The organism is Allobosea sp. GW823-FHT02B03 (genome assembly GCF_058797755.1).
Map to the genome: position 1 here is coordinate 504,524 of NZ_JBXAJY010000001.1, position 55,030 is coordinate 559,553.

A 55,030-nucleotide genomic window follows, 5' to 3' on the forward strand; every position below is an offset into this window, starting at 1 on the left:
CCGTCGGGCAGCGCGAGTTCCTGATGGGCACCAAGCCGATGCAGTAACGGCTTGGGGCGCGCCAACCCGGCGCGCCTTTGCCGGCGAAGCCGCGCGGGCTGGTTTCCGGCGATGCGCAGGCCTATCTTCCGGTGGAGCCCATCTCCGGCTCGGGCCGCCAGGCGGCTCGGGTCGATATCTTGTCCCGTTGCCGCAGGAGTCCGACCAGCCCCATGACGGTCCATACGCCGCCCAGCAGCGTCGCCAGCACGGTCGAATCCTTCCGGCTCGCCAATGGCCTGGAGATCGTGGTCGCTCCCGACCACCGGGCTCCGGTCGTGACCCACATGGTCTGGTATCGCAACGGCTCGGGGGATGATCCGGCCGGCAAGTCCGGCATCGCCCATTTCCTCGAGCATCTGATGTTCAAAGGCACGGCGAAATGGCCGGCCGGCGAGTTCTCCAAGATCGTTGCCGGTTATGGCGGCCAGGAGAACGCCTTCACCTCCTTCGACTACACCGCTTACTTCCAGCGCGTGCCGAAAGAGCATCTGCGCGCGATGATGGATTACGAGGCCGACCGGATGACCGGCCTTGCCTTCGACGAGAGCGTCGTCGGGCCGGAGCGCGACGTGGTGCTCGAGGAGCGGCGCATGCGGGTCGATGCCGATCCCGCCGCCCAGCTCGGCGAGGAGTTCTCCAGCGCGCTCTACGTCCACCACCCCTATGGCACGCCGATCATCGGCTGGGAGCATGAGATCGAGGGGCTCTCCCGCGACGATGCCTTCGCCTACTATCAGCGCTTCTACACGCCGGAGAATGCGATCCTCGTCGTCGCCGGCGATGTCGAGCCGGCCGAGGTGCTGCGCCTGGCGCAGGAGACCTATGGCGCAATCCCTGCGCGCGGCGAGCCGCCGCGCCGCAGCCGGCCGGTCGAGCCCGATCCGCGCGCCGCGCGCCGGGTCTCGCTGTCCGATCCGCGTGTCCAGCAGCCCTCGCTGCGCCGCGCCTGGCTGACCCCGACCTATCTCTCCGAGCAGCGCGACCATGCCTTTGCGCTCGAGCTCGCGGCCGAGATCCTCGGCGGCGGCACGACTTCACGGCTCTACCGGCGGCTCTGCGTCGAGCAGGAGCTGGCGGCCGGCGCAGGCGCCTACTTCATGGGCTCGATGGTCGACCGCTCGGCCTTCCAGGTTTCGGTGAGCCCGCGTCCCGGCGTCGAGATGGCGGCTCTGGAAGCCGGGCTCGACGCGGCGCTGGCCGCCTTCATCGCGGAGGGGCCGACCGAGCTCGAACTCGCCCGTGCGCGCACGCGCCTCGTCGCCGAGACGATCTTCGCCCGCGACAGCCAGTCCTCGCTGGCGCGCATCTTCGGCGCCTCGCTCGCCGTCGGCGAGACCGTCGAGGACGTGCAGCTCTGGCCGCAGCGCATCGAAGCGGTCAGCCGCGAGCAGGTCGTCGAGGCGGTGCGCCTCTATCTCAGGCCCGACCGCTCGGTCACCGGCCTGCTCCTGCCCGCCGCCTGATCACCAGCAGGCGGGCGTCAGGCGTCACGCCGTCAGGGAATGCCATGAACGCGCCGATCATACCTGCCCTTGCCGCACCCGGCCCTGCGCTGTCCGTGCAGCGCGTCACCGCATCCTGCGGCGTCGAGGCCTGGCTCGTCGAGGAGCACAGCCTGCCCCTGCTTGCGCTCGATTTCGCCTTCGATGGCGGCGCCAACCGCGACCCGACCGATGCCGCCGGCAGCGTCAACCTGATCTCCGGCCTGCTCGACGAGGGCGCTGGCGATCTCGACGCCGAGGCCTTCCAGGGCCGCATGGCCGATCATGCGATCAGCCTGTCCTTCGATGCCCGCCGCGACGATTTCCACGGCCAGGTGCAGACCCTGTCGCGCCATCGCGACGTCGCCTTCGAATTGCTCGGCCTCGCCGTCAACGCGCCGCGCTTCGACGCCGACGCCGTTTCGCGCGTCAAGGCGCAGGTCATCGCCGGGCTGCAGCGTCAGGCCCAGAATCCCGATACGCTCTGCCGCAACGCGCTCTTCTCCGCCGCCTTTCCCGGCCACGCCTACGGCCGGCCGGAGCGCGGCGACGTCGCCAGCGTCGGCGCCTTGCAGCCGCAGGCGCTGAAGACCCTCGCGCGCGACCTGCTGAGCCGGGGCGGACTGAAGTTCGTCGCTGTCGGCGATATCACTGCCGCCGAGCTCTCCGATCGGCTCGATGCGCTGTTCGCAGGCTTGCCGGCCGGGCAGCCGCGCGTCCTGCCCGAGGCCGCCCTGCCGATCGCCAGCCTCGGCGAAACCCGCATCGTCGATCTCGACGTGCCGCAGACCGTGCTGCGCTTCATCGGCCCCGGCCTGATGCGGCACGATCCCGATTTCTTCGCCGGCACCGTGCTGAACCACATCCTCGGCGGCTCCGCCTTTACCTCGCGCCTGTTCATGGAGGTGCGCGAGAAGCGCGGCCTCGCCTATGGCGTCTCCTCCAGCCTGATGCCTTTGCGCCAGAGCGGTTTCCTGATCGGCGGCACCTCGACCCGCAATGACCGCGTCGCCGAATCGATGACGGTCATCCGCGACGAGATCGCCAAGCTCGCCGCCGAGGGGCCGAGCGAGCATGAGGTCGAGGAAGCCAAGCGCTACATCATCGGCTCCTACCCGCTGCGCTTCGACACCTCGCCCAAGATCGCCGCCGAACTGCTCGGGCTCGCCGTCGTCGGCTTCGAGCCGGAATTCCTGGCCGAGCGCAACCGGCACTTCGCCGAGGTGACGCTCGCCGATGTCCGGCGCGTCGCGGCGCGGCTCTTCGGCGAGGGGCGCCTGCTGGTCCAGGCCGTCGGCCGCCCGGTCGGGCTCGCCTGAGCCGGGAGCGCTTCCGCGTTTTGCTGAATCGCGGAAATGCTCCAGCCCTTTGTCTTGTCGCATTTTCTTGACGCGAACTGGTGTCCACTTCGCTCGAAAATGCTCTAGCCTTCCTTCCTCCAGCCGTCCGGATCAGCTCCATGCTCCAGCAAAGCCTCGACCTCGCGCTCGTCTCCGGTGTCGGCGAAGGCGGCATTCCCGACGCCGCCTTCGACCAGGCCGTGGCTGATCTCGCTCCCGCTCTGGCGCGGCTCGCGGGGGAGGCCAAGACCTTGCCGCTGCTCGGCATGCCCGCCGAGACCTCCGATCTCGAACCGGTGCGCATGGCGGCCGCGCGCCTGCGCGACGGCGCCAGCGACATCCTCGTGCTCGGCACCGGCGGCTCCAGCCTCGGCGGCCAGACCCTGGCGCAGCTCACCGGCTATGGTACCGCTGGCCTCTCCGCCTTCCTGCCGGAGCCGCGCGTCCACTTCATCGACAATCTCGACCCGCTGACCTTCGCCGCGCTGCTGAAGACGCTGCCGCTGAAGACGACCAAGTTCGTCTCGATCTCGAAGTCCGGCGGCACCGGCGAGACCCTGCTGCAGACCATCGCCGCGATCACCGCCCTGCGCGGCGCCGGCGTCGCCGAGGACAAGATCGGCTGGCATTTTCAGGGCCTGTCCGAGCCGGCAAAGCCCGGCAAGCTGCACGCGTTGCGGGCGTTGCTCGAGCCGTTCGGCGTGCCCTTCCTCGAACACCATACCGGCGTCGGCGGGCGCTATTCGGTGCTGACCAATTGCGGCCTGCTGCCGGCGGCGGTGCTCGGCCTCGACATCGTCGCGCTGCGCCAGGGCGCCGCCAAGGCACTCGCCCCGGTGCTCGCCGGCAAGGGCGTCAAGGAGACCCCGGCGGCGCTCGGCGCCGCGCTCAACCTCGCGGCGATGCGTAACGGCAAGAACATCGCCGTGCTGATGCCCTATGCCGACAAGCTCGCTTTGCTGACCCGCTGGTGGATGCAGCTCTGGGCCGAGAGCCTCGGCAAGGACGGACAGGGCACCCAGCCGGTCGGGGCGCTCGGTCCGGTCGACCAGCATTCGCAGCAGCAGCTCTATCTCGCCGGTCCCAAGGACAGGCTCTTCACCGTGCTGACCGTCGCCAACAAGGGCAAGGGCCCGGCGATCGACGCGGCCTTGGCCAAGCAGATCGGCGAGGGCGATTTCGCGGACAAGACGATCGGCGACCTCGTCGCGGCGCAGGGTCTCGCCATGATCGACACCTTCGCCAAGAACGGCAGGGCGGTGCGCAAGCTCCATGTCGATGTGGTCGACGAGGCGAGCCATGGCGAGATCCTGATGCATTTCATGCTGGAGACGATCCTCACCGGCTACGCCATGGGCGTCGATCCGTTCGACCAGCCGGCGGTCGAAGAGGCGAAGATTCTCGCCAAGCGCTATCTTGCCGAAGGGCGCGGCTGAGCGAATCGGCCGGGCCGCTGGTTTCACCCACGACGTCATCCCGGGCGAAGCGCAGACCCGGGATCCATCATAGGGCGCGGTGCTCTGCGATGGATCCCGGCGCAAGGTCGGGATGACGCGATCTGAAGCTCGCGTCGAGCTTCAACGCTATTCCAGAACGTGCCCATGACCGTCCGCCGCCTAGACCCCGTCCTCGTCGACCGCATCGCCGCCGGCGAGGTGATCGAGCGGCCGGCGGCCGCCGCGAAGGAGCTGGTCGAGAATGCCCTCGACGCCGGTGCCCGCTCGATCGCGGTAACCATCGCCGCCGGTGGGCGCGAACTGATCCGCGTCGTCGACGACGGCGCCGGCATGACGCCGGAAGACCTCGCGCTCTCGGTCGAGCGTCACGCCACCTCCAAGCTTCCCGATGGCGACCTCTTCGCCATCCGCTCGCTCGGCTTCCGCGGCGAGGCCCTGCCGTCGATCGGTTCGGTGGCGCGGCTCTCGATCACGACGCGCCGGCGCGACGCGGCGCAGGGCGTGGGCCTGGTGGTCGAGGCGGGCGTCAAGGGGCCGGTGCGTCCCGCTGCAGCAGCCCTCGGCACCCGCATCGAGGTCAGCGACCTCTTCATCTTCACCCCGGCGCGGCTGAAATTCCTGAAGAGCGACCGTGCCGAGGCGCAGGCCGTCTCGGACATGCTGCGTCGCCTTGCCATCGCCCATCCCGAGGTACGCTTCTCGCTCGAGGGCGAGCATGTCAGCGCCTTCGACTGGCCGGCCGAGCCGATCGGCGAGGAGGGGCGCCTACGCCGTCTCGGCCGGGCGCTCGGGCGCGACTTCCCCGAGAATGCGCTGCCCGTCGAGGCCGAGCGCGAGGGCGTCAGGCTCTCGGGCTTCGCCGGCCTGCCGACCTTCCATCGCGGCACCTCGGCCGGGGTGCACATGGCAGTGAACGGGCGCCCGGTGCGCGACAAGCTGCTGCTCTCGGCAGTACGCGGTGCCTATGCCGACGTCGTCCCCTCCGACCGGCACCCGGTGCTCTATCTCGACGTGCTCTGCGATCCGTCTCTGGTCGACGTCAACGTCCACCCCGCCAAGAGCGAGGTGCGCTTCCGCGATCCGGCGCTGGTGCGCGGCCTCGTCGTCTCCAGCCTCAAGGCGGCGCTGGCGAGTGCCGGCCACCGCGCGACCTCGACCGGTGGCGCCCGCACGCTCGAAGCCTTCCGCGCCGTTTTCTCTGGCGGCGGAGCGGGCGGTGGCGCAGGTTCGATCCAGCGGCCGAGCTTCGGCAGCGTTGCCGACTGGCGCCTGCCCGAGCCGGTTGCGCGGGCGGAACCGCTCCAGTCGGGCTTTTCCGATTTTGCCATGCCCTCGGCCGATGCCCGCGCCCATCTCGCCGAGCCGGCGCAGGACGCGCTGGACCGGCCGCTTGGTGCCGCCCGCGCCCAGGTTCACGGCACCTATCTCATCGCCCAGACCCGGGACGGCATGGTCATCGTCGACCAGCACGCCGCCCATGAGCGGTTGGTCTATGAGCGCCTCAAGGCCGAACGGGAGAAGAGCGGCATCGCCCGCCAGCCCCTGCTGCTGCCGGAGGTGGTCGAACTCGACCCGGTCGACGCCGACCGGCTGAACGCGGCGGCCCCCGATCTCGCCTCGCTCGGCCTCGTCATCGAGAGCTTCGGCCCCGGCGCCGTGCTGGTGCGCGAGGCGCCGGCCGCCATCGCCGGCGGCAATCTCCAGGGCATCGTCCGCGACGTCGCCGACACGCTGGCCGAGCATGGCGATGCCGGCTCGCTGGAACGGCGGCTCGACCATGTGCTGGCGACCATGGCCTGCCACAATTCGGTTCGGGCCGGGCGCCGCCTGCGGCCGGAGGAGATGGACGCGCTGCTGCGCGAGATGGAGGCGACGCCGAATTCCGGCCAGTGCAATCACGGCCGCCCGACCTATGTCGAACTCAAGCTCGCCGATATCGAGAAGCTGTTCGGGAGAAGGTAGGGACGACGACCACGCTAGGTCGGCTTGTAGAATCCGCTGTCGAGGCTATCGAGAGCCATGCTGGCGTCTGCTGCCTGTGGGTACCATTTCGAGTCGGCAATAGTCTGAAGCTCGCGACGGGCGGCCAGATAGTCGATCGTAAGCGTGGCATGAGCGGCCGTAAGGCGTACTTGCATGTTGGAGTGGCCGAATAACTTCATGAGAACTCGTCGTTGGTCCCCGGGGCGTGATTTCAATTCGTCCTGGACGGCCTGGATTTTGTCGTACCGACGGTTGAAGGCAGCAATCTCATCACGTTCCAAAGCGTCGTATTGCTCGATGCACAGCTTCTCAAAGAGACCGGTGAGTTCGGCTGCGGAAAGCTTGGACAGGAGGGAGGACCTCATTTCAGCACTCCGAATCGTCTCAGTGCATAATGGCCCAAGCATCCGTCATTGCGAGGAGCGCAGCGACGAAGCAATCCAGGAGGGCGTAGAGCGCTGCCGCTTTTGTGGCCTCGCTACGCTCGCAATGGCGGATATTGAGGCTCTGGGCCAGCGAAGCCGAAAGGTTGAGCATGCGCGAACCGGCCGTTTACATCATGGCAAATCGGCGCAACGGAACGCTCTACGTCGGCGTGACTCGAATTTGGCCGAGCGTGTCTGGCAGCACCGCGGAGGCCTGACGCCGGGCTTCACCAAACGATATGGCTGCAACATTCTGGTTTGGCATGAACGTCACGAGCGCATGGCGGAGGCCATCGGACGGGAGAAGCAGATCAAGGGCGGTTCGCGTGCGAAGAAGCTGGCACTGATCGAGGCGACGAACCCGAACTGGCGCGATCTTTACGAGGACTTGACCGGCTGACACCGATCGTCATTGCGAGCGAAGCGAAGCAATCCGCAACCTGGAGCTCTGCCGCCCCTGGATTGCTTCGTCGCTTCGCTCCTCGCAATGACGGCGAGGTTCACACTGCCCGCAGGAACCGCACCTGCGTCTCGCCATAGTCGCGGCGGTCGAGCTCCTCGAAGCCCTCGGGCAGGGCGATCTCCGCACCGGCTGCTTCCTCGAAGAGCACCAGCGCGTCCTTGGCGAGCCAGCCGCCTTCGCGCGCCGAGGCGAGGGCCCTCTCGCCCAGCCCCTTGCGATAGGGCGGGTCGCAGAAAACGAGGTCGAAGGGGGGCATCGCGCTGATCGGCCCGAGCTTCGTCGCGTCGCGCCGGAAGATCCGGCTGACCCCGGCGAGGCCGAAATTCATCTGGTTCTCGCGGATCAGCCCGCGCGCCTCCGCCCCGTCATCGACTAGGAGGGCGAAGGCGGCGCCGCGCGACAAAGCCTCGAAGGCCATCGCGCCGGTGCCGGCGAACAGGTCGAGCACCCGCGCGCCGGCGACGGCGTCGTCATAGCCATGCGCCAGCACGTTGAAGAGCGATTCCCGCAGCCTGTCCGAAGTCGGGCGGATCGCGCCGATCCCCGGCTTCGGGCTGGCAAGGGGTCGCCCGCCGAAGCGGCCGCCGACGATCCGCATCAGATCGCCACGTGTCGGATGGGCATGATGTCATCCGAAAACCGGTTCCCATTTTTCGGCATCATGCCCGCCTCAGCCACGCCGGTCGCGGCCGCCACCGCCGGAACGCGGCGGGCCACCCTTGCCGCCGCCGGGGCGGGGGCCTCGGCCGCCGGGCCTGTCGCCGGAGGGCCTGTCACCGAACGACTTTCCGCCGGAGGGCTTGCCGCCGAAGGATCTGCCGCCGCCCGATCTCTCACCGAACGGCTTTCCGCCGGAGGGTTTGCCACCGAAGGATCGGCCGCCGCCCGGCTTGTCGCCCGAGGGCTTGCCGCGGAACGGGCGCTCGGAGCCTGCCTCGTCGCCACCGGCGCGCGGCGGGCGCTTGCCGCGCGGCGGCGCGTCGGCCCAGTCACCGCTGCCCTTCCAGGGGGAATCGCCGCTGCGATCCGGGCCGTACGCCTCCTGTGGCGCGCGGGAGGGTCGCTCGCCACGTGGCGCGCGCGGCTTCAGCCCGGTCTCCCGCGGCTGCTCCGCCGGGGCGGCAGCGCGGACGCGCTCGACCTTGACGCGGCGGCCGCTCGGATCCTCGATCGCCTTGTCACGGACGCGAACGACCGTGCCGCTCGCCTCGCGGGCCTGGCGCTCCTCCTTCGGATCGGCGCCGCGGCGCGGCGCGGCGCGACGCTCGCGCTGCGGCTGCGCCTCCTCGTCGCGCCAGACCGTGCGCTTCCACGGCTTGTCGCTGCGGTCGTCCTGCGAGGGCGTGCGCTGGACGATGGGCATGCCATCGGCATCCTCGCGCGGGCGGCGGCGCGGCCGGTCGTCGCCGGCCGGAGCGCGGCCGCGAACGGGGCGTTCCTCCTGCCGCATCTCGTCGCGGCGCGGCGCCTCGAAATCGACGCCGGCCTTCGCCATCAGCTCGGTGCCGAGCTGGTCCTTCAGCACCTTGGAGCGGATCTCGTCCGCCTCGCCCTCGGCGAGGTCGCCGAGCTGGAACGGACCGAAGGAGATCCGGATCAGCCGGTTCACCTGCAGGCCGATATGCTCGAGCAGGTTCTTGACCTCGCGGTTCTTGCCCTCGCGCAGATCGACGATCAGCCAGGTATTGGCGCCCTGCTCGCGCTCGAAACGGGCGGTGACCGGGCCATAGTTGACGCCGTCGATGGTGACGCCGTCCTTGAGCGTGTCCAGCCGCTCCTGCGTGACATGGCCGAAGGCGCGCACGCGATAGCGTCTGAGCCAGCCGGTTTCCGGCAGCTCCAGCATGCGTGCGAGGCCGCCATCATTGGTCAGCAGCAGCAGGCCTTCGGTGTTGATGTCGAGCCGGCCGATCGAGAGCACGCGCGGCAGGTCCTCCGGCAGCGCGTCGAACACGGTCGGCCGCCCCTCCGGGTCGTGATTGGTCGTCACGAGGCCGCGCGGCTTGTGATAGAGCCAGACCCGGGTGCGCTCGCGCGCCGGCAGCGGCTCGCCGTCGATCAGCACGACATCGGCAGGGCCGACATCGAGCGCCGGGCTCTCGATCACCTGGCCGTTCACGGTGACGCGGCCCTCGGCGATGATCGCCTCGCAATCGCGGCGCGAGGCGACGCCGGCGCGCGCCATCACCTTGGCGATGCGCTCGGGCTCGATCGTCGGCAGAATGGTCGGAGAGACCGCCTCGGCGATGTCGGCGGCGCTGCGATGGGCCCGGTCGGGCCGCCCACGGAACGGCTTGTCGCCGCGCGGCGCGTCGAAGCGCTTGGCGCCGAACCCCTTGGCGCCGAAGCTCTTGCCTGCCGGCCTCTCGCCACGCGGACGCTCGGCACCTTCGCGCGGCGGCCGGCCGGCGAAGCGATCCTCGCCGCCGCGCTCACGGAACGGGCGCTCGCTGCCCTCGCGGGGCGGGCGCGAGCCGGCATCGCGGCCGGGACGCTCGAAACGAGCCGGTCTGTCGCCGCGGGGCCTGTCGCCTTCGCGCGGAGGGCCGCTGGAGAAACGCTCCTCGCCGCTGCGCTCACGGAAGGGGCGCTCACCGCCTTCACGGGGCGGGCGCTCGCCGCTCGGACGCTCGCGAAACGGCTTCTTCTCGAAGGGCTTCTTCTCGAAGCGCTTGGCGGGGCGCTCGCCTTCGAAACGGCGCTCGGCGCCCTCGGCCGGGGCACGCCGCGGCCGGTCGTCGCCCTCGCGCGAACGGAAGGGCGGCTTGCCGGCGCCGCGGCCTGGCGGCCTGCCGCCGCGCGGGCCGCCATCGCGTCCGCCGCCGTGTCCACCGCTTCCGCCCTTGCGCGGGCCGCGGTTTTTCTGGTTGTTGTCGTCGCTCATAATGGCTCCAAGAGCAGTCCCGTCGTCGGCCGCGATGGGGTTCGCAGGGGCCGCGAGGCAAGCCGTCTCCAAATTGGGTCGTAGCCGGCGCTTGTAGCAGGGCCGGCGGCGCGCCGCGAGCGGCAATGATGAGGGTTCGATGACATCTGTCGACGCAGGGCGCATCGAGCCCATGTCCCAGACGTCCATGTCCGAGACGTCCGCCGCGCCGATGGCGCTTGCCATGGCGCAGGCGCGCGCCGCGGCCCTGCGCGGCGAGGTTCCGGTGGGTGCGGTGGTAGTGCGGGACGGAAAGGTGCTCGCCAGCGCCGGCAACCGCACGCTGGAGCTGAAGGACCCGAGCGCCCATGCCGAGATGCTGGCGATCCGCATGGCCTGCCAGGAGATCGGTTCCGAGCGGCTGATCGATTGCGACCTCTATGTCACGCTCGAACCCTGTCCGATGTGCGCGGCTGCGATCTCCTTCGCCAGGCTGCGCCGGCTCTATTTCGCCGCCTATGATCCCAAGGGCGGCGCGGTCGAGAACGGCGTTCGGCTCTATTCCAGCCCGACCTGCCATCATCAGCCCGAGGTCTATGGCGGATTGAGCGAGAGCGAGGCCGCCGCCTTGCTGCGCGACTTCTTCAAGGAAAGGCGCTGATGCCGCTGCCTGGCGAAACTGTCGATATCCGCGCCACGACGGCTGCGGACCACGATGCCATCGCTGCCCTCAACCGTGCGGCCTTCGGCGGCGAGGATGAGGTCGGCATCATCGAGCGCCTGCGCGGGGACGATCTCGTCGCCGTCGAACTGGTCGCGGTTCGGGCTGGGGCGATCGTCGGCCATATCCTGCTGAGCGAGTTGCCGACGACCATGGACGGACGGCCGGTCAGCGCGCTAGCGCTGGCGCCGATGGCCGTCCTGCCCGGCCAGCAGAAGCGGGGCATTGGAGGACGCCTGATCGAGGCGGCCTTGGACGAGGGGCGCCGCCTTGGATATGCGGCGGTGATCGTGCTCGGCCATCCCGACTATTACCCGCGCTTCGGCTTCTCGGCGGCGCTGGCGAGCAAGCTGGCTTCGCCTTTCGCTGGCGAGGCCTTCATGGCGCTCGAACTGGCTCCGGACGCGCTCGCGGGGGAGGCGGGCAGCGTGACCTATCCGCCGGCTTTCGGCCTCTGAATGCCCGCCCCGAGACGTGGGCCCCGAGCCTATCATCGTGGCGAGCGCCTGTTATCCTGACCGTATGAGTGAATTGGTCGATGAGACGCCGCTAGCCGGTGGCGAGCGAACTACGGTGTTTCGGCGCGCGAACTGCGTCATCCGCGAGGCGGGTCCGTGGTCGGCATCAGTCCTTGCGCTGCTACGGCATCTGGAGGAGGTCGGCTTCGAAGGGGCGCCGCGCCTGGTCGGCAGCGGCTTCGACGAGCGGGGCCGCGAGGTCCTGACCTATGTCGAGGGCGAGATCATCAACCCCACGCCCTGGTCGGACGAGGGGATGCATGAGCTGGGCGGCCTGATGCGGCGCTTGCACGAGGCGACGGCGAGTTTTCGCCCGACGGCCGCGATGACCTGGCGACCCTGGTTCGGCCGCGACATCGGTACGCCGGACATCGTCGGCCATTGCGATGCCGCGCCGTGGAACGTCGTGTCCAGGCAGGGCAGGCCGGTGGCCTTGATCGACTGGGAGGCCGCAGGGCCGGTCGACCGGCTGACGGAGCTCGCCATGGTCGCTTGGAACAACGCCCAGCTCTATGACGATGATGTTGCGGAGATGAATGGGCTGACGGAAGCCGGGAAGCGCTTGCGTCAGGTCCGGATTTTTTGCGACGGCTACGAGCTCGCCGCTGCCGAGCGGGAACGGCTCGCCTATCGGATCCTCGAATTCGCGGCGGCGAGCACTGCGAACGAGGTGGTCGAGCAAGGGATAACACCCGAAACCGAGCATCTGCCGCGCGCCTGGGGGATCGCCTGGCAGGCACGCAGCGTCGCGTGGCTGTTTCGCCATCGCTGGCAGCTCGAGGCGACCCTGCGTTGAGGCTGACGGGCGGTCACAGCGCCCGCAACACGAGATAGCAACCCAGCGCCAGCAGCCCGGCGAAGAAGCAGAGCTTGAAGGTCGCGGCCGAGATCCGCTGCCGGATCGCCTGGCCGACGCCCATTCCCGCCAGCGCCGGCAGCAGCGCCAGCAGCGAGGCGCCGGCGATGGTCCAGTCGAGCGCGCCGGCGCCGACCAGCCCGAAGGCGAGAGCGACCGTCGAGACGATGAAGGAGAGGCCCAGCGCCTGCACCAGCTCCTCCTTCTCGAAGCCGAGCGCCTGCAGATAGGGCACTGCGGGCAGCACGAAGACCCCGGTCGCCGCGGTTGAGACGCCGGTCAGCACGCCGACGACCGGCCCGAGCCAGGCTTCGTGAGCGGCTGGCACCCGCAGCTTCGCCGCCTTCAGCCCGACCAGCGCATAGAGCACGAGCGCAACCCCGAGCCAGAGCGTCGCCGAGCCGTCCTTGGCTTTTTCCAGCAGGCCGGCGCCGGCCCAGGTGCCGAGGCAGGTGCCGGCGAGCATCGGCCAGAGTCGAAGCGCGATCGCCTTGAGCTTTGGCCCGGAAAGCTGCCAGCTATTGGTCACCAGATTGGGGATCACCAGCAGCGCCGCCGCCTGCGCCGGAGCCATCACCACGCCGAGAATACCGACCGCGATGGTCGGCAGGCCGAGCCCGATCACGCCCTTGACGAAGCCGGCGACCACGAAGGTCGCGGCGATGAAGAGGAGAAGCGTCGTCTGGTCCATGGTTCGGCCGGCCCTTCAAGTCGGTTGCCATCAACCGCTTGTGGCAGTCCTGCCGGACGCTGTCTCGCTCTGACACTACGGTCATCACCGTAGTGTCGTCGCTTGCCTGCGGCTCCGTGCGGGTGATGATGTGCGAGCAAGGGGAGGCTCTACCCATGGCCATCAACGGACCCTATCTCGCGGAGATCGCGCATCTGATCGGCGATCCCGCCCGCGCCAACATGCTGCACGCGCTGATGGATGGTCGTGCGCTCACCGCCAAGGAGCTCGCCTTCCTCGCCGGCGTCGCGCCGCAGACGGCAAGCGGCCATCTTTCCAAGCTGCTGCAGGGCGGCCTGCTCGGCGTCGCCGTGCAGGGGCGTCACCGCTATTACCGTCTCGCTGGGCCGGATGTCGCCGCGACCCTGGAAGGGCTGATGGTGCTTTCCAGCGGCCAGCCGACCAGTCGGCGCCTGCCGTCGCGCGTCGGGGCCGATCTCGCCGAGGCGCGGACCTGCTATGACCACTTCGCCGGCCGGCTCGGTATCGCCATCCACGACGCGCTGGTCGCTGGTGGGCATCTCTCGGTTTCGGAAGGTGGCTATGGCCTGACCCGTTCCGGCGTCGCGATCTTCGCCGGGCTCGGCATCGACCTTGCCGCCGCGCAGAAGAGCCGCCGTGCGCCCATGCGTCCCTGCCTCGACTGGAGCGAGCGCCGCCCGCATCTCGCCGGCTCGCTCGCGGCCGCGCTCGCCTGCCGCTGCTTCGAGGCCGGCTGGGTGCGGCGGATCAAGGACAGCCGCGCCGTGCAATTGACCGATGCCGGGCGCGAGGCGCTGGAGGCAGGCCTGCCCGGCTTTCGCTGCGATGCGCCGGAGCAGCCTACGCCCGCTGTTCGAGCGCCTGCGACAGCTTGCGCTTGACCTCCTCCTTCACCGGCGCGGCGGCGTCGAGGATGGCCTGCGTCTTGAAGAAGTCGAGTGCGCCGAAACCGTCGCCGCCGGCGCGGATCAGGATATCGGGCGGCTGGCGCTCGACCATGCGCTGGACGAGGGCGCGGGTCAGGATCTGTGAGACGCCGACGAGGGCTTCGAGCGGCTCGGGCACGCGGCTGTCGCTGACCATGGCCGGCGCGCTGGTGTCGATGGCGAGCACGATGCGGTGCGGGGCGAGCAGCCGGTCATAGGGCAGGGGATTGACCGCCCCGCCATCGATCAGCACCCGCCCGCCGATCGTCACCGGCCGGATCAGCCCGGGGATCGCCAGCGAGGCGGCGACCGCCGGCGTCAGCGGGCCGTTGCCGAGCACGACCTCTTCATGCAGGTGGTAGTCGGTCGCGACCGAGAGGAAGGGGATGCCGAGCTCCTCGAAGCGGTCCGGCACCTTTTCCGGCCAGAACAGGTCGAGCAGGCGCTCGCCATCGAGCAGCACCGGATTGCCGAAGCCGCGCCAGAGATCGGCGAACTTGCCGACCCGCGCATCGAGCAGCCGGGTGACCACCTTTGCGCGGTCGCGGAAGGTCTTCTCGACATGCTCGCGCAGCTCACCGCCCGAGAGGCCCGCGGCATAAGCTGCGCCGATGATCGCGCCCATCGAGGAGCCGGCGATCAAAGCGGGCCTGATCCCGAGCTCGTCGAGCGCTTCGAGCACAGGAATATGGCTGAGCCCGCGCGCCCCTCCGGAGCCCAGCACCAGAACCAGTTCCGGCGGGCTCGCCGGGGCGGGAGAAGGCGAGGCGGTCATGCCGCGGGCCGGGCAAGGAACGGCTTCAGGGCCGCCAGGGTCGCCTGCGGGTTTTCCTCAGGCAGGAAGTGGCCGCTGGCGATGGCCTGGCCCTCGGCCTGGGGCGCGAAGGTCTGCCGCCAGATCTCGAGCGGGCTTGCGCCCTTGGCCGGAATGCCGCCATCGCCCCACAGCGCCAGCACCGGGCAGAGGATCTTTTTGCCGGCCGCAAGGTCGGCCTTGTCCTGGGCGAGATCGGTGGTGGCGCCGGCGCGGTAATCCTCGCAGGCGGCGTGAATGCGCGAGGGATCGTTGAAGGATTCCGTATAGGAGGCGAGCGCCAGCGGATGGAAGGCTTTCAGCTCCTTGGCCCGTGTCCAGCTCGCGATCGTATGGTCGAGCCAGCCGGCCGGATCGCCCTTGATCAGGTTTTCCGGCACCGGCTCGGGCTGCGCCAGGAAGGTCCAGTGATAGACCTGCATGGCGCGCGCTGCGTTCATGCCCTCCCACATCGAGAGCGTCGGCAGGATGTCGAGCAAGGCGAGCCGCTCGACCCGGCCGGGATGATCGAGTGCCAGACGGTAGGCGACGCGGGCGCCGCGATCATGGCCGATGACGACGCAGCGGACATGGCCGAGCGCGTCCATCACCGCGACGATGTCCTCGCCCATGCCCCGCTTGGAGTAGAGCGCCGTGCCACCGTCGCCACGCGGCGCGGCCGACCAACCATAGCCGCGCAGGTCCGGGCAGATCACGGTGTGGCTCTTCGCCAGTTCCGGCGCGATCATGTGCCATTCGGCGTGGGTCTGCGGGAAGCCGTGGATCAGCACCAGCGGCGGGCCTTCGCCGCCGACGCGGACGAAGATCTTGCCGACCGGGCCGTTGATCCAGTGCGAGGTGAAGCCGGGGAAGAGCGAGTCGATATTGGTCATGGCGCGTCCTCCGCAGGCCCGGCAGCCGAGAGCATTCGGCCGTCACAGCCTATCTAGGCCGCGTACCCGGTTCTGTCAGCCTTCGCGCTCGCGCTTCACCGCCTGCCAGCCGATGTCGCGGCGGCAGAAGCCGCCCGGCCAGTCGATCAGGTCGACCGCCGCATAGGCCTTCGCCTGCGCCTCGCTGACGCTCTTGCCGAGGGCGACGACATTGAGCACGCGTCCGCCATTGGCGACGAGCTTGCCTTCCTTGCTCTGCGTGCCGGCGTGGAAGATCAGCACGCCGTCCTGCGCCGCCGCCTTCTCGACGCCGGCGATGACGCTGCCCTTCTCCGGCGTGCCGGGATAGCCCTTCGCCGCCAGCACGACGGTCAACGCCGCTTCCTCCGACCAGCGCAGATCGAAAGCACCGAGCACGCCGTCGCAGGCGGCGAGCAGGGCCGGCACGATGTCGCTCTTCAGACGCGGCATCAGCACCTCGCATTCGGGGTCGCCGAAGCGGACATTGTATTCGATCAGCTTCGGCCCCTCCGCCGTGATCATCAGCCCGGCGAAGAGCACGCCCTTGAAAGGTGAGCCGCGCCGCGCCATGCCGGCGAGCGTCGGCCGGATGATCTCGGCCATGACGCGCGCTTCCATCGCCTTCGTCATCACCGGGGCCGGCGAATAGGCGCCCATCCCGCCGGTATTCGGGCCGGTGTCCCCGTCGCCTACGCGCTTGTGGTCCTGCGCCGAGGCGAGGGCCAGCGCATGCGCGCCGTCGCAAAGCGCAAAGAAGCTCGCTTCCTCGCCGATCATCCATTCCTCTATGACGATCTCCTCGCCGGCGGTGCCGAGCCCGCCCGAGAACATCATCGCGATCGCATCATTAGCCTGCTCGACGGTCTCGGCCATCACCACGCCCTTGCCGGCGGCGAGCCCGTCCGCCTTGATCACCAGGGGCGCACCATGCTTCGCCACATAGGCTCTGGCGGCGTCGGGATCGTCGAAGCGGGCGAAAGCTGCCGTCGGGATGCCGAACTCGGCGCAGAGCTCCTTGGTGAAGGCCTTCGAGCCTTCGAGCTGGGCCGCGGCCTTCGACGGGCCGAAGGCCTTGATGCCGGCCGCCGCGAGATCGTCGACGATGCCCTCGACCAGCGGGCCTTCCGGCCCGACCACGACGAGGCCGATCCTCTGCAGCTTGCAGAAATTGGCGACCGCCTCGTGATCGGCGATGTCGATCACGACGTTCTCGCCGCATTCGGCCGTGCCGGGATTGCCGGGCGCGATGAAGAGCTTGTCGCAGAGCGGCGAGGCCGAGATCGCCCAGGCCAGGGCATGCTCGCGTCCGCCCGAGCCGATCAGAAGGATGTTCATTGCGCCGTCTCCGCTCTGTCGCGTCACCCACAGCCCTCATCCTGAGGAGCGCCGTCAGGCGCGTCTCGAAGGATGGTTCCAGAGCGCGCTGGAAGCATCCTTCGAGACGCCGCTTCGCGGCTCCTCAGGATGAGGGCTCGTTGGATGCTGACCTCGCATGGCGCAATAACCCTCGCGGACCGACGGGGCAACGCTTCAGCTATCGCGCTCGCGTCGGTAAGGTCCGCGCCATGGACAACGAATCGCCTCAGCCTGCCGGCAATGCCCCCGAATGGTCGGTCTCCGACCTCTCCGGCGCGCTCAAACGCACGCTGGAGGACGCTTTCGGCTTCGTGCGCGTGCGCGGCGAGATTTCGGGCTATCGCGGTCCGGTCTCCTCCGGCCATGTCTATTTCTCGCTGAAGGACGTCAACGCCAAGATCGACGCGGTGATCTGGAAGGGCGTCTTCGGCCGGCTGAAGACCCGGCCGCAGGAGGGGCTCGAGGTGATCGCTACCGGCAAGATCACCACCTTTGCCGGCAAGTCGAGCTACCAGATCGTCATCGACTCGCTGGAGCCGGCCGGCGTCGGCGCGCTGATGGCGCTGCTCGAGGAGCGCCGCAAGAAGCTCGCCGCCGAGGGCCTGTTCGACGAAGGCCGCAAGCAGCTCATCCCCTATCTGCCGGGAACGATCGGCGTCGTCACCTCGCCGACCGGGGCCGTCATCCGCGACATCCTGCACCGGCTGGAGGAGCGCTTTCCGCGTCGCGTGCTGGTCTGGCCGGTACGCGTCCAGGGCGAGACCAGCGCCGCCGAGGTCGCCAACGCCATCAGCGGCTTCAACGCGCTGCCGCAGGGCGGTCGCATCCCGCGCCCGGACGTGATCATCGTCGCGCGCGGCGGCGGCTCGCTCGAGGATCTGATGGGCTTCAACGAGGAGGCGGTGGTGCGCGCCGCGGCCGCCTCGCTGATCCCGCTGGTTTCCGCCGTCGGCCACGAGACCGACTGGACGCTGATCGACCACGCCGCCGATCTGCGCGCCCCGACCCCGACCGGCGCGGCCGAGAAGGTCGTGCCGGTGCGGGCCGAATTGCTGGCGCAGGTCACCGACCTGTCGCGCCGCCATGCGGGCGCGACCTTGCGCCTGTTCGATCGACGCCGCAGCGATCTGCGTGCGCTCGGACGCGCCTTGCCGACGCCCGAGAGCCTGCTCGCCGGCCCACGTCAGCGGCTCGATCTTGCGGCTGCCCGGCTTGGTCCCGCGCTGGCGCGCAATGCCCGCGCTTATGAACAGCGGCTCGCCCAGCTCGATCGCCGCCTGCACGTACAGTCACCGGCGGCGCGACTGGCGACGCTAGCGGTGAAGCTCGACAGCCTGGGCGGACGGCTCGTCCTCGCCCGCGGCAATGTCGTGCTCCGGCAGCGCGAGCGTATCGCCCGTGCCAACGACCGGCTGGAGGCAGTCGCCGCGAGGGCGCAGGCCGCTTTCGCGCGCCTCGTCCAGCGTCGGCGCGACCGGCTCGACGGCCTGTGGACGCTCGCCGCCTCCCTCGGCCCACAGGCCGTGCTGGCGCGCGGCTATGCGCTGGTGCGCGACGAGAACGGCGTGCTGCTGCGGCAGGCGTCGGCGGCGCGGCCGGGCATGGCTCTGCAGGTCACGCTCGCTGATGGCAGCTTCGGCGCCGTCGTGCCGGGCGGCGCGACCCCGCGTCCGGCGCCGCGCAAGACCGTGGCGCCCGGCGGGCAGGGGGATCTCTTCTGAAGCAGCGTCGACGCGCGACCGTTCAGGCAGCGTTCAGCAAGCGCCGGCTAACCGCAGGGTATCGACGGTTGGGGGTGCCTGATGCGGATTCGGATCCGGACGGCCTATGCCTGCGCCTTGGCGATGCTTTCCCTGCCGGGCCTTGCGCTTGCGCCGGCGAAGGCCTCTGAGTTCGTCTGCAGGCCGACCTCGCTCATCACCACCGCCACTACCCCGGATTTCACTGCGCTTTGGCGCAAGGGTGACGGGCCGCTGCGTCTCCTCGCGATCGGCTCCTCCTCGACCGAAGGCGTCGGCGCCAGCGCCAAGGACCGGACGTATCCGGCGCGGCTCGCCGCGCTGCTGCGCCAGGGGCTCTCGGGCCGGGCGGTCGAGATCGTCAATGCCGGGATCGGTGGCGAGATCGCGCCGCAGACCCTGCAGCGGCTGAAGAAGGCGCTGGCCGAGACGCGCTATGATCTGGTGATCTGGCAGGTCGGCACCAATGATGCCGTCACCGGCGGCGATCTCCAGGCTTTCCGCGCGCTCATCGCCGACGGGATCGCGGCGGCCCGCCAGTCGCAGACCCGCCTCGCCATCCTCGACCCGCAATTCTATCCCGGGATCAAGGAGACGGCGCGCTACCGTGCCTATGTCGACGCGATCGCCGAGATCGCCCGCGCCAATGGCGTTCCGGTCCTGTCGCGCTTCGCGGCGATGTCCGGCTGGTATCAGCGCGATGCGGAGGGCTTCATGGCGGCGCTCGCCGGTGACCGTTTCCACATGAGCGATGCCGGCTACTCCTGCCTCGCGCAGGATATCGCCCGTTCGCTGCTCGAACGGGCGCCCGGCGTGACGCTCGCCTCGACCGCGCACTGAAAGCCCGCTCCGGAGCAGCCGCTCCGGAAGCGCGAGCGATCGCTCATTTCCCTGCCAGGAATTCCTTGACGCGCCGGATCGCGTCTTCGCGTGCCGCCGGGTCGGTGCCGACCGTCGCCTTGCCGGTACCCGTCGCCGAATAGGCGATGTCGTCGCGCTGCTTCATATCGAGGCGCGGATGGTCGAAATCATGCACGGCGCCCTCGTAGACCACGAGATTAACCGACTCGCCGCGGGCGCGGGCGGCCTTCGCCAGATAGTCGCAGGGCGCCGGCGGGGTCCAGTCGTCGGCTGACCCCATCAGGATCAGCACGGGCAGGCGCGCGGCGAAGCTGCGCGATTCCAACTGCGTGCGGCAGCCGGGGTAAAAGGCGACGGCGCGCTTGAAATCCAGTTGCTTGTCGGCCGGGCTCCGGTCGGAGCGGACCGCGGCGAGGATGGTCGAGCCGCCGCCGGACCAGCCGAGCAGCGAGATCGCGTCGGCGCGCACATCAGGCCGGGCCTGCAGCCAGTGCCGCGCGGCGACCGCGTCGATCACCCGCTCGCGGCTCGCCCGCACGGTCAGTTCCTTGACGCCGCATTGCGAGCCGAGGCCGCGCGAGCCATAGCTGTCCGGCATCAGCACCATGAACCCGGCGGCGGCGAGCCGCTCGCCCCAGTCGCTATGGCGGGTGGAGAGCTTGTCCTTGTCGCGCCAGAGGCCGCCGCAGCCATGCAGCGCCACCACGGCTGGGAAAGGGCCCGGTCCCTGCGGCCGGTAGAGCACTGCATTGAGCTGGACATCGTCGAGCGCGATACGCACGCGCTCATAACCCCCGGCCCCTGCGGCGGCGGCAAGGCAGGGCAGCAGCCCTGCCGCGAGGAGCAGGATACGGACCAGACTGGACATCATCGGCCGGAACGTTAACACAAGAGCGCCATGATCAGGCAATTTATTCATACACTTGTCTCTGCGCCCCGTGGCAATGCCCGCGGCGGTGCCCGTCGCATCACCGCAGACCGGATTCGTCATGAACATCAATGAGCGCCTGCCGTCCGCCGGCTCCGAGGCCCTGCTCGACTACGGTCATGGCGAATTTCGTGTCGTCCGCCCCGGCGCCTTCGTGCGTTGCGCGGTCACGGGAGCGCCGATCCGGCTCGAGGATCTGCGCTACTGGTCGGTCGAGTGGCAGGAAGCCTATGTTTCGCCGGAAGCGGTGCAGCTAAGGGTGCGCCGCGGCGGCCGCCCCTGAGCCGGACAGCGCCTGCAGCAGCAGCGCCGCGAGCGCGTTCTCGTCCTCGAAGCCGAGCCTGACCGGAACCGCGAGCAGGCGTTCGCGCTCGTCGGCCGGCCAGAGCGGCTCCAGCTTGACCATATCCTTCTCGGTGACAGCGACGACGCAGCCCTGCGCCTTCGCGTCCGCGATCAGCGCAGCGACATCGCTCGCGGCATAGGGGTGGTGGTCGCCATAGCGGCGCTCGCCAACGATGCTCGCGCCGTTCTCGCGCAGGGTCGCCGCGAACTTCTCCGGTCGGCCGATCCCTGAGGCGGCGAGGACCGAAAGCCCCGCGAGGCGGGCCCGAACCTCCGGCACGACCGAAAGCGCAGCGCGCAGCACCGGGCGGCCTGCCGACCGAGCTTTCCTCGCCACGATCTCTCCCGGCTCGCCGGCTCCGATCACGATGACCGCATCGGTTTCCCCGAGCTGCCCTTCGATCGGCGCCCGGAGGGGCCCGGCCGGAAGGCAGAAGCCGTTGCCGATGCCGGCGGCGCCATCAACGACGGCCAGCCGCAGGTCCTTGCCCAGCGAAGGGTTCTGCAGCCCGTCATCCATCACGATCAGGCTGGCGCCCTGCGCGCGTGCCAGGGCCGCGCCGGCGGGCCGATCGCGGGCGACGATCACCGGGACATGGCCGGCCATCAGCAGGGGCTCGTCGCCGATCTCGGCCGCGCCGTGGCGCGCAGGCTCGACCCGCAGGGGACCGGCTTCGCGTCCGCCATAGCCGCGCGACAGCACGAATGGCTTTTCGCCGATGGCGGCGAGGCGCTCCGCCAGCGCGAGGACGGTCGGCGTCTTGCCGGCACCGCCGGCGACGAAATTGCCGACGCAGATCACCGGTATGCCGGCATCGGCGCCGGGGCGGCGCATGCGCGAGAGCGTGGCGGCGCCGTAGAGAGCGCCGAGAGGTTGCAGCAGCCGGGCGGGGACGGCCGGTGGCGTCAGCCACCAGAAGCCCGGCGCCGACATCATGGTGCCGTCTCGCGCTGGCCGAGCGCGACGCGCATCAGCAAGGGCTCGAGCGCCTGCACGGTGCGCTCCAGCGCACCGCCGAGCTGGGTGCTGGTCTGGGCGGCGGCGCGGGCCGCCTGGCGGGCCGCCGCCGGGTCGCTCAGCCAGCGATGCACGGCGCCGGCGAGCTCCTGCCGGTCGGCGACCTGGCGGGCGCCGCCGCCGGCGTCGAAGGCGGCGAAGAGGTCAGCGGATTTGTGGACCAGCGGCCCATGCAGCAGGGCGCAGCCGAGCTTGGCCGGCTCGATCGGGTTGTGGCCGCCGATCGGGGCGAGCGAGCCGCCGATGAAGGCGACCGGCGCCAGCCGGTAGAACAGGCCGAGATCGCCGAGCGTGTCGGCGACATAAAGCTCGACATCGCGCTCCGGCAATTGTCCGAGCGAGCGCCGCGCGCTGACGACGCCGTTCGCCTGGACCAGCGCTTCGACCTCCTCGCCGCGCTCTGGATGGCGCGGTGCGATGATGGTCAGGAGCTTCGGCAGATGCGCCTTGATCCCGAGATGGGCGGCGAGCACGTCCTCTTCCTCGCCAGGATGGGTCGAGGCGGCGACCCAGACGGGGCGCCCTGCCATCAAGCCGTCTAGTAGAGCAAGCGTGTTGGGATCGGCCGGCGGCGCCGGCACGTCGAATTTCAGGTTGCCGGCGATGCTGACGCGCGGGGCGCCGAGCTGGGCGAGGCGCTGCCCGTCCTCCTGCGACTGGGCGAGGCAGCGCTCGAAGCCGGAGAGCAGATAGCGCGAGGTCTTCGGGAACTTGTACCAGCGCTGGAAGGAGCGCTCGGACATGCGGGCATTGACCTGGACCAGCGGAATGCCGCGCTTCCCGGCCTCGATCATCAGGTTCGGCCAGATCTCGGATTCGCAGACCAGGCCGAGGTCCGGGCGCCAATAGTCGAGGAAGCGGCGCATATAGCGTGGCACGTCGAGCGGCAGGTACTGATGGATCGCGCCGGCCGGCAGGCGCTGTTCGAGCAGCCGTGCCGAGGTCACCGTGCCGGAGGTGACGAGCACCGCGAGGCCCCGGCGCTGCAGGCGCTCGACAAGCGGCAGCAGGGTCACGGTCTCGCCGACGCTGGCGCCATGCAGCCAGACCAGGGTCTTGTCGGGCCGGTCGACGCTCGGATAGCCGCGCCGCTCGGCGATGCGCGCCGGATCTTCCTTGCCGCGGCGTCGGCGCCAGAGCAGGAGGCCGAAAGCAGCCGGTTCGAGCAGCGCCGTCAGCGTGCGATAGGTGCTGATGATCAGGCTGCGGCCGATCATGGTGTCGCTGCCTTCGCCGCTGCCGTGGCAGCGTCCTTGGCGGCTGCGGCTTCGCGGAGGCCGGCGCCCGGGTCGCGCGCGCCGATCAGCGCATAGGCGCGCTCATGCGCGGCATCGAGCCCGGCCTGGACCGCGAGCCTCGCCGCCTCGCAGGTCGCCTCGTCGGCATCGCGCGCCACGGTAACGGCTTCGCCGACGACAATGGCGCCACGGCCGAAGGGCAGCCCGATCGAGGCCCGGTCCCAACTGTTGAAATCGATGCGCCGGCTGGTCACCACGGCGATCGGGTAGATCGGGCGGCCCGACGCCCGCGCCAGCGCGACGATGCCGGCGCCGCACACCCGGGCGCGCTTGGGGATGTCGGCGGTCAGCACCATGGTCTCGCCGGCCGCGAGCCGGCGCATCATCGCGAGGAAGGCCGGCGCGCCGCCTTTTTCCCGGACCTTCTTGCCCATCGCCCCGGAGCCGCGGATCGCGCCGATGCCGAGCTCGCGCAGCGCGACCGCGTTGAAGCCGCCATCGCCATGGCGCGAGACCAGCGAGCAGGCCGGCATCCAGTCCGGCCGCGCGAACGGGATCATGATGTGCTGGCCATGCCACATGGCGATGATCAGCGGCAGCTCCGGGCGCACGCGCTCGTAAATGTCCTGGGGCTCGACGACGAAACGGTTCGTCCGGCGCACCAGGCGCAGATACCAGGCCAGGCTGCGCCCGAGCGCCTCCTGTGCAAATCGCGTCTTGAGCAGCGAGAAACCCATCGAACGGTGCGAAGTCGCCTCTGCTCAGCGCTGCGCCGTCGAGGGATCGAGCAGGCGGTGCAGGTGCACGACGAAATAGCGGGTCTGCGCCTGGTCGACGGTCGCCTGGGCCTTGGCCTTCCAGACGGCATGGGCGGCGGCATAGTTCGGATAGACCCCGACGATGTCGAGCTTCGAGAGGTCCTTGAACTCGACACCGTCGAGCGAGCTCAGTTCGCCACCGATCACCAGATGCAGAAGCTGCTTGTTTTCCTGGCTCTCGCTCATCGACTCCCTCCGGTTTCGGGTTGCGGGCTCTCCAGCGAGAGCAGGCTCATGGCGCCGCCCGAAAACCGCTCCGGGCGACCGCACGCCATGCGCGCCGCGCGTTCAGTTAAGCCATTCGGGTCGCGCGCGCGAGCGCCGATTTCGGGCATTTTCGTATGTAATGACGCGCCAATAGTCGCATTGCGCCATCGAACGGCACTTAGCCGCCCTGCAGCGTGCTCTCGCGCATGCGGCGCAACACACGGTCGAGCGGGGAAAGCAGCTCCGTGCCGGACGCGAGCAATATGCCGTGGATCGGATTTTCGCGATTGTAGAGCACCGGCCCGCCTTCGGCGGTGGTCAGCTTTCCGCCGGCTTCGCTCAGGACCAGATCGGCGGCGGCGAGGTCCCAGTCGCGCGAATCCGGCGAGACCAGCCCGGCATCGATGCTGGCATCGGCGATCCGCGTCAGCCTGAGGGCCAGCGAGGGGATCTTGTCGACGGCGACGAAGCTCTGCTGCCGGGCCAGCGCATCGAGCATCGGCTTGGGTCCGGCGATGCGGGCCCGTGAGAGGTCGCTGATGCCGCTCGTGCGGATCGGCTCGCCATTGCGCATGGCGCCGCCCCCAAGAATCGCCGAATAGCTCGCGGCGGCGGCAGGGGCGTGAACCACACCGGCAATCGGGAGGCCGTCGTCGAGCAGTGCGACGCAGACCGCCCAATCCGGCGAGCCGCTCATGAAGGCGCGGGTGCCGTCGATCGGATCGACGACCCAGACGAAGCGCCGCGACAAGCGGATCGCATCGTCGGCGGTCTCTTCCGAGAGCCAGCCGGCCTCCGGCAGCAGCGCCGAGAGCCGGATGTGCAGGAAGGTGTCGACGCCGATATCGGCTTCCGTCACCGGCGAGCCGCCGGCCTTCGACCAGGTCCGTGCCGCCGTCTTCTCGCCGGGGCGGAACAGGTCGAGCGCGAGTTGGCCGGCCTCGGTGCAGGCAGCGCGAATGGCGGGCAGGAGATCCTTGGCGTGGGGCAGGGAATTGGGATGCATGATGTCCCGTTATGACTGCCGCTGATGGCGGAACAAGGAAAAAGCCGCGCGCCGGGGAAAGATTTCGTCAAGCATCAGGTCGGAAAGCGGCCGGATCGGCCCCGAAAAGGCGCACGATACCTTTGTTTAACCGAAGCTCTTAAGCGCTCGGACAGACCCGGGACGCAATCTCTCACGGCAAGCACGAGAACCCCGCATTCGACAGAGGGTTCCGGGCAGCAGGGAATTAAGAGAGGCGTTAAATCCATGGCAAGCGTCACGCCAGCCGCCGGGGAGATCGGTTTCCAGCCGAGCAGTCCCGGCGGCACCAGCAACTACAATGGCCAGCCCTACAGGACGCATGGGGCCTCCTCGCAGCAGGCGGAGGCGCCGCGGATCGAGCGGCTCGGGGCGGTGCGCATCCTGCGCGGCAGCACCGGCTGGCGCGGTGTCGCGCTGCGTCTGGTCAGCGGCGAGGGCGAGGAAGCACGGTTCCAGCTCGCGCTGACGGCCGGCGATGGCCGCTCGATCACGGTCGCGGTTCTCGACGAGGACGAGGCGGTCGCCGCCTGGCGCGATTTCGGGCGCTCCAGCGGCTTGCCGTTGTTGCTCGAGTCCACCGACGGCGTCATCACCGAGCCCTTTCCGCAGCTCGGCCGGCTCGCGCTTGGGCCGGTCCGCATCCGCCGCCGCTACTCTCTGCTGGCCGGCCGGCGGCCGCGCTTCCTGACGCGCCGCAAGACCGGCCGCTTCTCGGAGCGCCCCGTCGTCATCCAGGGCGAGATCCTGTCGGGCTGAGAACTGTCGCGTCGACCACGACGAATCCAATCACAGGCCGGGGCGCGCATCGCGAGCCTCGGCCTGATCCGTTTGGATGCGTGCGTCAGCGCTGGCGCGCCTGCTGCGTCAGGTCCGATCGGGACTGGCGATCCTTACGACCTGGCTCATAAATGGAGCCCTCATCCCGAGGAGCCGCGTAGCGGCGTCTCGAAGGATGCTCCAGATGTCTCCGGAGTCTCCTGAAGCATCCTTCGAGACGCCATTTCTGGTGAAATGGCTCCTCAGGATGAGGGCTGAGTGAAGTCTCGATCAGACACTTAGAACGCCGCCTTGGCCGCTGCGTCGAGCGCGAAGCCGGCGGCGAGGATGAGGCCGGCATTGCGATTGGAGCGAAACAGCATCAGCGCAGTCGGACCGTCGGCGCCGCCGATCAGGCGCACCTGCCATCCGAGATGCAGCGCGAAAAGACCAAGTCCCGCAAAGGCGACGATGCCGCCGCCGGCGAGCCAGGTCGCAAGTCCCGCCAAAAGCGTCGCCACCGCATAGCAAAGGCCGACGGCCTGCTGCGTGTAGCGGCCGAAATAGCGCGCGCTCGACTTGATCCCGGCGATGACGTCGTCCTCGATGTCCTGCATCGCGTAGACCGTGTCGTAACCGATGGTCCAGAACACCGCGGCGAAATAGATCAGGAAGGCTGGCGGATCGAGTCGCCCGAACACCGCGCTCCAGCCGACCAGCCCGCCCCATGAGAAGGCGAGGCCGAGCACGAACTGCGGCAGGTTCGTGATGCGCTTCATGAACGGGTAGATCGCGACGATGCCGAGCGAGGCGATGCCGGCGGCGATCGTGAAGGCGTTGAACTGCAGCAGCACGAGGAGCCCGGCCAGCGACAGGCCGACCATGAAGAGAGCGGCTGCACGCGGGCTGATCTGACCGGAGGGGAGGGGGCGGCCGCGCGTGCGCGCCACCTGCGCATCGAGCTTGCGGTCGACGATGTCGTTGAAGGTCGAGCCGGCGGCCCGCATCACGATCGCGCCGATCAGGAACAGCAGTATATGCCAGGGATTCGGGTAGGGCAGGCCGGCGGCGATCGCCGCGAGCCCGGCGGCCCACCAGCACGGCAGCAGAAGCAGCCACCAGCCGATCGGGCGCTCGATCCGGGCGAGTTTGAGATAAGGCCGCAGCCGGCGCGGCGCACGCGTATCGACCCAATGGCCGCGCATCGCATCAGGCAGCGGTGCATCGGCGATCTCGGGCGCAGGCACCATCGCTGTCGTGCCCTTGTCTTAGAGAGCGCCTTGCGGCACTCGCATCGGGCCGCCGGTCAGGGAGTCCGAGCCGCCGAACGGGTTGGCGCCCTGCTGCTGCTGCGCCTGCTGCTGGGCGCGGCGCTGCATCGCCTCATGCTGCTTCACTGCATTGCAGGCCTGGTTGCGGACCGCCGCGGCCTTTTCATTGTCGGCCTTCATGCCGTCGATGAAGCTCGGCGGAATCTGGCACCAGTCCTGGTTGGCGGTGGCGAACTTGAGCGTGGCATTGCCATTGTTGACGAGGCGGCCGAGCGTGCCGCAGGCCTGCTGCGGGGTCAGCTTGCGCTTCGCCTTGCTGGAGGCGTTCAGGCTCTGCACGATCGATTGACGTTCCTGCAGAAGCTTCTGCATGTTCTCGCAACCGGAAGGCGACTGCGCCAGCGCCGGCTGTGCCAGGCTTGCACCCACCAAACCTGCGCCCGCCAGCGCCGCAGCCAGCTTCAGGGTTGCGTATCGCCGCATCGTCCCGCTCCGCATTCTTCACCACCCACGCCGTCCCGGCGCCGCACGTCCATAACAGCCGACGCCGCACACCGCAAAGTGTCGACGCGCTTTTGTATCCGAATGTGCTCGCCCATAGCCGCCGATTGTGGCGGTTTTCGCGTCCACGTGCTGAGTATGCCGCTGCGTCTCGCTACCGCATGCCCCGGTTTTGCGATCTGGCACAGGGCCGACTATGTGATCTCGCGCGTCCTTGCCCGGTCCGGCCGTTTCCGGCGGAAGGGCAGCGCGCCAGCAAGGCGGATCCACGGCGCATGCGCGATTTCTCCAAGCACCGGCTCTACTGCGACGCGAAGCTTGTCGCGGGTGCCCTGATCGACCTCGCCCGCGAACAGGCGAACTACCTTTTGAACGTCCTGCGCCTGCGCACCGATGACAGCATCCTGGTCTTCAACGGGCGCGACGGCGAATGGCTCTGTGCGGTCAGAGCCGAAGGTCGCAAGCAGGCGCGTCTCGAAGCGCTCCGGCAGGTGCGGCCGCAGCCGCCCGCGCCCGATCTGGTCTATCTCTTCGCGCCGCTGAAGCATGCGCGGCTCGACTATATGGCGCAGAAGGCGGTCGAGATGGGGGCGGGTGTGCTCCAGCCGGTGCTGACCCGCTACACTCAGGTCTCGCGTCTCAATCTCGAGCGGCTTGCGGCCAATGCCGTCGAGGCGGCCGAGCAATGCGGCATTCTCTCGCTGCCGCAGATTCGGCCCGAGCTGTCGCTGGCCGCGGCCCTGGACGGGCTCGAGCCCGACCGCCTCCTCGTCTTCTGCGATGAAGCGCTCGCTCCCGAGGGGCCCGTCATGGCCCTGCAGTCCGCGCCGCGCGGGAGGGTCGCGGTGCTGATCGGCCCGGAAGGTGGATTCGACGAATCAGAGCGCGCGCTCGTACTCGCGCGCGAGCACGTTCTGCGGCTCTCGCTCGGCCCGCGCATCCTGCGCGCGGACACGGCTGCGGTCGCTGCGCTCGCCCTCGTTCAGGCGACGCTCGGCGACTGGATAAGCCAATAGCGCCCGGAGTTTGCGCGAAGGGCTCGCCCGCCCGCACAGCGGAACGTGGCTGCCCCCTGCCGAGTTGAGCACAGGGAATGAGGACCACGGTCGCAGTTCCGACTCAATGACGGGCAGTCTGGCGCCGCGCCGAGGAGGCGCCGGCCAGGGGGAGGGTGGATATGGTGAGCAAGGCCTATCGCTTCGGCATCGAGGAAGAGTATTTCCTGTCCGACGCCGAGAGCCGCGGCATCGCGCGCAAGATTTCTCCGCATTTCATCGAGGCGGCCCAGGCGGCCTTTCCGAACGAGCTGCAGCGCGAGATGCTGCAGTCGCAGATCGAGGTCATGACGCCGATCTGCGAGAACATGGCGCAGGCCCGGCTGTCCCTGTCGCGGCTGCGTGCCGGGCTCGCTGCGATTGCGCTCGACCACGACATGCTGCTGCTGGCCTGCGGCACTCATCCCAGCGCCGTCTGGTCGCGCCAGCGTGCCACCGAGGCCAAGCGCTATGACGGCATCATGCGTGACCTGCAGATGCTCGGCAGCCGCAACCAGCTCTGCGGCCTGCATGTTCATGTCGAGGTGCCGGACGAGGATCTGCGCATCGGCATCATGGTGCGGATGCTGCCCTATCTGCCGCTGCTGCTGGCGCTTTCGACGTCCTCGCCCTTCTGGCAGGGTCGCCGTACCGGTTTGATGGGTTATCGCCTGTGCGCCTATGCAGAATTGCCGCGCACCGGCCTGCCTGAACTTTTCACCGACGCGGCCGATTATCACGCCTATGTCGAGACCATGGTGGCCTCCGGGGCGATCCGCGATTCGAGCTTCATCTGGTGGTCTATCCGCCCCTCGGAAAAGCACCCGACGCTGGAATTGCGGGTCGCCGACAGTTGCACACGGCTGGACGACACTCTCGCCATCGCCGCGCTCTACCGCTGCCTTGTGCGCCACCTTGCCCGCAAGCCGACGCTCAACGGCAAGCTCACCGCAGCCTCGCGTGCCATCGCTGCCGAGAACATCTGGCGGGCACAGCGCTATGGGCTGCATGGCGGCTTCGTCTGCGCGGATCGGCGCGCCATGCGCCCGGTCGCCGAGGTGCTCGACGAGGTGCTGGCGATGCTGGCCGAGGACGCCGCCGCGCTGGGCTGCGGGGCGGATCTGGCGTCGTGCCGCAGCATCGTCGCGGGCGGGACCAGCGCCGACATACAGCTCGCCATCTTTGAAGAGGCCCGCGCCGGCAGCGGCGGCCAGGATGCCGGAATGCGCGCCGTCGTCGATTGGCTGGCGGCACAGACCCGTGCCGGCGGCAACGGGCAGGCGGGCACGACCCTGCGCGGTGCCGCCTGAACCGCGGATCATGCATTTCGGCAAGATTGTGACCACACCCCCGCATCCGTGATCGTTGTGGTCACGGCGGCGCTCGCCTATGTCTGGCGCTCCGAAGCCTTCCTTGCCGGAGCGCCTGATGGCCCGCGACGTGTCCGATTCCACTCCGATCAGCTCGAAGGCCGAACTGATCGGCTGGATCGCCGAGGGTGAGAAGCCCGCTTCCGCATTCAAGCTCGGCACCGAACACGAGAAATTCCCATTCTATGCCGGCGATCTGAGCCCGGTGCCCTATGAGGGCAAAGGCGGACGTGGCGGCATCCGGGCCCTGCTCGAGGGCATGCAAGCACGCCTCGGCTGGGAGCCGATCCTCGACGACGGCCATATCATCGGACTCGCCGGCCCCGATGGTGGCGGCGCGATCTCTCTGGAGCCGGGTGGCCAGTTCGAGCTTTCCGGCGCGCCGGTGGCAAGCGTGCATGAGACCGCGGCCGAGCTCGATGCTCATCTGGCCGATCTCCACGCGGTCGCGGAGCCGCACGGCATCCGTTTCCTCGGCCTTGGGCATTCGCCGCTCTGGACACTCGCGCAGACGCCGATGATGCCGAAGCGGCGCTACAAGATCATGGCGAACTACATGCCGAAGGTCGGCACGCGCGGGCTCGACATGATGTTCCGAACCTGCACCGTGCAGGTGAATCTCGACTTTGCCAGCGAGGCCGACATGGTGGCGAAGCTGCGCGTCTCGCTCGCCTTGCAGCCGCTCGCGACCGCGCTCTTCGCCGCTTCGCCGTTCAGCGAGGGCAAGCTCAACGGCCTGCAGTCGATGCGCTCGGAGATCTGGCGCGACACCGACAATGCCCGCGCCGGCATGCTGCCCTTCGCCTTCGATGCAGGCATGTCCTACGAGGCCTATGTCGACTGGGCGCTCGACGTTCCCATGTATTTCGTCAAGCGCGGCGACATCTATCACGACGTCGCTGGCGCCTCCTTCCGCGACCTGCTTGCGGGCCGGCTCGCGCAGCTGCCGGGCGAATGCGCGACCATGTCGGATTGGGCCAACCATCTCTCCACCCTGTTCCCCGAGGTGCGGCTGAAGCGCTATATCGAGATGCGCGGCGCCGATGCCGGACCGGTCGAGATGCTGAACGCGCTGCCGGCCTTCTGGGTCGGATTGCTCTATGACGATGCCTCGCTTGCTGCAGCCTGGGATATCGTCAAGGGCTGGAGCGCCGAGGAGCGCCAGCGTTTGCGCGACGATGTTCCCAAGGCCGGGCTCAATGCCAGAATCGGCGGCCGTCCGTTGCGCGACATCGCGCGCGAAGTCGTCGAATTGTCGCGCGCCGGCCTCGCCCGTCGCGCCCGCCTCGATGCGCAGGGCCGCGACGAAACCCGCTATCTCGAGCCGGTGATCGCGATCGCCGATGCCGGGCGCAGCCTCGCCGAGCGGCTGGCAGTGCGCCAGCAGGGGGCCTGGGGCGGGCGGACCGAGCCGGCGTTCACCGAACTGGTGTTGTGAGGCACCGAAGCAGGGAAGGGTGCGCACGCGCGGCGGCCTCGGGCCGATAATTGCGCTTGCCCCCGAATTTTGCGGTTCGGATTAACGAATTCTCCGCAGCTTGCCGCTAGCAATGGCGACATGAAGCCGATTTTCGCCCTTGCCCGCGACTTTCTGCACGATGACCGTGGCGCCACGGCGGTCGAATACTGCCTGATCGCGGCGATGATCTCGCTGGCCTGCGTTACGGCGGCGACGACGATCGGACAGAGCGTGCTCGGCTTCTTCCAGCAGGCGGCCGCCGGCTTCAATCCCTGAGCAATCGCGGCTTTCGCCGCTGCGCCCTGCCTTACATCGTGCGCGCGCAAGAGCGCTGCCTGTCGATTGGCCTGGAAATTGCGCGGCGCAGTTTCACTAAACTTTACCATATTCAGCCCGCGGCAGCCGATCTGGCCCGCTCATGCGCCGATACCCCCGGTTTTCACGAGCCTGCGCAAGATTTTGTCAATCCGCCCGCCCGTACGGTTCTGGCATCGTCGCGCCGCATTTTCGGCGCTTTCCGCGAGGCCTTGGAATGACGCCCCTATTTCGCAGCTTCCTGAAGGATGCCCGCGGCTCGACTGCGCTGATGTTCGCCCTCGGCCTGCCGGTGCTTGCGCTCGCCGTCGGCGGCGGCATTGACTACAGTCAGGCGGCAGCGCGGCGTCAGGCGATCGCCAGTGTCGTCGAACTGAGTTGCCGCGAGGCCGCCCTCGACATCAACGTCGAGTCGCGAAAGACCGGGGCCGATCCCAAAAGGGACTATACCTCGTTCGCGAAGACCAAGATCAACGATGCGGTCAGCAAGCTCTCCCAGCCCGGAGTCACTGGCGTCGCGGTGGACACGACGCTGGCAAGCAACGTTATCACTGCGGTTGCGACGGCCACGAGTTCCAATGCCTTTAGCGGCATTCTCGGTTATCAGACGGTCGCGCTTCGCGTCGAGCGCCAGTGCAATTATGTCGTCGGGACTCCGGGGACGCCGCCCACGGGAACCGGCAAGGTCCTGTTCGCCGAATCCTTCGAGACCGAGCACAATGTCGCCTCGAACGCCTGGACCGTGCTTAAGAACTGGAACGGTTGGACGACCCAGAGTTCCCAGGGCGGTATCGAGATCAACGGTATCCCGTCGCTCGCCGCGAACGAGATCCGCTTCGGTAACTTCTTCGCCGAGCTGGATTCGCATTGCTACACCTCAGGCTGCAAGACCAATTCCAGCATGTGGCGCGAGTTCACCAACCTCGAGGTCGGCGACTACGAACTGAGCTACTGGTACATCTCGCGCGAGCGCAACCCGGCCTACGCCGGCCAGACCCTATGCGCCTACAAGACCGACGCGAAGGCGGAGTGGGACAAGCTCAAGGCGGCGACTTGGAGAGAGCAGACCAACCGCATCGAGGTCTTCTTCCAGAAGAAGGCGAGTTCCTATGTCACGCCTAACAAGGACGTGGACAAGGCGACCGACCAGGTCGACGTCTGCGTGCACACCGACAAGTGGACCCCGCGCAAGATTCCACTGAAGGTCACGACGAAAGGAACCTACCGCATCTTCTTCCAGGCTGCCGGCCGCGAGGACACGTATGGCGGGCTGATCGACTACATCCGGTTCTGTAGCGGTAGCTGCCCGTGATGGAGTGCTGAGACGATGAGGATCGGTAGTCGATTGGATTATGCGAGGCGCCTTGCGGTGTGCTTCCAAGCCTTCCGTCGCGACAGGAAGGGCGCAGTCGCGGTCGAGTTCGCGTTCATCGGCCTGACCTCGATGATCCTGCTGCTCAGCATCCTCCAATTCTCTCTCGCCTTCCTGGCGCAGATGTACATCCGCGACGCGGTTGCCGAGGCGGCAACCGGCCGCACCGCGGGCACCTATGCGGGCAACCGCGCACAAGTGGCGCAGCAGATTTGCCAGCGGATGATCGCGCTCGAGAACTGCGCCGGCAATCTGCGGCTCGAAACCCAGCCACTGTCGAATTACGGGCCGGCCGCCCAGCCGATCACCGGAGCGACCTTCGTTGCCGGGCCTTCCGGTGCCGCGATGATGATGCGCGCTCGGGCGCCGGTCATTACCTTCGTGCCTGGGCTACCGACGCTCCATGTCTCAGCAGCCGCGCTCTATGTGAGGCCATGATGAAGCCTGTCGCTAGACTGTTTCGGAATGCGAAGCGGCGTAGTTTCGTCCGCGATGAGCGCGGCGTCGCCGCCGTCGAGTTCGCCCTGATCAGCGCGGCCATGTTCGCGATGCTGTCGGCAGCGGTTGACGCGACCCAGGCCGTCACCATCAGGCGTGATCTCAATCGCCTTACGGCCGAGATCGCCCAGGTCCTCGCGGCCTGCGCGAATGAGGTCTGTGTCGATACGACGATCCTGTCGATCATGGATCGGAGGGCCAACATCGCGCCGCAGCTTGGGACCATCCAACTGGGCATGGTGCGTTTCAACGAGAAGAACAACCAGATCGATGGCAACAGCCTCGGCGGCAACATGACGTACCTGCCGGCCGATATGAACGCACGCGCTTTGGCGCTTCTGAACGAAGGTGATAGCGGCATCGGGGTCCTCGCCACCTATACCCATCAGCCGATCATCTTGCGCCTGGCCGATGACTGGGGCTTCACCACCATGAATTTCCGCTCTTCGGCCGTGACGGTCAGGTTGCGCAAGAGCTGATCCTCGGAGTTTTGTTCGCCTACTCCGCCGCGGTCTTGAAGCTCTGCAGATTGTCCAGGCTCTGGATGATGTGCTCGGCGAGGGCGTTCGAGAGGATCGACGGGTCGTGCCGGGTCCTGAGCAGCCCGATCTTGCAGGAGGGCAGGCTGGCATAGCCTTCCGAAGCGCCGAGGATGCGCATGCCGGGCCGGACGGCGCTTTCCGGAAGCACCGAGACGGCGAGCCCCGCCACCACTGCCGCGCCGACCGCGGTCGAGTTCCAGCTGGCATAGAGCACGCGGAAGCGCCGCCCCTTGTTCTCCAGCGCCTCGACCGCCGCCTGCCGCCAATTGCAGGTCGGCCGCCCCAGCGCCAGCGGCAGCGGGTCCTCCTCATGCACGCAATGGCGCGCCGAGGTGACCCAGAGCAGGGGCTCGATCCGGATGATCTCGCCCTGACCGCGTCCCTCGACATGGGTGATGATCGCAAGGTCGATGTCGCCGGTGGCGATCCGCTCGGCCAGCATCGGCGTCGGCTCGCAGACCACGGTGACTTCGGTGCGCGGGTTCGAGCGGGCGAAGCGCGCCAGGATCTCCGGCAGATAGCGGTCGGCATAGTCGTCGGGCACACCGAGCCTGATCCGGCCCTTCAGATCAGCTTCCGTGAAGCTCGCGACGCATTCCAGGTTCAGGCGGACGATCCGGCGGGCATAGTCGAGCAGGCGCTCGCCATCCTCGGTCAGCTTGGCATGGCGCCCGTCACGGCCGAACAGGGGCCGTCCGACGCGCTCCTCGAGCCGCTTCATCTGCATCGAAACAGCCGACTGGGTCTTGAAGACGATTTCGGCGGCGCGGGTGAAGGAGCCGGTGTCGGCGATGGCGACGAAGGTCTTGAGCTGGTCGGCGTCGAGCACATGGGCCATGCCGGCGTCCCTCCGAAGGGGTATCAAAATTAATTGTGCCAAACATCATAACCATTCGTTTGGCTGATGACCAGCGGGGAGTTACCTTTGGGTCACTTTCCGGTTCCTGTCATGGCGCGACCAGCTGGCCCGGAAAACCCGATCCGCCGTTCAACCCGAGGAGGCCGTCATGCTGATCATGACCTATGCCGCGAAGTCCACGTCTGCCCTCGGCGGCAGCGCGACGCGTGCCGCCACCCAGACGGTCACCGGCTTCAAAAATCTGATCCGCGCCTGGGTGCACCGCCGCGAAGTGCTGCAGCTCAGCGAACTCGACGAGCGCGGCCTGAAGGATATCGGCCTCGTGCGTTCCGACGTCGAGGGGGCGCTGGCGACCTCCTGGCTGCGCGATCCCTCCGCCGTTCTCTCGGCCCGCTCGGCGCAGCAGCAGTCGGCGGCCGCGCACCGCCGAGAGGTTGGTCTTCGACATGCCGTAGCCCAGCCGGCCGCCGCGCCGACGGCGCGGACCATCGAGATCGCGTGCAACGCCTGACCCCTTGGCGTGACGCGTTCCTGCGGGCGGTGGCTTCGGCCGCCGCCCTTTTTCTTGCGCCGTATCCGCCGAGAAGGTGAGGCGGTCTGTTCTGAACGGCCCGGTCTTGCAGCAAGCCTCAGGCGCGGCGCTGGCCGCCGCCGAGCATCGCATCGAAGATCGATTTCAGCGCGTCTTGGTGGCTGTCCTGCACCTTGCGGCCATGCTCGAACATCTGGTTGAGGGCATCGAGGCCGATCGAGCCGGGACTGGTCTCGCCGGAAGGCGCCGGCTGCTGCGGCTGGGGTTCCGGTTCCGGCTCGGGCTGACGGCGCTGCGGCGCCGGCTTGGGTCCTTCCTGCGGCGGCTGGCCGCCGCCGAACATGCCGGTCAGGATCTGGCCGAAGATGTTGCCCATATCGGCCGGGTTGCCCGGCATCGGCGCGCCACCGAACGGGCCGCCGCCCGGGGCCTGTCCGGTCGCCGGCGCCTGCCCGCCGAACAGTCCACCGAGAATGGCCTCGAGCGGATTGCCGGGACTGGCCTGCATGCCCGGCTTCGGCGGGTTCGGCGCCTGCCCGCGCATCATCTCGGCGAACTGGCCGAGAATGCCGCCGAGGCCCTGATTGCCGGCCGACTTGGACAGCCCGCCCATCACCATCGCGGCGATCACCGGCAGCATCTGCTTGAGGATCGCCTGGCCGACGCCGCTGGTCGCGGCCGCCTGGGCGGTGATGGCGTTGCTGACCTCCTTGGAGCCGAAGAGCTGGCTCAGCACGTCCTTGCCCATCGGCGCCGCGGAATCGGGGATGCCGTCGCCATCGGTGTCGTACATCTGGCCGAAGGGCGTCGCCGTCATCATCTGGGCGAGATTGCCGAAGGCGTAGGGGTTCTGCGTCTGGCGCTGCAGGCCCATGGAGAAGGCCGGCAAGAGCGCATCGAGCGCGGCTTGCGTCTGCTGTTGGGAGAGGCCGTATTGCCGCGCCAGATTCTGCATGGCCTGGCCGTTCTGGGCCGTCTGCATCATCTCGAACAGGTTCATCATGGCATGCTCCCTTGCGGGTTCGGTCCCGCCATCGGCGCGTCTTCCGTTCGGCCGGAATCGGTCGAACCACCGGAGCGCGCCAGCCATTGCCCCGACGATATCAGCCGGGCGGGATCAGGCAAGCGAGGCCGCCTGCGCCGCCGCCTGCCGCTCCAACTTCCCGATCGCGCGATAGGCGAAGACCAGGGCCAGCACGCCGAACAGCACCGCTCCGAGAGCCGCACCGGCGATGGCGCCCTTCGGCCCGGCATAGTGCGCGCCGATGAAGGCCATCGGCACGGTGCCGAGCGTCGCCCGGCCCCAGCTGAACACGGTCGAGTAGAGCGGCATGCCGAGATTGTTGAAGGCGGCATTGGCGACGAAGAGGGCGCCGACGAACAGCCACATCGGGCCGGAGATCAGGCAGAAGAACACGACGATCTCCGCCGTTTCGTCGCTCGCATCGAACAGGGTGGTGAGCGGGTGGCGCAGCAGCACCAGCAGCAGCCAGGCGATGGCGACGCAGGCCGCGGCAAAGCAGACCGAGTCGGTCAGCGCCCGGCGCATCCGGTCGAAGCGCAGCGCCCCCCAGTTCTGTCCGAGGATCGGCCCGATCGCGCCGGACAGCGCGAACAGCGCCCCGAACGCCACCGGCACGAGCCGGTCGATGATCGCGGTCGCGGCGATCGCCTGGTCGCCGAAGCGGGCGATGATGCTGGCGAAGAAGGCATTGGCGATCGGGTTGGAGAGATTGGTCAGGATCGCCGGCGCGGCGATGGCGAAGGAGCGGCCGGCATCGGCCCGCACTGCGGCGAGCGTCGGTCGCGCCACGATGCCGTGGACCTTGACCGCGCCGTGATAGCCGACCGCGACGAGCATCAGTCGCGAGATCACGGTGGCGATGGCGGCGCCGTCCGGCCCGAGGCCGAGTCCGAAGATCAGCAGCGGGTCCAGTCCGGCGATCACGACGCCGCCGGACAGCGTGACATACATCGCCCGCTTGGCGTCGCCGACAGCGCGCAGCACGGCGGAGAACCCCATGCCGAGCGCCATCAGCACATTCGACGGCAAGGTGATCCACAGGAAGGAATGGGCGACGGCATAGGCCTCGCCCTGCGCGCCGAGGCGCGTCAGCAGCCAGGGCAGCAGCGGCAGGATCAGGGCGCTCAGCACGAAGGCCGCGACGGCCATCAGGGTGAGCGACGACGCCGCCAGCCGGCGCGCGGCGGCGCGGTCGCCGGCGCCAAGGGCGCGCGCCGTCAGGGCAGTGACCGCGATCATCAGCCCGACATTGAAGGAGACGACGAGGTAGAGGACGATGGTGGCGTAGCCGACGCCGGCCGTCGCCGCCGGTCGCCCCAGGCGCGAGACATAGAGCAGGGACAGCAGGTCGACGACGAACACGGCCATCAGGCCGACGGAAGCGGTCGCCGTCATCACCGCGACATGGCGCAGGGTCGAGCCGGTGACGAAGACGGCGGGGCTTTTGCTGGGAGCGTTCACTCGGCCGGTTCTCCGACACCGCCGACCGCGACCTCGGCACCGCCGTCCTCGATGACCTCGCGGGTCTCCTCGGAGAGCGCCTTCGACTTGGCCTTCGGCTTGACCAGCGGCTCGGGCGAGACGCGCGGCACCTTCTGCAGGCCGGCGGCGATGCCTTCGCTGAACTGGATTTCCATGCGCTGGGCATCGCGCTCGCGCACGTTCTCGATCACCAGGCTTGCCTCCTCATAGTCGAGCCCGAGCCCCTCCAGCGTCACCCGGCTGAAGCCGAGCGCCGATTCGAAGGTCTCGCGCATCTGGAAGTCGACATCGGCGCGCATCAGGTCGATGGCGTGGACGCGGTCGAAGGCGCGGGCATGCAGGCGCACCGTCGGGAACTCGGCCTTGGCCATCTCGACGATGCGCAGTGCCGCCTCGCGATTGTCGACGCAGATGCAGACGATCCTGGCCTTGCCCGCTCCGGCCGCGCGCAGCACGTCGAGCCGCGTGCCGTCGCCATAGTAGATCTTGAAACCGAACTTGGCGGCGGAGCGGATGCGCTCGACATCGGAATCGATCACGGTCACGTCGATATGCTGCAGCAGCAGCGCCTGCGTCACCACCTGGCCGAAGCGGCCGAAGCCGATCACCAGCACGGAAGGCGTGGTGCCGCTGAAATCCTCCTCGATCTCCTCCGGCGGGGCGGCGCGCGCCAGCAGCCAGGCGTCGATCAGCTTGGCGAGAACCGGGCCGATCAGCATGCTGAGGGCGGCGAGCGCGGTGGCGATGGCGCCGTGATGCTCGCTGAGCAGGCCGAGCGAGGCCGCCATCGGCAGCAGCACGAAGGCGAATTCGCCGGCCGGCGACAGCAGGGCGCCGGCCCGGATTGCCTCGGTCCAGGTCGAACAGGAGGCGCGCAGGATCGCGGCTGCGACGGCAATCTTGAACAGGACCAGCGCGGGCGCTGCGAGCGCGAGCAGCAGCGCATTGTCGAGCACCAGCTTGAGGTCGATCGACATGCCGACCGCCATGAAGAACAGGCCGAGCAGCACGCCGCGGAAGGGCTCGATGTCGGCCTCGAGCTCATGACGGAAATGCGAGTCGGCCAGCAGCACGCCGGCGAGGAAGGCGCCCATCGCCATGGAGAGGCCGACCTTCTCCATGACCAGCGCCGCGCCGAGCACGACGAGCAGCGCAGCCGCCGTCATCACCTCCCTTGCGCCGGATTTGGCGAGCAGGCGGAAGAACGGATTCAGCGCATAGCGGCCGGCGAACACCAGCGCCGCGACCGCGAGCAGCGCCAGTCCAAGCCCGGCGAGCGCCTGCACGGCGTTCTCGTCATTGGCCACGCCGGTCGTCGCCAGCAGCGGCAGCACGGCGAGCATCGGCGCGATCGCGATATCCTGGAACAGCAGGACGGAGAAGCAGCGCCGGCCATAGCGCTCGGCGCCGTCGCCACGCTCTTCGAGCAATTGCAGGGCGATCGAGGTCGCGGAGAGGGCGAGCGCGAGGCCGACCGCGACCGCCCCGCCGGGCCTCAGCCCGAGATGCCAGGCGATGCCGCCGATCACGCCCGCGCTCAGCACCATCTGGGCGAGGCCGGAGCCGAGGATGTCGCGGCGCATCGAGTAAAGACGCGAAGGCTGCAGTTCGAGCCCGACCAGGAAGAGCAGCAGCACGACGCCGATCTCGGCCGTACCACGGATCGCGTCCGGGTCCTTGACCACGGCCAGCAGCGACGGCCCGATGGCGATGCCGGCGGCGAGATAGCCGAGCACGGCGGAGAGCCCGAAGCGCCGGAACAGAGGAACCGCGACGACGGCCCCGGCGCAGAAGGTCAGGATCGGCGGCAGATAGCTGGCGTGCGAGGCATCGGCCATGAAGGACTCGTGCTGGAATGGGGCGGCCTGGCGCGCCAAGGGCAGGCCGACCGGGGCAATTTAGGCGTTGTGCGGCACGTCTGCGAGGGGCGGCAGGAGCGGGGCGCCCCTGCGGCCTGCGGCGAGCCGCTTCCTTGACATCATTCGCGTGAGACCGAAAGAAGGCGCAGCCCTTGCCGGAGCCTCTGAACCCCCGTGACCGCCGCGCCGAAACCGCCGCTCGACATCCTGCTCTGCGCCCCGCGCGGCTTCTGCGCCGGCGTGGTCAGGGCGATCGACGCCGTCGAGAAGGCGCTGACGCTGCATGGCGCGCCGGTCTATGTCCGCCACGAGATCGTGCACAACAAATACGTGGTCGAGTCGCTGAAGCGGAAGGGCGCGGTCTTCGTCGCCGAGCTCGACGAGGTTCCCGATGCGACGCGGCCGGTGATCTTCTCTGCGCATGGCGTGGCGAAGTCGGTGCCGGCCGAGGCGCAGGCGCGCAATTTCTTCGCCATCGACGCGACCTGCCCGCTGGTCACCAAGGTGCATCGCGAGGCCGAGGTCCACCACAAGCGCGGCCGGCACATCCTGCTTGTCGGCCATGCCGGCCATCCCGAGGTGATCGGCACCATGGGGCAGTTGCCGCCGGGTGCGATAACCCTGATCGAGACGCTCGAGGACGTCGCGGCGCTGACCCCGCCCGAGGGCAAGCCGCTGGCCTATGTCACGCAGACGACGCTTTCGGTCGACGATACCCGCGGTATCGTCGAGGCGCTGCAGGCGCGCTTCCCGGCGCTGATCGCGCCGCATAAGGAAGACATCTGCTACGCCACCACCAACCGGCAGGAGGCGGTCAAGCGCGTCGCCCCGCTGGTCGACGGGCTGATCGTGGTCGGCTCCCCCAATTCCTCGAACTCGCAGCGCCTGCGCGAGGTCGCCGAGCGGGCAGGCTGCCCGGTGGCGCGCCTCGTCCTGCGCACCGATGAGATCGACTGGTCGCTGTTCGGCGATATCCGCCGCCTTGGCCTCACAGCTGGCGCGAGCGCGCCGGAGGTGCTGGTCGAGGAGATCATCGACGCCTTCGCCGAACGCTATGAGGTCACGGTCGAGACCGTCTCGACCGCCGATGAGAGCGTCTTCTTCCCCCTGCCGCGCGAATTGCGCGGCGAGCCGGCCTCGACCCCGGCCGTGTGAGCTGATCGTGGCCGTTTATACCGAAGTACCCGATAACGAGATGGCTGCCTTCGTGGCGGGTTATGGCATTGGCGACCTCCTGTCGGCCAAGGGCATCGCCGAGGGCGTCTCGAACTCGAATTTCCTGCTGCACACCACGCAGGGCTTCTACATTCTGACGCTCTATGAGGAGCGGGTCTGCGCCGACGATCTGCCTTTCTTCATCGGGCTGATGGAGCATCTGGCGCAGCGCGGCCTGATCTGCCCGCAGCCGCTGCGGACCGGGGACGGAGCCGCCGTGGGGCGCCTCGCGGGGCGCCCTGCCGCGATCGTCACCTTCCTCGACGGTCTTTCCGTTCGCCGGCCGACGGTCGCGCATTGCGGCGAGGTCGGGCGCGGGCTCGCATTGCTGCACGAGGCCGGCCGGGATTTCGGTATGCAGCGCGCCAACGTCCTCTCCGTACCCGGCTGGCGCCCGCTCGCCGAGCAGGCGGGATCCGAGGCCGACACTGTTCTGCCCGGGTTGTCGAAGCGCATCTTCGCCGAGATCGAGGCGCATGAGCGGAACTGGCCGCAGGGGCTGCCGAGCGGCATCATCCATGCCGACCTCTTCCCCAACAACGTCTTCTTCATCAAGGACCAGCTCTCCGGGCTGATCGACTTCTATTTCGCCTGCACCGACGCCTTCGCCTACGACCTCGCGATCTGCCTGAACTCCTGGTGCTTCGAGGCCGACGCCTCGTTCAACCTGACCAAGGGCCAGGCCCTGCTCGCCGGCTATGAGAGCGTCCGGCCGCTCGAGGCGGCCGAGGTCGCGGCCCTGCCGGCGCTGTGCCGTGGCTCGGCGCTGCGCTTCCTTTTGACCCGCCTGGTCGACTGGCTGAACGTGCCGGAAGGCGCCTTCGTGAAGCCGCTCGACCCGCTCGAATACGACCGCAAGCTCGCCTTCCACCAGCGCGTCTCGGATGCGCGCGAATACGGGCTGCGCCGATGAGCGACGTCGTCGAAGTCTGGACGGACGGCGCCTGCTCGGGCAATCCGGGCCCCGGCGGCTGGGGTGCGATCCTCAGCTACAAGGGCAAGGAGCGCGAGCTTTCGGGCGGCGAGGCGCTGACCACCAACAACCGCATGGAGCTGATGGGAGCGATCTCGGCGCTGGAGACGCTGACCCGGCCCTGCACCGTCGCGCTCCACACCGACAGTCAGTATCTGCGCCAGGGCATCACCGCCTGGATCCATGGCTGGAAGAAGAACGGCTGGAAGACCGCCGACAAGAAGCCGGTCAAGAACGAGGAGCTCTGGAAGCGCCTCGACGCTGCCCTCAAGCAGCACAAGATCGAGTGGAAATGGGTCAAGGGCCATGCCGGCGACGAGATGAACGAACGCGCCGACGCGCTCGCGCGGGCAGGGATGGCGCCGTTCAAACCGGGGCGGTGAAGGGCGGGGGACGGCGGCTGCGCGTCGATTGTTGACCTTCGGTGACGCGCCGGCCAAATCTCGATGCACGAGGTTTCGTACACTGGTGCGCCTGCCGCGATCGCGTTCATCCAACGTCTGCCGGCTAGAGAGGCTGCGAGGTCGCCGGGATCTCGCTTCATGCGAAATCGACGCGGCGTAGCCCTGACATCAGGCGGATGCGCGAACGAAGTGCGCCGGGTCATACAGCCTGTGGCAAGGCCACTTCGCACCCTGTTCTGCGTTCGATATGCTCGGGCACGGAGCGGCCGGCATGCTGAACCTGTGGGCCAGAATCAGGGCGAGGCGCGCCGATCCGGCCCGCGCGGTACATTGAAATCCTTTCTGACGCTGGCGTGCAGGCCCTATCATCGCCACGGTCGCACCTAAGCGGCCTCGGCCTGCAGAACGCCCTGCCTGATGTCTCGATGCCGGTGACGGGGAGCAGCACGATGCGATTTGCCCTGTGGACAGGGGGGCTCCTCGTCATCGCGGCCCTAGCGGCCGCGATCCATTTTTGGTCGCCGCACGCGACCTTGCGAGTGACAACTGGCCCCTTCGGCACAGAGGCCCAGCGCCTTATCGGTGCCCTCGTGACCGAGGTTGCCAAGGATCATCCCCGCGTGAAGATCCAGCCGGTTCAAGTCAATGATCTGGCCGCCAGTTCAAAGGCGATCGAGACCGGCGATGCCGAACTCGCCTTGATCCGCAGCGACGTTTCTCCACCGACCAATGGCCAGACTATCGCGATACTGCGCCGCGATGTCGTGGCCTTCGTGCTGCCTCCGAAATCGCCGATCGACAGCATCGGAAAGCTCTCCGGCAAGACAATCGCAATTCCGCAAGGACGTCTGCAGGACGTCAACTCTGCGATGCTCGATATCATCCTGAGCTACTACAATGTCGCGCCTCACGACGTGAAGCGGCTCTTCCTGAGTTCCGACGAAATGATCACGGCGGTCCATCAAAGGCAGGTGGCGGCGATTCTTGCCGTAGGCCCGGTCGGTCCAGGCGAGGTCGTTGGCGCCGTACTGGCCATGGCCAAGGGAACAGCAGGGACGCCGACGATTCTGGCTTTCTCTGACGCGGACGCCTTCAATCGGCGTTTCCCCGCCTTCGAAACGTTCGATGTGCCGGAAGGTGCCTTTAGGTCTCGGCCTGCGACCCCTGACGACACTGTCACGACGCTCGCCGTGACCTACCGACTCGTAGCACCCGATACGATGCTCAACCTGGTCGCCGGGGCGATAGGCCGGTCTCTCCTGACGTCGAAGCCTAAGCTGGCCGCGCTCACCCCGCTGGCCAATCAGATCGAGGCGCCCGACCCCGACGCAAAGAACCCGATCCTGCCGATCCATCCCGGTGTCGCCAACTATCTCAACAATGGCGAGCAGAGCTTTCTCGACGAGATTCAGGGCTATTTCTATCTCGCCGCGGCTGTCGTCAGCATCTTGGGTTCGGCCGCGACGGTCATCATGGGGCGCATGAAGACCCGGCGAATGCGCCAAGAACAGAAGCGGACGGGGCAATTGATCCAGATCGCCGACCAGGCCCACGGGGCCGATGCCGAGAAGCTGGAAACCCTCGACCGATCACTCCACCACCTGATCGACGAGGCTCTTGCCTCTGCAGGCAATGCTGGCGGCGAATCCACCATGGCCCTGGCAATCAACCACGCCCGCTATTCGATCACGGCGCGTCGGGCTGTGCTGAACTCCCAGCGCGGGCAGAGCACAGGCGAGCCTTCTGTAGCGACGTGATGGTCGTCTCCGCCGACTGCCCGAGAGCGAGAACGGAGCCATTTTCGCCCAGCCCGGTGGTTTCCCAGGAGCGCCGCGCAGCGCCAATATCCGCCTTGGGTCAACCGCGTTGGCGCACGACCGTAGGGCTCGCTGTTTCGGCCGGTGCCGTTGACACCGAGCAGCTACAGCCGAGCATTCCAACCCCCCGCGGTGCGCCGCCTCAGCGCCAGCCCAGCTCCGGCGCGACATGCTTCAGGATCGCTTCGATCACATGGGCGTTGTAGTCGACGCCGAGCTGGTTCGGCACCGTCAGCAACAGCGTGTCGGCCTCGGCGATCGCCTCGTCCCGTTTCAGCTCCTCGATCAGCCTGTCGGGCTCGGCGGCGTAGGAGCGGCCGAAGATCGCGCGCGTGCTGTCGTCGATATAGCCGATCGAATCGCTGCCCTGCCCGTCGCGGCCGAAATAGGCGCGGTCGCGATCGTCGACCAAGGCGAAGATGCTGCGGCTGACCGAGACGCGCGGCTCGCGCTGATGGCCGGCCTCCTTCCAGGCCTGCCGGTAGCCGCGGATCTGCTTCGCCTGCTGGATATGGAAGGGCTCGCCGCTCTCATCGGTCTTCAGCGTCGAGCTCTGCAAATTCATGCCGGCTTTCGCCGCCCATACCGCGGTCGAGTCCGAGGCGGCACCCCACCAGATGCGCTCGCGCAGGCCCTCGGAATGCGGCTCGAGCCGCAGCAGGCCGGGCGGGTTGGGGAACATCGGGCGCGGGTTCGGACGCGCAAAGCCCTCGCCGCGCAAGACGTCGAGGAAGACCTCGGTGTGGTGGCGGGCCATGTCGGCATCGCTCTGTCCGTCGGCCGGCTGGTAGCCGAAATGGCGCCAGCCATCGATGACCTGCTCGGGCGAGCCGCGGCTGATGCCGAGCTGCAGGCGCCCGCCGGAAATGAGATCGGCCGCGCCGGCGTCCTCCGCCATGTAGAGCGGATTCTCATAACGCATGTCGATGACGGCGGTGCCGATCTCGATGCGCTTGGTTCTGGCGCCGACAGCGGCCAAAAGCGGGAAGGGCGAGGCGAGCTGGCGCGCGAAATGGTGCACCCGGAAATAGGCGCCGTCCGCGCCCAGCTCCTCGGCCGCCACGGCAAGATCGATCGACTGCAGCAGCGTGTCGCCGGCCGAGCGCGTCTGCGATTGCTGGGAGGGGGACCAGTGGCCGAAGGAAAGGAAGCCGATCTTCTTCATCGTGCAGCGCCTGTGAATGACCGCGAGCGCGGAGCCGTTCCGCGACAAGGAAAACGCCCGAGCGGCCGGCGCCGTCGGGCGTGCATGTCCTTCATATAGGTGCGATTCGCGGCTTCGCCCTGGCGTTCATGCACGCAAGTGAATGTCGCGATGCAATCCCGGCGGACCTGGCGGGATGGCTGTCGGCTCAGCCCAGCGGCTGCCGGTAGACGATGAAGCCCGACTTCTGCGCGACCTTGTCGTAGAGTTCCTGCGCTTGCACGTTGCTCTCATGCGTCTGCCAGTAGACGCGGAAGCAGCCCTTCTTCTCCGCCATCTGCCGGACGGCCTCGATCAGCTTGCGGCCGACGCCGCCGCCTCTTGCTTCCTCGCTGGTGAACAGATCCTGCAGATAGCAGATCTCCTTCGGACTCCAGGTCGTGCGGTGCAGCACATAGTTGACGATGCCGATCGCCTTGCCGTCGCGCAGGGCGATGAAGCCGCCCATTGGCTCCGTGCCGCCCGTCAGGCGCGCGAAGGTGGTGTCTGATGTCTCCGGGGCAAGCGATGCCTTGTAGAAAGTCAGATAGCCCTGCCAGAGCGGCTCCCAGGCGGTGCGGTCGCCTGCGACGAGCGGGCGGATGGTGATCTCGGACAAGGGCTCCTCCATGAATGGGCCGGAGGCTAGCGCGAGCCGGGCGGGCCTGTCTCATGACCAAGCGTCATGATTTCGATCAGCATCGCTGTGGGCTCGGCGTCCGCCCGGGGCTTGTGCACTACTCGGGAACGCCGGCCTTGCGCATGCCTTCCACGAAGACTTCGCAATGCGCGTAATGGCGGAGGTTCTCGCGCAGCACCGAGAGGTGCAGGGGCGGGCCGACCCGCGCGCGGGCGGCGATGAACTCCTGCGCCTCGTCGATCAGGCCGAGATGGCCGCAGCAGCTGATCAGCGTGTTGTAGTGCCCAGAGTACTCCGCGAAGGCGGAGACCGAGGCGCGCAGGTGGGGCAGCGCTTCCGCGAAGCGCCTTGCGCCAAGCAGAGCGAGCCCGTGAATGGCGGTGTAGATCCCGGCGAAGCTGTCGGCCGGGCTCAGGCGCACGGCCTTGCCGGTCTCGGCGATCGCCTCGTCGTAGCGGCCCGCCCGAAGCAGAGCCCAGCCATGGGCGGTGCGGCCGAGCGCGAAGCTCGGATTGAGGGCGAGCGCGGCTTCGAGCTCGACCAGCGCCCTGTCGTGCTGTCCCGCGGTGCTGAGGCCGAGGCCGCGGGTCATCCGCGCCCAGGGATCGCCGGGATCGTGCGCGAGCGCGTCCTCGGCATGCTGCGCCGCCTGCCGGTAGCCCTCGCGCGTATCCGGCACCCAATAGCAGAGCGAGGCCCACCATAGTGCCCAGCTCAGCAGCGCATGGGCCCGGGCATAGGTGGGGTCCATGGCGATGGCCTGGTGCAGCAGCGCCTGCGCCTCGTCGTTCTGGCGCCTGCCTACCTTGCTGATCAGCCCCATCGCCCGCACGACCAGGCCCCAGGCGTCGATGCTGCCGGGCGGGCGGCCCGAGACCCGCACGCCTTCCTCGGCATAGAGGCGCGGCTCGATCGCCGCGACGACATGCTCGGTGATCTCGTCCTGCACGGCGAAGATGTCGGCGAGGTCGCGGTCGTACTTTTCCGCCCAGATATGCTTGCCGGTACCGGCGTCGATCAACTGGACGACGACGCGGATGCGCCCGCCCGCGGCGCGCACGCTACCCTCGAGCACATAGCGCACGCCCAGTTCACGGGCGACCTGCCGCACATCCACCGCCTTGTCCCGGTACACGAAGCTGGAGTTGCGGGCGATCACGAAGAGCCAGCGCAGGCGCGAGAGGCCGGTGATGATGTCCTCGCTGATCCCGTCGGCGAAATGGCTCTGCTCGGGACCGCCGCTCATATTGGTGAAGGCAAGGACGGCGATCGAGGGCGTGTCGGGCAGGGGCGGTGGGTTATTGCAGCTCTGCCGCGGCGTCGGCGCGCCCTGCGCGAGCGCCGCGATGCTGACCGGCGAGAGCGAATAGACGCGCACCGGGCGGGTCAGGTTTTTCAGCTGCTGCTCGCCGATGTCCTCGAAGGGATAAGGCAGCTTGTCCCGGACCTGCTCGTGGACCATCCCGGACATGCAGAGCCCGCCGGCTTCCGCCATGGTCTGCAGCCGAGCGGCGAGGTTGATGCCGTCGCCGTAGAACTCGCCTTCGTCGAGGATCACGTCGCCGAGATTGACGCCGAGGCGGAAGGCGATGCGCCGTTCCGCCGCCACCTCGTTCTGATGCGCCGCGATGGCCTGCTGGATTTCGACGGCGCAGGCGACCGCCTCGACCACGCTCGCGAACGCGACGAGCGCGCCGTCGCCCATCAGCTTGACGGTTCGCCCGCCGCGCCGGGCGATGCACGGCTCCACCGCCTCGGCCCGCAGCGCCTTGAGGCGCGCGACCGTGCCGGCCTCGTCCACGCCCATCAGGCGCGAATAGCCGACGACATCGGCAGCAAGGATCGCGGTGAGCTTGCGTTCGACCTGCTGCGCCTGTGCGACGCGGTTCCTGTTCACGGTGGGCGCTCGTCCAGAGAGCCGAGGCCGAAGACCCAGGACGTCGCGAAGGCATGGCGCCGGCCCTGGCTCCGCGCGGATGTTGCGCCTTTCCGGGCGGCTTGGCTATCGGCCGTTGGCGCGACCCGGTGGCGACGAGCCGCGAAGCCGGGGCAAAAGAAGCCGTGACCCAGAATGCGTCGGACTCAATCGTGAAGCGCTCACGGCGCCGACTTTGCAGAGCCGCCAAAGGACCCGCCGGGCAGAAAGCTCGCGCCGACGTGCAGACGTTGCCATTGCCGCGAAAAGACCCATTCTGTGGCGTCGCAAAGTCGGGAGATCTTCTGTCGCTTTGATCGTGATTGTCGCGACATGGTCAATCCCGGCGGCTGAGATCGGTGCCGGTTTCACATATGGGAGATGGCCTTGCGCTTCAGAATTTCACGGGTTCTGGCAGTTTTCGTGGCCGTTTTCGGGTTTGCTGTGGTGGGGTACGCCGCAGCAAATCCTAGCGCGGCGGTGTGCGCTGCGTTGGACGTCATACCATCGACACGCCTGAATGACGGAACCTTGGTCGCATCAGACACTCTGGAGCCAAATCAAGCCCGCGCGATCGAGCGCCTTGTGTCGGATGCAAAAGGCAGAATTGCAGAGGTTTTTGGAGAACCCCGATCGAAGCCAATTATCCTGTTCTTTGATGGTGCGGCCAGATTTGGGCCATTTCGACTTAATGAATACGGCAGCACGCAATTCATTGGTTCAAGAATTTGCGTTCTGATCGGTCCTAAAGGCCAGAACGTAGATATCGTCGCTCATGAACTAATGCATGCCGAAATTGCGGATCGTGTCGGGCCTTTGGCCAAGTTCACTGAGCTTCCGACATGGTTCGATGAAGGCCTCGCCATGCAGGTCGATTTCAGGTCGGAATACGACATTCGGGCGGGGGCGGATGTGGATAGTAAGTCCGTTAGAGATATGGGGTCTGCTCGATATTTCTTCGTTTCGGATTCGGATGTGTTGACCAGTAACTATGCGTCCGCAAAATTCGAAGTCGCTTTGTGGGCTAACAAGGTGGGCTATTCGTCAATTTATGCTTATCTTGAGCGCATCAAGCAGGGTGAAGCATTCGAAAAGGTCGTCGACCCCAATTTGCGGTAGTGTCAGCCGCGATATCGCGCCGCAGCATGGGAATGTTTCAACCTCCTCGACGTTGCACGCAAATCGAAGCTCATTGTGAGGAATTCGCTAGAGCCTTTTATCCTGCCAAGAAGCCGTTGAGATTGGAGAGCCGGAGGCATTTCCGTCGCGAGGGCCTGCTGCGGGTCAAGGGGCGCGACCAGCTTTGCGACGGGTTCGATGTCGGCTTCCGACCTAAAGCTGACATCTATCTAAATGCGCAATCGCGTTGATCCTGATGGTCGATGCGGAAAGGCGCCGAGCCCGCTCCGAACAGGGGGATGCATTCGCGCACCTCGTCCGGTGAGTAGTATCGGAGGTCCCCCTGACGCGTTCTATCGACGGTACCAATGAAACGCCATCGCTCTGAAGGACTCCTCTTAACCGCAAAATAGCTGATCTCTTCTGGAGCACGTTCTGAATTCAGCGTGACCGCCGTTGCACCTCCGCCGGGATGAGCAACGACAAGCCAATTCTCCGGCGTTAGATAGACGCTCGCGCGACTCGCCGGCCCCCAATCTTCCCACATGCGCCTATCGGTTTTCCCATGAACGTTTTCGACAACTATCCGCGAGAAGGGTATCCAGTCTTCACCTAACCACCACTCAAAACGTGCTTTCGCGTTCGCCCCGGGAAGGTCTATCCCAACGGTTTGTCGGGGAGAGGAGTACTGAGCATTGTAGCCCCAAATCGCAGCCGCGACGGCAAGCAAGAGCACTGGGAGGCAGCCAAATCTGAACATCTGTAGCGGTGATCGCTCGTAGCGGGTGGCAATGGAGATGCGATTTTTGCTGCCAGATCAATGCCTGCTCCTGACCCAAGAGCGACATTCGTCTCGTCGGGGTCTCTACTCCTCTCGCCCCATAGAAAAGCCCGCGCCGGGATGGCGCGGGCGCGAAGTCGTTCGAACCGGAAATGCGGCTCAGAGCTGGGCGAGCAGCGCCTCGGCGCCTGAGGCATCGGCCTTGCCGGGTGCTTCCTCGACATTGAGCGCGGTGACCACGCCGTCCTCAACGACCATCGAATAGCGCTGCGAGCGCGTGCCGAGGCCGAAGCCCGAGCCGTCCATCGACAGGCCGATCTCCTTGGCGAAATCCGCATTGCCGTCGGAGAGGAAGCCGATGATGCCGGCGCCGCCGGTGGCCTTCGCCCAGGCGTCCATCACGAAGACGTCGTTGACGCCCGTGACGAAGATCTCCTCGACGCCCTTGGCCTTGATCTCGCCGGCCTTGGCGAGAAAGCCGGGCAGGTGGTTCTTGTGGCAGGTCGGCGTGAAGGCGCCGGGCACGGCGAACAGCACCACCTTGCGGCCCTTGAACAGATCTTCTGTCGTCTTCGCGGCCGGGCCTTCGGCCGTCATCACCCGAAACGTCGCCTGCGGAAGCTTGTCACCGACCTTGATCGACATCGTGCCGTTCTCCATCCTCGCGCTCCCCGTTCGGCCGGGCATGGCCGAACGACCAGAATTCGCGCTAGCTCATAATTGGTGCAGCATGTCCGCATCACGAACGTGGTGTCCGCTTTCGTGGAACATGCTCGCGGCTGATGGCCGCCCCGCTGGCAGGGTTACGGCTTGCCGGCGCCGATGTCGAGTTCCAGCCGCGTCTCGACCGCGGCCGGCTTACCGCTCAGCGTTACGATGAAGGGTGTGAGGCCGCTGGCCCCCTTGGGGCGGTCGACGATCTTAAGCTTCGCCGCGACGGTGCCGTCGGGGAGGGGGGTGAGCTGCGGGCGGCCGAACGACCATTGTCCGGCGCCCTCGACGAAGACGTCGTCGATCGCGCCGCCTTCCGGAGCCTTCAGGATCAGCTTGAGCGCATGCTCGCTTTCCTTCTCGCCACGCGTGACCTCGATGATCGAGAGGCGGTCGCGTGCGAGGCCGAGCTTGACGGGCTGCGGGATGCGCGCCTCGAACTCTTCGAGCCTGGGCGACGTCACCGAGGTCACGCCTGGTTCAAGCCAGAGCCGGGCCTCGCCCTTGGCGGGCACGCAAATCTTGTCGCAGACGGCGTAATCGAGCTTCAGCGCCACGGTCACCGGGCGAGTCGGATCGACCGGCTGGACGGAGACCGGCACGACGATTTCGCCGACATAGCCGATGCCGAAGCCGTTCGCGTCCTCGAAGCGCTCGGGGGCCGGCCAGCGCACATCGAGACCGCCGACATTCTCCGAGCCGCTCCAGTCGAACACCGGCGGAACCCCGGAGTCGCCGGGGCTGCGCCAATAGGTCTTGTAGCCTGGCGCCATCACGATCTCGACGCCGACACGTTGCTTGCCGGAGGCTGCGGTTGCGCCGGCGATCAGACGCATCGAGGAATGGGTGCTTTTCGACCAGAGCGAAACGGCCGCTTCCTGCGCCCCGGCGGGTGTGCCGAGCGTCAGGGCAGCCGAAAAAAGGGCGGCGAGAAATTTCACGACAGCTGATTTAGGCGATCCGGGCGAGAATAGCGAGAAACACGCAGTCGCGACCTCAAACATTTGCGTTAGGGCGGGAGGTCAGCCTCCGTGACAGAGGAATGCGGCGCGAGCGGGACACGATAATTTGGCGTTGTACCCCCGTTCCCAGCGCGCCCGCAAAGGCTTAGCATGGCGCCATGAAGATCGGTTCGAACCAGCGGGTCAGCGGTCGCAGTTATCTCGACGGGCAGTGCCTGATCGCGATGCCGGGCATGAGCGATGCGCGCTTCGCCCGCACCGTCGTCTATCTCTGCGCCCATTCCGAGGACGGGGCGATGGGGATCATCGTCAACAAGCCGGCTGCCGACACGCGCTTTCCCGAGCTTCTGGTGCAGCTCGACGTGATCCCGCCGGACCAGGCGATTCGCCTGCCGAGCCAGGTCGAGCGCGTCCAGGTGCTGCGTGGCGGTCCGGTCGAGACCAAGCGCGGTTTCGTGCTGCACAGCGCCGACTTCTTCCTGGAATCGGCGACGCTGCCGATCGATGACGGCATCTGCCTGACGGCGACGCTCGATATCCTGCGCGCCATGGCGCTCGGCAGCGGCCCGGAGAATGCGGTCCTGGCGCTCGGCTATGCCGGCTGGGGCGCCGGCCAGCTCGAGGCCGAGATCCAGTCCAATGGCTGGCTGCACTGCGAGGCCGATTTCGACCTGCTCTTCGATGACGGGCTCGACACCAAATACGAGCGGGCGCTGCATAAGCTCGGCATCGACCCCGCCTTCCTCTCGAACCAGGCCGGCCACGCCTGAGAGGGCGCATTCACCTTTCAAGTCATTCCGGCTGAAGCGAAGCGGAGCGTCGGAATCCATCGCGGAACGCGCCGCCTATCGATGGATTCCGGAACGGCGCTGCTACGCAGCTTGTCCGGAATGACGGTGCAGGTCGTCGGCAGGTGGCGCGTTGCCGGTTAGGCCGCCTCGGTCGAGGCGCTCGACGCCCCCACAAGCCGACGCGCTTCCGCCGCCGTCATCGGCTGTCCGAAAGTGTAGCCCTGCGCGTACTGGCAGCCGAGCTGGTAGAGCTCGATCGCATCCGACTCTGTCTCGGCGCCTTCCGCCACCACGTCCATGCGCAGATCGGCGGCGAGCTGGACGATCGAGCGCAGGATCACCGGCGGGCGGCCATTGCCCATCTGGCGCACGAAGCTCTGGTCGATTTTGATCGTGTCGAAGGGGAAGCGCTGCAGATAGGACAGCGAGGAATAGCCGGTGCCGAAATCGTCGAGCGAGAGGCCGGCGCCGAGATCGCGGATGCGCGACAGCATCTGCGCGGCGTATTCCGGGTTCTCCATCACCAGGCTCTCGGTGATCTCGAGCTTCAGCGTGCCCGGCAGTACGCGCCGGCGCGCCAGCACCGATTTGACGTCGCGAAGCAGGTCGTGGCGCAGCAGCTGGCGGCTGGAGACGTTGACGCTGGCGAAGATCGGCGGCTCGACCTCGAGCGCCGCCTGCCAGGCGGCGAGCTCGCGCGCCGTCCGGTCCATCACATAGACGCCGAGATCGACGATCAGCCCGGTTTCCTCGGCGATCGAGAGGAAGTCCTGCGGCAGCAGCCGGCCCTCGCGCGGATGGTCCCAGCGCATCAGCGCCTCGAAGCCGGCGATGGTCCGGTCCTCCAGCCGCACGATCGGCTGGTACATCACTTGGATCTCGCCGCGCTCGATCGCCCGGCGCAGGTCGCTTTCGAGCGCCAGCCGGTCGTTGCGGTCGTTGCGCATCGCCGGGACGAAGACCTCGACGAGGTTGCCACCCTGGTTCTTGGCATGGGCCATGGCGAGCTCGGCATTCTTCAGCGCATCGTCCTTGCGCGCCGTCGGTGTACCGTCGAACAGCGCGAGCCCGATCGAGGGCGTCAGCACGATCTCGCGCTCGGCGAAGGTGACGGGCGTCGAGACGGCGCGGCGCACCAGCTCGGCCAGCGCCAGGATGCGTTCGGGCTCGCGCTCGGAAACGAGGATCATCGCGAAGATGTCGCCGCCGATGCGGGCCAGCGTGTCCTGGGCCCGCAGCAGGCGGCCAAGGCGGCGCGCCAGCGTCAGCAGGATCGAATCGCCGGCCGAGAAGCCGACGGATTCGTTGACCTGCTTGAAGCGGTCGATGTCGATGACGATGACGGTCGGGCGAATGCTCTCATCGGCGCGGCAGAAACCGAAGACGGCGGCGAGCCGGTCCTGGAAGAGCTCGCGATTGGGCAGGCCGGTCAGGTTGTCGTGCACGGCATCGTGCAGCATCCGCTCCTGGGCCGTGCGCTGCTCGGTGACATCAGCGAGCGTGCCGATGACGCGGATCACCTCGCCATCGGAGCCGATCACCGGGCGGGCCTTCAGGCTGAACCAGTGATAGGCGCCGTTGCCGGCGCGCAGGCGGAAATCGAGCTGCAGCTTGCCGCGCCGCTGCTCGATCACCGCATCGAGGGTGACGCGATAGCGGTCGCGATCGGCGACATGCATGTATTCGAGCCAGCGCGCGGCCGAGCCTTCGAGCGCGCCCTTGGGCAGGCCGAGCAGGATTTCGGTTTGCGGCGAGACGAAGATCTTGTCGGCCGTGACGTCCCAGTCGAAGACGAGATCGCCCGAGCCGGAGAGCGCGAGCGCTCGCCGCTCGGTGTCCGAGACCAGCCCCTGTGCCAGCGCCCCGCCGGCGAAGGCGTGCTGCACCACGGTGAAGCCGATCAGCAGCACGATCAGGACGAGGCCACCGATCAGCGCCGGCGGCACGAGGTCGCGGGCGAGCTGGCCGGTCACGGTGAAACCGGCGGCCGTGACCCACACCAACAGGAGGAACCAGGTCGGGATCAGCATCACTGCCCGCTCATAGCCATGGGTAGCGAGGTGCAGGATCAGCACGAAGCCGATCGCCGCGACGGCTGCGATCGAGATGCGCGCCACACCGGACGCCATCGGCGCATCGACCACGGCGAGGCCGACGAGCCCGGCGAGCCCGAGCATCCAGACCAGGGTGATGTGGCTGTAGCGCACATGCCAGCGCGACAGGTTGAGATAGGCGAAGAGGAAGACGAGAAGCGTCGCCGCCAGCACCACCTCGGCGCCGGCGCGATATATTCGCTCGATCGCGGGCGTTAGCGGGAAGATGCGCTGGAAGAAGCCGAAATCCAGCCCGGCATAGGCGAGGACTGCCCAGGCGAGCGCCGCAGCGGCGGGGAAGATCACCGCGCCCTTGACCACGAAGATGATGGTCAGGAACAGCGCGAGCAGGCCGGCGATGCCGATGATGATGCCCTTGTAGAGCGTCAGCCCGTTCGTCTTCTGGCGATAGGCCTCCGGCTCGTAGAGATAGAGCTGGGGCAGGTTCGGCGATTTGAGCTCGGCCACGAAGGTGACGGTCGTGCCGGGGTCGAGCGTGATCTGGAAAACGTCGGCGTCGG

General features: G+C 67.9%; 52 protein-coding genes and 1 pseudogene (2 of these 53 cut by a window edge). 28 read left to right on the forward strand and 25 right to left on the reverse strand.

Going from position 1 to position 55,030, the window contains the following annotated elements:
* The 5 genes from AC1REK_RS02305 to mutL all read left to right on the forward strand — a co-directional run.
* Window positions 1-47: the end of a hypothetical protein gene (locus AC1REK_RS02305; RefSeq protein WP_316019965.1), read on the forward strand. It extends 610 nt beyond the left edge of the window; only the last 47 of its 657 coding nucleotides appear in the window; its start codon lies off the left edge, out of view; it ends in the stop codon at window positions 45-47.
* A gap of 165 nt (window positions 48-212) precedes the next feature.
* Entirely contained in the window at window positions 213-1,505 is a 1,293-nt protein-coding gene (locus tag AC1REK_RS02310) for a M16 family metallopeptidase (protein ID WP_492267327.1), read from the forward strand.
* Window positions 1,506-1,549: 44 nt separating this feature from the next.
* Window positions 1,550-2,842 carry a M16 family metallopeptidase gene (locus AC1REK_RS02315; protein WP_492267326.1) on the forward strand — a complete coding sequence of 431 codons (1,293 nt, stop codon included), beginning with the start codon at window positions 1,550-1,552 and terminating at the stop codon, window positions 2,840-2,842.
* Window positions 2,843-2,982: 140 nt separating this feature from the next.
* Window positions 2,983-4,299: a phosphoglucose isomerase-related protein gene (locus AC1REK_RS02320; RefSeq protein WP_492267325.1), complete on the forward strand. Its 1,317-nt coding sequence runs from the start codon at window positions 2,983-2,985 to the stop codon at window positions 4,297-4,299.
* A gap of 165 nt (window positions 4,300-4,464) precedes the next feature.
* Window positions 4,465-6,282 carry a DNA mismatch repair endonuclease MutL gene (gene mutL, locus AC1REK_RS02325; RefSeq protein WP_492267324.1) on the forward strand — a complete coding sequence of 606 codons (1,818 nt, stop codon included), beginning with the start codon at window positions 4,465-4,467 and terminating at the stop codon, window positions 6,280-6,282.
* Between the two features lie 14 nt (window positions 6,283-6,296).
* On the opposite strand, the gene AC1REK_RS02330 is transcribed toward mutL, so the two are convergent.
* Entirely contained in the window at window positions 6,297-6,668 is a 372-nt protein-coding gene (locus tag AC1REK_RS02330) for a DUF2019 domain-containing protein (RefSeq protein ID WP_492267323.1), read from the reverse strand.
* A 170-nt stretch (window positions 6,669-6,838) separates the two neighbouring features.
* On the opposite strand from AC1REK_RS02330, the pseudogene AC1REK_RS02335 reads away from it, so the two are divergent.
* Window positions 6,839-7,128 (forward strand): annotated as a pseudogene (locus AC1REK_RS02335) (GIY-YIG nuclease family protein).
* A 100-nt stretch (window positions 7,129-7,228) separates the two neighbouring features.
* Here the strand turns inward: AC1REK_RS02335 and rsmD are convergent.
* Together rsmD and AC1REK_RS02345 are read right to left on the reverse strand one after the other, a co-directional pair.
* The gene (rsmD, locus tag AC1REK_RS02340) at window positions 7,229-7,789 is read right to left on the reverse strand and encodes a 16S rRNA (guanine(966)-N(2))-methyltransferase RsmD (protein ID WP_316021700.1); all 561 of its coding nucleotides are present in this window, start codon (window positions 7,787-7,789) and stop codon (window positions 7,229-7,231) included.
* Between the two features lie 72 nt (window positions 7,790-7,861).
* The gene (locus tag AC1REK_RS02345; RefSeq protein WP_492267322.1) at window positions 7,862-10,075 is read right to left on the reverse strand and encodes a pseudouridine synthase; all 2,214 of its coding nucleotides are present in this window, start codon (window positions 10,073-10,075) and stop codon (window positions 7,862-7,864) included.
* 187 nt (window positions 10,076-10,262) lie between these two features.
* On the opposite strand from AC1REK_RS02345, the gene AC1REK_RS02350 reads away from it, so the two are divergent.
* From AC1REK_RS02350 to AC1REK_RS02360, 3 genes are all read left to right on the forward strand, one after another.
* Window positions 10,263-10,715: a nucleoside deaminase gene (locus AC1REK_RS02350; RefSeq protein WP_492267321.1), complete on the forward strand. Its 453-nt coding sequence runs from the start codon at window positions 10,263-10,265 to the stop codon at window positions 10,713-10,715.
* Entirely contained in the window at window positions 10,715-11,233 is a 519-nt protein-coding gene (locus AC1REK_RS02355; RefSeq protein WP_492267320.1) for a GNAT family N-acetyltransferase, read from the forward strand. Before AC1REK_RS02350 ends, AC1REK_RS02355 begins: the two co-directional genes overlap by 1 nt.
* A 115-nt stretch (window positions 11,234-11,348) precedes the next feature.
* A complete protein-coding gene (locus AC1REK_RS02360) occupies window positions 11,349-12,089 on the forward strand; it encodes a phosphotransferase (protein ID WP_492267319.1) in 741 nt (246 codons plus the stop codon).
* Between the two features lie 13 nt (window positions 12,090-12,102).
* Here AC1REK_RS02360 and AC1REK_RS02365 read toward each other — a convergent pair whose 3' ends face one another.
* Window positions 12,103-12,840 carry a sulfite exporter TauE/SafE family protein gene (locus AC1REK_RS02365; protein ID WP_492267318.1) on the reverse strand — a complete coding sequence of 246 codons (738 nt, stop codon included), beginning with the start codon at window positions 12,838-12,840 and terminating at the stop codon, window positions 12,103-12,105.
* Between the two features lie 155 nt (window positions 12,841-12,995).
* Here AC1REK_RS02365 and AC1REK_RS02370 point away from each other — a divergent pair, with 155 nt between their 5' ends.
* Complete coding sequence (locus AC1REK_RS02370) at window positions 12,996-13,742, forward strand: ArsR/SmtB family transcription factor (protein WP_492267317.1); 747 nt, start codon at window positions 12,996-12,998, stop codon at window positions 13,740-13,742.
* Here the strand turns inward: AC1REK_RS02370 and AC1REK_RS02375 are convergent.
* The 3 genes from AC1REK_RS02375 to purD form a co-directional block, all read right to left on the reverse strand.
* Window positions 13,702-14,562, reverse strand: a complete 861-nt coding sequence (locus tag AC1REK_RS02375) for a patatin-like phospholipase family protein (RefSeq protein WP_327523288.1) — start codon at window positions 14,560-14,562, stop codon at window positions 13,702-13,704. The genes AC1REK_RS02370 and AC1REK_RS02375 overlap by 41 nt on opposite strands.
* Window positions 14,559-15,473, reverse strand: a complete 915-nt coding sequence (locus AC1REK_RS02380; RefSeq protein ID WP_492267316.1) for an alpha/beta fold hydrolase — start codon at window positions 15,471-15,473, stop codon at window positions 14,559-14,561. The genes AC1REK_RS02375 and AC1REK_RS02380 overlap by 4 nt, the downstream gene beginning before the upstream one ends.
* 75 nt (window positions 15,474-15,548) lie before the next feature.
* The gene (gene purD, locus AC1REK_RS02385; RefSeq protein ID WP_492267315.1) at window positions 15,549-16,829 is read right to left on the reverse strand and encodes a phosphoribosylamine--glycine ligase; all 1,281 of its coding nucleotides are present in this window, start codon (window positions 16,827-16,829) and stop codon (window positions 15,549-15,551) included.
* Between the two features lie 230 nt (window positions 16,830-17,059).
* Between purD and xseA the strand changes: the two genes are divergently transcribed.
* Window positions 17,060-18,571 carry an exodeoxyribonuclease VII large subunit gene (gene xseA / locus AC1REK_RS02390; RefSeq protein WP_492267314.1) on the forward strand — a complete coding sequence of 504 codons (1,512 nt, stop codon included), beginning with the start codon at window positions 17,060-17,062 and terminating at the stop codon, window positions 18,569-18,571.
* A gap of 81 nt (window positions 18,572-18,652) precedes the next feature.
* Entirely contained in the window at window positions 18,653-19,429 is a 777-nt protein-coding gene (locus tag AC1REK_RS02395; RefSeq protein ID WP_492267313.1) for an SGNH/GDSL hydrolase family protein, read from the forward strand.
* 43 nt (window positions 19,430-19,472) lie between these two features.
* On the opposite strand, the gene AC1REK_RS02400 is transcribed toward AC1REK_RS02395, so the two are convergent.
* A complete protein-coding gene (locus tag AC1REK_RS02400; protein WP_316020468.1) occupies window positions 19,473-20,321 on the reverse strand; it encodes a dienelactone hydrolase family protein in 849 nt (282 codons plus the stop codon).
* A gap of 118 nt (window positions 20,322-20,439) precedes the next feature.
* Between AC1REK_RS02400 and AC1REK_RS02405 the strand changes: the two genes are divergently transcribed.
* Window positions 20,440-20,661: a DUF2093 domain-containing protein gene (locus AC1REK_RS02405; protein WP_066468068.1), complete on the forward strand. Its 222-nt coding sequence runs from the start codon at window positions 20,440-20,442 to the stop codon at window positions 20,659-20,661.
* Here the strand turns inward: AC1REK_RS02405 and lpxK are convergent.
* From lpxK to AC1REK_RS02430, 5 genes are all read right to left on the reverse strand, one after another.
* Complete coding sequence (gene lpxK, locus AC1REK_RS02410) at window positions 20,632-21,657, reverse strand: tetraacyldisaccharide 4'-kinase (RefSeq protein WP_492267669.1); 1,026 nt, start codon at window positions 21,655-21,657, stop codon at window positions 20,632-20,634. The two genes, AC1REK_RS02405 and lpxK, sit on opposite strands and share 30 nt — an antisense overlap.
* Entirely contained in the window at window positions 21,657-22,958 is a 1,302-nt protein-coding gene (locus tag AC1REK_RS02415) for a 3-deoxy-D-manno-octulosonic acid transferase (RefSeq protein ID WP_492267312.1), read from the reverse strand. Before AC1REK_RS02415 ends, lpxK begins: the two co-directional genes overlap by 1 nt.
* Window positions 22,955-23,716 (reverse strand): lysophospholipid acyltransferase family protein, encoded by a 762-nt coding sequence (locus AC1REK_RS02420; RefSeq protein WP_492267311.1) that lies wholly within the window; start codon window positions 23,714-23,716, stop codon window positions 22,955-22,957. Before AC1REK_RS02420 ends, AC1REK_RS02415 begins: the two co-directional genes overlap by 4 nt.
* Before the next feature lie 24 nt (window positions 23,717-23,740).
* On the reverse strand, window positions 23,741-23,983 hold the full coding sequence (locus AC1REK_RS02425) for a DUF4170 domain-containing protein (RefSeq protein ID WP_316020464.1): 243 nt from the start codon (window positions 23,981-23,983) through the stop codon (window positions 23,741-23,743).
* A 199-nt stretch (window positions 23,984-24,182) separates the two neighbouring features.
* The gene (locus AC1REK_RS02430; protein WP_492267310.1) at window positions 24,183-25,010 is read right to left on the reverse strand and encodes a 3'(2'),5'-bisphosphate nucleotidase CysQ; all 828 of its coding nucleotides are present in this window, start codon (window positions 25,008-25,010) and stop codon (window positions 24,183-24,185) included.
* A gap of 246 nt (window positions 25,011-25,256) precedes the next feature.
* Here AC1REK_RS02430 and AC1REK_RS02435 point away from each other — a divergent pair, with 246 nt between their 5' ends.
* Window positions 25,257-25,787 carry a DUF6101 family protein gene (locus AC1REK_RS02435; RefSeq protein WP_492267309.1) on the forward strand — a complete coding sequence of 177 codons (531 nt, stop codon included), beginning with the start codon at window positions 25,257-25,259 and terminating at the stop codon, window positions 25,785-25,787.
* A gap of 299 nt (window positions 25,788-26,086) precedes the next feature.
* On the opposite strand, the gene ubiA is transcribed toward AC1REK_RS02435, so the two are convergent.
* Entirely contained in the window at window positions 26,087-27,037 is a 951-nt protein-coding gene (gene ubiA / locus AC1REK_RS02440; protein WP_492267308.1) for a 4-hydroxybenzoate octaprenyltransferase, read from the reverse strand.
* An 18-nt stretch (window positions 27,038-27,055) separates the two neighbouring features.
* Window positions 27,056-27,541 carry a hypothetical protein gene (locus AC1REK_RS02445; protein WP_492267307.1) on the reverse strand — a complete coding sequence of 162 codons (486 nt, stop codon included), beginning with the start codon at window positions 27,539-27,541 and terminating at the stop codon, window positions 27,056-27,058.
* Between AC1REK_RS02445 and AC1REK_RS02450 the strand changes: the two genes are divergently transcribed.
* The 7 genes from AC1REK_RS02450 to AC1REK_RS02480 all read left to right on the forward strand — a co-directional run bounded on the left by AC1REK_RS02450 (window position 27,526) and on the right by AC1REK_RS02480 (window position 34,086).
* On the forward strand, window positions 27,526-28,575 hold the full coding sequence (locus AC1REK_RS02450; protein ID WP_492267306.1) for a 16S rRNA (uracil(1498)-N(3))-methyltransferase: 1,050 nt from the start codon (window positions 27,526-27,528) through the stop codon (window positions 28,573-28,575). The two genes, AC1REK_RS02445 and AC1REK_RS02450, sit on opposite strands and share 16 nt — an antisense overlap.
* A gap of 161 nt (window positions 28,576-28,736) precedes the next feature.
* Window positions 28,737-29,903 (forward strand): carboxylate-amine ligase, encoded by a 1,167-nt coding sequence (locus AC1REK_RS02455; RefSeq protein ID WP_492267305.1) that lies wholly within the window; start codon window positions 28,737-28,739, stop codon window positions 29,901-29,903.
* Window positions 29,904-30,021: 118 nt separating this feature from the next.
* Window positions 30,022-31,401 (forward strand): glutamate--cysteine ligase, encoded by a 1,380-nt coding sequence (locus AC1REK_RS02460; protein ID WP_492267304.1) that lies wholly within the window; start codon window positions 30,022-30,024, stop codon window positions 31,399-31,401.
* A gap of 120 nt (window positions 31,402-31,521) precedes the next feature.
* Complete coding sequence (locus tag AC1REK_RS02465; protein ID WP_316020456.1) at window positions 31,522-31,698, forward strand: Flp family type IVb pilin; 177 nt, start codon at window positions 31,522-31,524, stop codon at window positions 31,696-31,698.
* Between the two features lie 256 nt (window positions 31,699-31,954).
* Window positions 31,955-33,049: a TadE/TadG family type IV pilus assembly protein gene (locus tag AC1REK_RS02470; RefSeq protein ID WP_492267303.1), complete on the forward strand. Its 1,095-nt coding sequence runs from the start codon at window positions 31,955-31,957 to the stop codon at window positions 33,047-33,049.
* A gap of 57 nt (window positions 33,050-33,106) precedes the next feature.
* Window positions 33,107-33,547, forward strand: coding sequence for a TadE/TadG family type IV pilus assembly protein (locus AC1REK_RS02475; RefSeq protein ID WP_492267302.1), 441 nt, complete (start codon window positions 33,107-33,109; stop codon window positions 33,545-33,547).
* On the forward strand, window positions 33,544-34,086 hold the full coding sequence (locus AC1REK_RS02480) for a TadE/TadG family type IV pilus assembly protein (RefSeq protein WP_492267301.1): 543 nt from the start codon (window positions 33,544-33,546) through the stop codon (window positions 34,084-34,086). The genes AC1REK_RS02475 and AC1REK_RS02480 overlap by 4 nt, the downstream gene beginning before the upstream one ends.
* Window positions 34,087-34,105: 19 nt before the next feature.
* Here AC1REK_RS02480 and AC1REK_RS02485 read toward each other — a convergent pair whose 3' ends face one another.
* Window positions 34,106-34,987: a LysR substrate-binding domain-containing protein gene (locus tag AC1REK_RS02485; protein WP_066468091.1), complete on the reverse strand. Its 882-nt coding sequence runs from the start codon at window positions 34,985-34,987 to the stop codon at window positions 34,106-34,108.
* A gap of 169 nt (window positions 34,988-35,156) precedes the next feature.
* Here AC1REK_RS02485 and AC1REK_RS02490 point away from each other — a divergent pair, with 169 nt between their 5' ends.
* Window positions 35,157-35,519: a DUF1127 domain-containing protein gene (locus tag AC1REK_RS02490; protein ID WP_492267300.1), complete on the forward strand. Its 363-nt coding sequence runs from the start codon at window positions 35,157-35,159 to the stop codon at window positions 35,517-35,519.
* Window positions 35,520-35,637: 118 nt separating this feature from the next.
* Here the strand turns inward: AC1REK_RS02490 and AC1REK_RS02495 are convergent, their stop codons facing one another.
* The 3 genes from AC1REK_RS02495 to AC1REK_RS02505 all read right to left on the reverse strand — a co-directional run bounded on the left by AC1REK_RS02495 (window position 35,638) and on the right by AC1REK_RS02505 (window position 39,884).
* A complete protein-coding gene (locus AC1REK_RS02495) occupies window positions 35,638-36,543 on the reverse strand; it encodes a DUF937 domain-containing protein (protein WP_316020450.1) in 906 nt (301 codons plus the stop codon).
* Window positions 36,544-36,657: 114 nt separating this feature from the next.
* The gene (locus AC1REK_RS02500; RefSeq protein ID WP_492267299.1) at window positions 36,658-38,025 is read right to left on the reverse strand and encodes an MATE family efflux transporter; all 1,368 of its coding nucleotides are present in this window, start codon (window positions 38,023-38,025) and stop codon (window positions 36,658-36,660) included.
* Window positions 38,022-39,884, reverse strand: a complete 1,863-nt coding sequence (locus AC1REK_RS02505) for a monovalent cation:proton antiporter-2 (CPA2) family protein (protein WP_492267298.1) — start codon at window positions 39,882-39,884, stop codon at window positions 38,022-38,024. Before AC1REK_RS02505 ends, AC1REK_RS02500 begins: the two co-directional genes overlap by 4 nt.
* Window positions 39,885-40,079: 195 nt before the next feature.
* On the opposite strand from AC1REK_RS02505, the gene ispH reads away from it, so the two are divergent.
* From ispH to AC1REK_RS02525, 4 genes are all read left to right on the forward strand, one after another.
* Window positions 40,080-41,060 (forward strand): 4-hydroxy-3-methylbut-2-enyl diphosphate reductase, encoded by a 981-nt coding sequence (gene ispH / locus AC1REK_RS02510; protein ID WP_492267297.1) that lies wholly within the window; start codon window positions 40,080-40,082, stop codon window positions 41,058-41,060.
* Between the two features lie 7 nt (window positions 41,061-41,067).
* Entirely contained in the window at window positions 41,068-42,033 is a 966-nt protein-coding gene (locus tag AC1REK_RS02515; RefSeq protein ID WP_492267296.1) for a homoserine kinase, read from the forward strand.
* Window positions 42,030-42,476 (forward strand): ribonuclease HI, encoded by a 447-nt coding sequence (gene rnhA, locus AC1REK_RS02520; RefSeq protein WP_316020445.1) that lies wholly within the window; start codon window positions 42,030-42,032, stop codon window positions 42,474-42,476. The genes AC1REK_RS02515 and rnhA overlap by 4 nt, the downstream gene beginning before the upstream one ends.
* A 470-nt stretch (window positions 42,477-42,946) precedes the next feature.
* On the forward strand, window positions 42,947-44,254 hold the full coding sequence (locus AC1REK_RS02525; protein ID WP_492267295.1) for a TAXI family TRAP transporter solute-binding subunit: 1,308 nt from the start codon (window positions 42,947-42,949) through the stop codon (window positions 44,252-44,254).
* A 202-nt stretch (window positions 44,255-44,456) separates the two neighbouring features.
* On the opposite strand, the gene AC1REK_RS02530 is transcribed toward AC1REK_RS02525, so the two are convergent.
* The 3 genes from AC1REK_RS02530 to AC1REK_RS02540 form a co-directional block, all read right to left on the reverse strand.
* Complete coding sequence (locus AC1REK_RS02530; protein WP_492267294.1) at window positions 44,457-45,479, reverse strand: LLM class flavin-dependent oxidoreductase; 1,023 nt, start codon at window positions 45,477-45,479, stop codon at window positions 44,457-44,459.
* Between the two features lie 187 nt (window positions 45,480-45,666).
* On the reverse strand, window positions 45,667-46,116 hold the full coding sequence (locus tag AC1REK_RS02535) for a GNAT family N-acetyltransferase (protein WP_316020441.1): 450 nt from the start codon (window positions 46,114-46,116) through the stop codon (window positions 45,667-45,669).
* A 118-nt stretch (window positions 46,117-46,234) separates the two neighbouring features.
* Window positions 46,235-48,034 carry an adenylate/guanylate cyclase domain-containing protein gene (locus tag AC1REK_RS02540; RefSeq protein WP_492267293.1) on the reverse strand — a complete coding sequence of 600 codons (1,800 nt, stop codon included), beginning with the start codon at window positions 48,032-48,034 and terminating at the stop codon, window positions 46,235-46,237.
* A 405-nt stretch (window positions 48,035-48,439) separates the two neighbouring features.
* Between AC1REK_RS02540 and AC1REK_RS02545 the strand changes: the two genes are divergently transcribed.
* On the forward strand, window positions 48,440-49,171 hold the full coding sequence (locus AC1REK_RS02545; RefSeq protein WP_492267292.1) for a hypothetical protein: 732 nt from the start codon (window positions 48,440-48,442) through the stop codon (window positions 49,169-49,171).
* A gap of 940 nt (window positions 49,172-50,111) precedes the next feature.
* On the opposite strand, the gene AC1REK_RS02550 is transcribed toward AC1REK_RS02545, so the two are convergent.
* Both AC1REK_RS02550 and AC1REK_RS02555 read right to left on the reverse strand, forming a co-directional pair.
* A complete protein-coding gene (locus AC1REK_RS02550; protein WP_327523261.1) occupies window positions 50,112-50,597 on the reverse strand; it encodes a peroxiredoxin in 486 nt (161 codons plus the stop codon).
* 158 nt (window positions 50,598-50,755) lie between these two features.
* Window positions 50,756-51,604, reverse strand: coding sequence for a protein-disulfide reductase DsbD domain-containing protein (locus AC1REK_RS02555; protein WP_327523260.1), 849 nt, complete (start codon window positions 51,602-51,604; stop codon window positions 50,756-50,758).
* A 179-nt stretch (window positions 51,605-51,783) separates the two neighbouring features.
* On the opposite strand from AC1REK_RS02555, the gene AC1REK_RS02560 reads away from it, so the two are divergent.
* A complete protein-coding gene (locus AC1REK_RS02560; RefSeq protein ID WP_316018659.1) occupies window positions 51,784-52,395 on the forward strand; it encodes a YqgE/AlgH family protein in 612 nt (203 codons plus the stop codon).
* A 158-nt stretch (window positions 52,396-52,553) separates the two neighbouring features.
* On the opposite strand, the gene AC1REK_RS02565 is transcribed toward AC1REK_RS02560, so the two are convergent.
* Window positions 52,554-55,030, reverse strand: partial view of an EAL domain-containing protein gene (locus tag AC1REK_RS02565; RefSeq protein WP_414644987.1) — the 3' portion only. The gene runs 430 nt beyond the window's last position; the window shows 2,477 of its 2,907 coding nt (coding positions 431-2,907); the start codon falls outside the window, past its right edge; the stop codon is at window positions 52,554-52,556.

What these genes read in the sequence shown, in the direction of transcription:
- AC1REK_RS02405 (WP_066468068.1), top strand. Translation starts at nt 20,440, where the DNA reads ATGAACATCAATGAGCGCCTGCCGTCCGCCGGCTCCGAGGCCCTGCTC.
- AC1REK_RS02420 (WP_492267311.1), bottom strand. Translation starts at nt 23,716, where the DNA reads ATGGGTTTCTCGCTGCTCAAGACGCGATTTGCACAGGAGGCGCTCGGG.
- AC1REK_RS02455 (WP_492267305.1), top strand. Translation starts at nt 28,737, where the DNA reads ATGGTGAGCAAGGCCTATCGCTTCGGCATCGAGGAAGAGTATTTCCTG.
- AC1REK_RS02350 (WP_492267321.1), top strand. Translation starts at nt 10,263, where the DNA reads ATGTCCGAGACGTCCGCCGCGCCGATGGCGCTTGCCATGGCGCAGGCG.
- AC1REK_RS02530 (WP_492267294.1), bottom strand. Translation starts at nt 45,479, where the DNA reads ATGAAGAAGATCGGCTTCCTTTCCTTCGGCCACTGGTCCCCCTCCCAG.
- AC1REK_RS02550 (WP_327523261.1), bottom strand. Translation starts at nt 50,597, where the DNA reads ATGTCGATCAAGGTCGGTGACAAGCTTCCGCAGGCGACGTTTCGGGTG.
- AC1REK_RS02430 (WP_492267310.1), bottom strand. Translation starts at nt 25,010, where the DNA reads ATGCATCCCAATTCCCTGCCCCACGCCAAGGATCTCCTGCCCGCCATT.
- AC1REK_RS02465 (WP_316020456.1), top strand. Translation starts at nt 31,522, where the DNA reads ATGAAGCCGATTTTCGCCCTTGCCCGCGACTTTCTGCACGATGACCGT.
- AC1REK_RS02460 (WP_492267304.1), top strand. Translation starts at nt 30,022, where the DNA reads ATGGCCCGCGACGTGTCCGATTCCACTCCGATCAGCTCGAAGGCCGAA.
- AC1REK_RS02375 (WP_327523288.1), bottom strand. Translation starts at nt 14,562, where the DNA reads ATGACCGCCTCGCCTTCTCCCGCCCCGGCGAGCCCGCCGGAACTGGTT.
- AC1REK_RS02470 (WP_492267303.1), top strand. Translation starts at nt 31,955, where the DNA reads ATGACGCCCCTATTTCGCAGCTTCCTGAAGGATGCCCGCGGCTCGACT.
- AC1REK_RS02560 (WP_316018659.1), top strand. Translation starts at nt 51,784, where the DNA reads ATGAAGATCGGTTCGAACCAGCGGGTCAGCGGTCGCAGTTATCTCGAC.
- AC1REK_RS02445 (WP_492267307.1), bottom strand. Translation starts at nt 27,541, where the DNA reads ATGCGGCGATACGCAACCCTGAAGCTGGCTGCGGCGCTGGCGGGCGCA.
- AC1REK_RS02355 (WP_492267320.1), top strand. Translation starts at nt 10,715, where the DNA reads ATGCCGCTGCCTGGCGAAACTGTCGATATCCGCGCCACGACGGCTGCG.
- AC1REK_RS02315 (WP_492267326.1), top strand. Translation starts at nt 1,550, where the DNA reads ATGAACGCGCCGATCATACCTGCCCTTGCCGCACCCGGCCCTGCGCTG.
- AC1REK_RS02425 (WP_316020464.1), bottom strand. Translation starts at nt 23,983, where the DNA reads ATGAGCGAGAGCCAGGAAAACAAGCAGCTTCTGCATCTGGTGATCGGT.
- AC1REK_RS02365 (WP_492267318.1), bottom strand. Translation starts at nt 12,840, where the DNA reads ATGGACCAGACGACGCTTCTCCTCTTCATCGCCGCGACCTTCGTGGTC.
- AC1REK_RS02330 (WP_492267323.1), bottom strand. Translation starts at nt 6,668, where the DNA reads ATGAGGTCCTCCCTCCTGTCCAAGCTTTCCGCAGCCGAACTCACCGGT.
- AC1REK_RS02320 (WP_492267325.1), top strand. Translation starts at nt 2,983, where the DNA reads ATGCTCCAGCAAAGCCTCGACCTCGCGCTCGTCTCCGGTGTCGGCGAA.
- AC1REK_RS02495 (WP_316020450.1), bottom strand. Translation starts at nt 36,543, where the DNA reads ATGATGAACCTGTTCGAGATGATGCAGACGGCCCAGAACGGCCAGGCC.
- purD (WP_492267315.1), bottom strand. Translation starts at nt 16,829, where the DNA reads ATGAACATCCTTCTGATCGGCTCGGGCGGACGCGAGCATGCCCTGGCC.
- AC1REK_RS02415 (WP_492267312.1), bottom strand. Translation starts at nt 22,958, where the DNA reads ATGATCGGCCGCAGCCTGATCATCAGCACCTATCGCACGCTGACGGCG.
- ubiA (WP_492267308.1), bottom strand. Translation starts at nt 27,037, where the DNA reads ATGGTGCCTGCGCCCGAGATCGCCGATGCACCGCTGCCTGATGCGATG.
- lpxK (WP_492267669.1), bottom strand. Translation starts at nt 21,657, where the DNA reads ATGTCGGCGCCGGGCTTCTGGTGGCTGACGCCACCGGCCGTCCCCGCC.
- AC1REK_RS02400 (WP_316020468.1), bottom strand. Translation starts at nt 20,321, where the DNA reads ATGATGTCCAGTCTGGTCCGTATCCTGCTCCTCGCGGCAGGGCTGCTG.
- rnhA (WP_316020445.1), top strand. Translation starts at nt 42,030, where the DNA reads ATGAGCGACGTCGTCGAAGTCTGGACGGACGGCGCCTGCTCGGGCAAT.
- AC1REK_RS02370 (WP_492267317.1), top strand. Translation starts at nt 12,996, where the DNA reads ATGGCCATCAACGGACCCTATCTCGCGGAGATCGCGCATCTGATCGGC.
- rsmD (WP_316021700.1), bottom strand. Translation starts at nt 7,789, where the DNA reads ATGCGGATCGTCGGCGGCCGCTTCGGCGGGCGACCCCTTGCCAGCCCG.
- AC1REK_RS02345 (WP_492267322.1), bottom strand. Translation starts at nt 10,075, where the DNA reads ATGAGCGACGACAACAACCAGAAAAACCGCGGCCCGCGCAAGGGCGGA.
- mutL (WP_492267324.1), top strand. Translation starts at nt 4,465, where the DNA reads ATGACCGTCCGCCGCCTAGACCCCGTCCTCGTCGACCGCATCGCCGCC.
- AC1REK_RS02485 (WP_066468091.1), bottom strand. Translation starts at nt 34,987, where the DNA reads ATGGCCCATGTGCTCGACGCCGACCAGCTCAAGACCTTCGTCGCCATC.
- AC1REK_RS02395 (WP_492267313.1), top strand. Translation starts at nt 18,653, where the DNA reads ATGCGGATTCGGATCCGGACGGCCTATGCCTGCGCCTTGGCGATGCTT.
- AC1REK_RS02505 (WP_492267298.1), bottom strand. Translation starts at nt 39,884, where the DNA reads ATGGCCGATGCCTCGCACGCCAGCTATCTGCCGCCGATCCTGACCTTC.
- AC1REK_RS02310 (WP_492267327.1), top strand. Translation starts at nt 213, where the DNA reads ATGACGGTCCATACGCCGCCCAGCAGCGTCGCCAGCACGGTCGAATCC.
- AC1REK_RS02435 (WP_492267309.1), top strand. Translation starts at nt 25,257, where the DNA reads ATGGCAAGCGTCACGCCAGCCGCCGGGGAGATCGGTTTCCAGCCGAGC.
- AC1REK_RS02525 (WP_492267295.1), top strand. Translation starts at nt 42,947, where the DNA reads ATGCGATTTGCCCTGTGGACAGGGGGGCTCCTCGTCATCGCGGCCCTA.
- xseA (WP_492267314.1), top strand. Translation starts at nt 17,060, where the DNA reads ATGGACAACGAATCGCCTCAGCCTGCCGGCAATGCCCCCGAATGGTCG.
- AC1REK_RS02480 (WP_492267301.1), top strand. Translation starts at nt 33,544, where the DNA reads ATGATGAAGCCTGTCGCTAGACTGTTTCGGAATGCGAAGCGGCGTAGT.
- AC1REK_RS02380 (WP_492267316.1), bottom strand. Translation starts at nt 15,473, where the DNA reads ATGACCAATATCGACTCGCTCTTCCCCGGCTTCACCTCGCACTGGATC.
- AC1REK_RS02490 (WP_492267300.1), top strand. Translation starts at nt 35,157, where the DNA reads ATGCTGATCATGACCTATGCCGCGAAGTCCACGTCTGCCCTCGGCGGC.